Source organism: Brevundimonas sp. GW821-FHT10E09 (assembly GCF_058809375.1).
This window is the reverse complement of sequence record NZ_JBXASO010000015.1, coordinates 1-54,896: the sequence shown is the minus strand read 5'-3', so window position 1 is coordinate 54,896 and position 54,896 is coordinate 1. Positions and strand designations below refer to the sequence as shown.

Annotated in this window: 55 protein-coding genes (1 of these 55 running past the window's edge); 24 read left to right on the top strand and 31 right to left on the bottom strand. The window is 67.1% G+C overall.

All coding sequences use genetic code 11. The features are described from left to right. The 5 genes in view from guaA to guaB are tightly spaced (at most 14 nt apart) and all read right to left on the bottom strand, a layout consistent with a single transcriptional unit that may run on beyond the window. Positions 1-1,503, bottom strand: partial view of a glutamine-hydrolyzing GMP synthase gene (gene guaA / locus AC1RSI_RS14025; protein WP_154726562.1) — the 5' portion only. It extends 60 nt beyond the left edge of the window; the window shows 1,503 of its 1,563 coding nt (coding positions 1-1,503); it begins with the start codon at positions 1,501-1,503; the stop codon falls past the left edge of the window. Then, on the bottom strand, positions 1,500-2,219 hold the full coding sequence (locus AC1RSI_RS14020; protein WP_035305189.1) for a 5'-methylthioadenosine/S-adenosylhomocysteine nucleosidase: 720 nt from the start codon (positions 2,217-2,219) through the stop codon (positions 1,500-1,502). The genes guaA and AC1RSI_RS14020 overlap by 4 nt, the downstream gene beginning before the upstream one ends. Next, positions 2,219-3,520: an RsmB/NOP family class I SAM-dependent RNA methyltransferase gene (locus AC1RSI_RS14015; RefSeq protein ID WP_035305191.1), complete on the bottom strand. Its 1,302-nt coding sequence runs from the start codon at positions 3,518-3,520 to the stop codon at positions 2,219-2,221. Before AC1RSI_RS14015 ends, AC1RSI_RS14020 begins: the two co-directional genes overlap by 1 nt. Before the next feature lie 14 nt (positions 3,521-3,534). Further along, positions 3,535-3,927 (bottom strand): MAPEG family protein, encoded by a 393-nt coding sequence (locus AC1RSI_RS14010; RefSeq protein WP_154726563.1) that lies wholly within the window; start codon positions 3,925-3,927, stop codon positions 3,535-3,537. Between the two features lie 4 nt (positions 3,928-3,931). Further along, positions 3,932-5,389: an IMP dehydrogenase gene (guaB, locus tag AC1RSI_RS14005; RefSeq protein WP_154726564.1), complete on the bottom strand. Its 1,458-nt coding sequence runs from the start codon at positions 5,387-5,389 to the stop codon at positions 3,932-3,934. 127 nt (positions 5,390-5,516) lie between these two features. Between guaB and AC1RSI_RS14000 the strand changes: the two genes are divergently transcribed. Then, positions 5,517-6,059: a DUF2061 domain-containing protein gene (locus tag AC1RSI_RS14000; RefSeq protein ID WP_008259786.1), complete on the top strand. Its 543-nt coding sequence runs from the start codon at positions 5,517-5,519 to the stop codon at positions 6,057-6,059. Between the two features lie 69 nt (positions 6,060-6,128). Here the strand turns inward: AC1RSI_RS14000 and AC1RSI_RS13995 are convergent, their stop codons facing one another. Together AC1RSI_RS13995 and AC1RSI_RS13990 are read right to left on the bottom strand one after the other, a co-directional pair. Beyond that, a complete protein-coding gene (locus tag AC1RSI_RS13995) occupies positions 6,129-8,459 on the bottom strand; it encodes a TonB-dependent receptor family protein (RefSeq protein ID WP_154726565.1) in 2,331 nt (776 codons plus the stop codon). A 197-nt stretch (positions 8,460-8,656) separates the two neighbouring features. Further along, positions 8,657-9,367, bottom strand: coding sequence for an RlmE family RNA methyltransferase (locus tag AC1RSI_RS13990; RefSeq protein ID WP_035305198.1), 711 nt, complete (start codon positions 9,365-9,367; stop codon positions 8,657-8,659). A 72-nt stretch (positions 9,368-9,439) separates the two neighbouring features. Between AC1RSI_RS13990 and AC1RSI_RS13985 the strand changes: the two genes are divergently transcribed. Continuing rightward, positions 9,440-9,901, top strand: a complete 462-nt coding sequence (locus AC1RSI_RS13985) for a peptidylprolyl isomerase (protein WP_008263882.1) — start codon at positions 9,440-9,442, stop codon at positions 9,899-9,901. Between the two features lie 57 nt (positions 9,902-9,958). Here AC1RSI_RS13985 and AC1RSI_RS13980 read toward each other — a convergent pair whose 3' ends face one another. From AC1RSI_RS13980 to AC1RSI_RS13955, 6 genes are all read right to left on the bottom strand, one after another. Next, positions 9,959-10,435, bottom strand: a complete 477-nt coding sequence (locus tag AC1RSI_RS13980) for a hypothetical protein (RefSeq protein WP_154726566.1) — start codon at positions 10,433-10,435, stop codon at positions 9,959-9,961. A gap of 15 nt (positions 10,436-10,450) precedes the next feature. Next, positions 10,451-11,854 carry an MBOAT family O-acyltransferase gene (locus tag AC1RSI_RS13975; RefSeq protein WP_154726567.1) on the bottom strand — a complete coding sequence of 468 codons (1,404 nt, stop codon included), beginning with the start codon at positions 11,852-11,854 and terminating at the stop codon, positions 10,451-10,453. Next, entirely contained in the window at positions 11,854-13,101 is a 1,248-nt protein-coding gene (locus AC1RSI_RS13970; RefSeq protein ID WP_291752306.1) for a GDSL-type esterase/lipase family protein, read from the bottom strand. Before AC1RSI_RS13970 ends, AC1RSI_RS13975 begins: the two co-directional genes overlap by 1 nt. Before the next feature lie 2 nt (positions 13,102-13,103). Further along, the gene (locus tag AC1RSI_RS13965; protein ID WP_154726458.1) at positions 13,104-13,988 is read right to left on the bottom strand and encodes an SGNH/GDSL hydrolase family protein; all 885 of its coding nucleotides are present in this window, start codon (positions 13,986-13,988) and stop codon (positions 13,104-13,106) included. 90 nt (positions 13,989-14,078) lie between these two features. Further along, the gene (locus AC1RSI_RS13960) at positions 14,079-14,492 is read right to left on the bottom strand and encodes a DUF2177 family protein (RefSeq protein WP_008260687.1); all 414 of its coding nucleotides are present in this window, start codon (positions 14,490-14,492) and stop codon (positions 14,079-14,081) included. A 10-nt stretch (positions 14,493-14,502) separates the two neighbouring features. After that, on the bottom strand, positions 14,503-15,528 hold the full coding sequence (locus AC1RSI_RS13955; protein WP_154726459.1) for an SAM-dependent methyltransferase: 1,026 nt from the start codon (positions 15,526-15,528) through the stop codon (positions 14,503-14,505). Between the two features lie 151 nt (positions 15,529-15,679). Here AC1RSI_RS13955 and AC1RSI_RS13950 point away from each other — a divergent pair, with 151 nt between their 5' ends. From AC1RSI_RS13950 to AC1RSI_RS13935, 4 genes are all read left to right on the top strand, one after another. Continuing rightward, on the top strand, positions 15,680-16,405 hold the full coding sequence (locus AC1RSI_RS13950; protein ID WP_154726460.1) for a CoA transferase subunit A: 726 nt from the start codon (positions 15,680-15,682) through the stop codon (positions 16,403-16,405). Next, on the top strand, positions 16,405-16,683 hold the full coding sequence (locus tag AC1RSI_RS13945; RefSeq protein ID WP_154726461.1) for a hypothetical protein: 279 nt from the start codon (positions 16,405-16,407) through the stop codon (positions 16,681-16,683). Before AC1RSI_RS13950 ends, AC1RSI_RS13945 begins: the two co-directional genes overlap by 1 nt. Before the next feature lie 3 nt (positions 16,684-16,686). Then, positions 16,687-17,343 (top strand): 3-oxoacid CoA-transferase subunit B, encoded by a 657-nt coding sequence (locus AC1RSI_RS13940; RefSeq protein ID WP_154726462.1) that lies wholly within the window; start codon positions 16,687-16,689, stop codon positions 17,341-17,343. Positions 17,344-17,508: 165 nt separating this feature from the next. Beyond that, a complete protein-coding gene (locus AC1RSI_RS13935) occupies positions 17,509-18,462 on the top strand; it encodes a hypothetical protein (protein ID WP_154726463.1) in 954 nt (317 codons plus the stop codon). A gap of 15 nt (positions 18,463-18,477) precedes the next feature. Here AC1RSI_RS13935 and AC1RSI_RS13930 read toward each other — a convergent pair whose 3' ends face one another. From AC1RSI_RS13930 to flgK, 6 genes are all read right to left on the bottom strand, one after another. Next, positions 18,478-19,128 carry an ABC-type transport auxiliary lipoprotein family protein gene (locus AC1RSI_RS13930; protein WP_154726464.1) on the bottom strand — a complete coding sequence of 217 codons (651 nt, stop codon included), beginning with the start codon at positions 19,126-19,128 and terminating at the stop codon, positions 18,478-18,480. After that, the gene (locus tag AC1RSI_RS13925) at positions 19,125-20,063 is read right to left on the bottom strand and encodes an MlaD family protein (RefSeq protein ID WP_008262102.1); all 939 of its coding nucleotides are present in this window, start codon (positions 20,061-20,063) and stop codon (positions 19,125-19,127) included. The genes AC1RSI_RS13930 and AC1RSI_RS13925 overlap by 4 nt, the downstream gene beginning before the upstream one ends. A 77-nt stretch (positions 20,064-20,140) precedes the next feature. After that, positions 20,141-20,983 carry an ABC transporter ATP-binding protein gene (locus AC1RSI_RS13920; protein WP_154726465.1) on the bottom strand — a complete coding sequence of 281 codons (843 nt, stop codon included), beginning with the start codon at positions 20,981-20,983 and terminating at the stop codon, positions 20,141-20,143. Beyond that, positions 20,980-22,098: an MlaE family ABC transporter permease gene (locus tag AC1RSI_RS13915; RefSeq protein WP_154726466.1), complete on the bottom strand. Its 1,119-nt coding sequence runs from the start codon at positions 22,096-22,098 to the stop codon at positions 20,980-20,982. Before AC1RSI_RS13915 ends, AC1RSI_RS13920 begins: the two co-directional genes overlap by 4 nt. 447 nt (positions 22,099-22,545) lie before the next feature. Beyond that, positions 22,546-23,511, bottom strand: a complete 966-nt coding sequence (locus tag AC1RSI_RS13910) for a flagellin (protein WP_008261892.1) — start codon at positions 23,509-23,511, stop codon at positions 22,546-22,548. Beyond that, positions 23,508-25,625, bottom strand: a complete 2,118-nt coding sequence (gene flgK / locus AC1RSI_RS13905; RefSeq protein ID WP_035305228.1) for a flagellar hook-associated protein FlgK — start codon at positions 25,623-25,625, stop codon at positions 23,508-23,510. The genes AC1RSI_RS13910 and flgK overlap by 4 nt, the downstream gene beginning before the upstream one ends. 406 nt (positions 25,626-26,031) lie before the next feature. Here flgK and AC1RSI_RS13900 point away from each other — a divergent pair, with 406 nt between their 5' ends. The 5 genes from AC1RSI_RS13900 to mnmA all read left to right on the top strand — a co-directional run bounded on the left by AC1RSI_RS13900 (position 26,032) and on the right by mnmA (position 32,324). Next, a complete protein-coding gene (locus tag AC1RSI_RS13900; RefSeq protein WP_230307668.1) occupies positions 26,032-28,011 on the top strand; it encodes a flagellar hook-length control protein FliK in 1,980 nt (659 codons plus the stop codon). A gap of 4 nt (positions 28,012-28,015) precedes the next feature. Further along, entirely contained in the window at positions 28,016-28,732 is a 717-nt protein-coding gene (locus AC1RSI_RS13895; protein WP_035305231.1) for a flagellar hook assembly protein FlgD, read from the top strand. A 46-nt stretch (positions 28,733-28,778) separates the two neighbouring features. Beyond that, positions 28,779-30,563, top strand: coding sequence for a flagellar hook protein FlgE (gene flgE / locus AC1RSI_RS13890; protein WP_035305235.1), 1,785 nt, complete (start codon positions 28,779-28,781; stop codon positions 30,561-30,563). 172 nt (positions 30,564-30,735) lie between these two features. Continuing rightward, positions 30,736-31,020: a CtrA inhibitor SciP gene (sciP, locus tag AC1RSI_RS13885; RefSeq protein ID WP_026108337.1), complete on the top strand. Its 285-nt coding sequence runs from the start codon at positions 30,736-30,738 to the stop codon at positions 31,018-31,020. Between the two features lie 92 nt (positions 31,021-31,112). Beyond that, positions 31,113-32,324, top strand: a complete 1,212-nt coding sequence (mnmA, locus tag AC1RSI_RS13880; protein WP_035305238.1) for a tRNA 2-thiouridine(34) synthase MnmA — start codon at positions 31,113-31,115, stop codon at positions 32,322-32,324. 3 nt (positions 32,325-32,327) lie between these two features. On the opposite strand, the gene AC1RSI_RS13875 is transcribed toward mnmA, so the two are convergent. Then, positions 32,328-33,089 carry a cell envelope integrity TolA family protein gene (locus AC1RSI_RS13875; protein WP_154726467.1) on the bottom strand — a complete coding sequence of 254 codons (762 nt, stop codon included), beginning with the start codon at positions 33,087-33,089 and terminating at the stop codon, positions 32,328-32,330. A 107-nt stretch (positions 33,090-33,196) separates the two neighbouring features. On the opposite strand from AC1RSI_RS13875, the gene AC1RSI_RS13870 reads away from it, so the two are divergent. Both AC1RSI_RS13870 and AC1RSI_RS13865 read left to right on the top strand, forming a co-directional pair. After that, positions 33,197-35,698, top strand: a complete 2,502-nt coding sequence (locus AC1RSI_RS13870; protein WP_196066389.1) for a TonB-dependent receptor plug domain-containing protein — start codon at positions 33,197-33,199, stop codon at positions 35,696-35,698. Positions 35,699-35,703: 5 nt separating this feature from the next. Next, positions 35,704-36,804 carry a cytochrome-c peroxidase gene (locus tag AC1RSI_RS13865; RefSeq protein ID WP_291756339.1) on the top strand — a complete coding sequence of 367 codons (1,101 nt, stop codon included), beginning with the start codon at positions 35,704-35,706 and terminating at the stop codon, positions 36,802-36,804. A 2-nt stretch (positions 36,805-36,806) separates the two neighbouring features. Here the strand turns inward: AC1RSI_RS13865 and AC1RSI_RS13860 are convergent, their stop codons facing one another. After that, positions 36,807-37,154, bottom strand: coding sequence for a VOC family protein (locus tag AC1RSI_RS13860; RefSeq protein WP_035309238.1), 348 nt, complete (start codon positions 37,152-37,154; stop codon positions 36,807-36,809). Between the two features lie 56 nt (positions 37,155-37,210). Beyond that, positions 37,211-37,912 carry a helix-turn-helix transcriptional regulator gene (locus AC1RSI_RS13855; RefSeq protein WP_154727023.1) on the bottom strand — a complete coding sequence of 234 codons (702 nt, stop codon included), beginning with the start codon at positions 37,910-37,912 and terminating at the stop codon, positions 37,211-37,213. A 620-nt stretch (positions 37,913-38,532) separates the two neighbouring features. On the opposite strand from AC1RSI_RS13855, the gene AC1RSI_RS13850 reads away from it, so the two are divergent. Next, the gene (locus AC1RSI_RS13850) at positions 38,533-39,750 is read left to right on the top strand and encodes an RtcB family protein (protein WP_154727024.1); all 1,218 of its coding nucleotides are present in this window, start codon (positions 38,533-38,535) and stop codon (positions 39,748-39,750) included. Between the two features lie 49 nt (positions 39,751-39,799). Here AC1RSI_RS13850 and AC1RSI_RS13845 read toward each other — a convergent pair whose 3' ends face one another. Both AC1RSI_RS13845 and AC1RSI_RS13840 read right to left on the bottom strand, forming a co-directional pair. Next, a complete protein-coding gene (locus AC1RSI_RS13845) occupies positions 39,800-40,426 on the bottom strand; it encodes a hypothetical protein (RefSeq protein ID WP_154727025.1) in 627 nt (208 codons plus the stop codon). 10 nt (positions 40,427-40,436) lie between these two features. Continuing rightward, positions 40,437-40,928 (bottom strand): winged helix-turn-helix transcriptional regulator, encoded by a 492-nt coding sequence (locus AC1RSI_RS13840; protein WP_035309245.1) that lies wholly within the window; start codon positions 40,926-40,928, stop codon positions 40,437-40,439. A gap of 213 nt (positions 40,929-41,141) precedes the next feature. On the opposite strand from AC1RSI_RS13840, the gene AC1RSI_RS13835 reads away from it, so the two are divergent. From AC1RSI_RS13835 to AC1RSI_RS13825, 3 genes are all read left to right on the top strand, one after another. Continuing rightward, positions 41,142-41,999, top strand: a complete 858-nt coding sequence (locus tag AC1RSI_RS13835; protein WP_008259201.1) for an acyl-CoA thioesterase — start codon at positions 41,142-41,144, stop codon at positions 41,997-41,999. Positions 42,000-42,066: 67 nt separating this feature from the next. Further along, entirely contained in the window at positions 42,067-42,333 is a 267-nt protein-coding gene (locus tag AC1RSI_RS13830; RefSeq protein ID WP_035309249.1) for a hypothetical protein, read from the top strand. Between the two features lie 61 nt (positions 42,334-42,394). Next, complete coding sequence (locus AC1RSI_RS13825; protein ID WP_035309251.1) at positions 42,395-43,087, top strand: alpha/beta fold hydrolase; 693 nt, start codon at positions 42,395-42,397, stop codon at positions 43,085-43,087. Here the strand turns inward: AC1RSI_RS13825 and AC1RSI_RS13820 are convergent. Genes AC1RSI_RS13820 through queC form a run of 3 tightly spaced genes read right to left on the bottom strand, consistent with a single transcriptional unit; the run spans position 43,084 to position 44,815 of the window. Beyond that, on the bottom strand, positions 43,084-43,452 hold the full coding sequence (locus AC1RSI_RS13820; protein ID WP_154726734.1) for a 6-pyruvoyl trahydropterin synthase family protein: 369 nt from the start codon (positions 43,450-43,452) through the stop codon (positions 43,084-43,086). The genes AC1RSI_RS13825 and AC1RSI_RS13820 overlap by 4 nt on opposite strands. After that, on the bottom strand, positions 43,452-44,087 hold the full coding sequence (queE, locus tag AC1RSI_RS13815; protein ID WP_008260496.1) for a 7-carboxy-7-deazaguanine synthase: 636 nt from the start codon (positions 44,085-44,087) through the stop codon (positions 43,452-43,454). The genes AC1RSI_RS13820 and queE overlap by 1 nt, the downstream gene beginning before the upstream one ends. Further along, the gene (gene queC, locus AC1RSI_RS13810; protein WP_154726733.1) at positions 44,084-44,815 is read right to left on the bottom strand and encodes a 7-cyano-7-deazaguanine synthase QueC; all 732 of its coding nucleotides are present in this window, start codon (positions 44,813-44,815) and stop codon (positions 44,084-44,086) included. The genes queE and queC overlap by 4 nt, the downstream gene beginning before the upstream one ends. Before the next feature lie 222 nt (positions 44,816-45,037). Here queC and AC1RSI_RS13805 point away from each other — a divergent pair, with 222 nt between their 5' ends. Next, positions 45,038-46,690 carry a response regulator gene (locus tag AC1RSI_RS13805; protein ID WP_154726732.1) on the top strand — a complete coding sequence of 551 codons (1,653 nt, stop codon included), beginning with the start codon at positions 45,038-45,040 and terminating at the stop codon, positions 46,688-46,690. An 18-nt stretch (positions 46,691-46,708) separates the two neighbouring features. On the opposite strand, the gene AC1RSI_RS13800 is transcribed toward AC1RSI_RS13805, so the two are convergent. Continuing rightward, positions 46,709-47,740: a ligase-associated DNA damage response exonuclease gene (locus tag AC1RSI_RS13800; RefSeq protein WP_154726738.1), complete on the bottom strand. Its 1,032-nt coding sequence runs from the start codon at positions 47,738-47,740 to the stop codon at positions 46,709-46,711. A gap of 80 nt (positions 47,741-47,820) precedes the next feature. Here AC1RSI_RS13800 and AC1RSI_RS13795 point away from each other — a divergent pair, with 80 nt between their 5' ends. From AC1RSI_RS13795 to AC1RSI_RS13775, 5 genes are all read left to right on the top strand, one after another. Further along, entirely contained in the window at positions 47,821-48,291 is a 471-nt protein-coding gene (locus AC1RSI_RS13795; protein ID WP_154726731.1) for a PaaI family thioesterase, read from the top strand. Beyond that, positions 48,288-48,680, top strand: a complete 393-nt coding sequence (locus tag AC1RSI_RS13790) for a PaaI family thioesterase (protein ID WP_154726730.1) — start codon at positions 48,288-48,290, stop codon at positions 48,678-48,680. Before AC1RSI_RS13795 ends, AC1RSI_RS13790 begins: the two co-directional genes overlap by 4 nt. 164 nt (positions 48,681-48,844) lie before the next feature. Beyond that, the gene (locus tag AC1RSI_RS13785; protein WP_154726729.1) at positions 48,845-49,198 is read left to right on the top strand and encodes a hypothetical protein; all 354 of its coding nucleotides are present in this window, start codon (positions 48,845-48,847) and stop codon (positions 49,196-49,198) included. Positions 49,199-49,249: 51 nt separating this feature from the next. After that, a complete protein-coding gene (locus AC1RSI_RS13780) occupies positions 49,250-49,735 on the top strand; it encodes a hypothetical protein (RefSeq protein ID WP_230307710.1) in 486 nt (161 codons plus the stop codon). Between the two features lie 42 nt (positions 49,736-49,777). Beyond that, a complete protein-coding gene (locus tag AC1RSI_RS13775) occupies positions 49,778-50,413 on the top strand; it encodes a S24 family peptidase (RefSeq protein ID WP_154726728.1) in 636 nt (211 codons plus the stop codon). Positions 50,414-50,544: 131 nt separating this feature from the next. On the opposite strand, the gene AC1RSI_RS13770 is transcribed toward AC1RSI_RS13775, so the two are convergent. The 3 genes from AC1RSI_RS13770 to AC1RSI_RS13760 form a co-directional block, all read right to left on the bottom strand. Then, complete coding sequence (locus AC1RSI_RS13770; RefSeq protein WP_035309269.1) at positions 50,545-51,015, bottom strand: SH3 domain-containing protein; 471 nt, start codon at positions 51,013-51,015, stop codon at positions 50,545-50,547. Between the two features lie 149 nt (positions 51,016-51,164). Further along, positions 51,165-52,835 (bottom strand): lysine--tRNA ligase, encoded by a 1,671-nt coding sequence (locus tag AC1RSI_RS13765; RefSeq protein WP_154726727.1) that lies wholly within the window; start codon positions 52,833-52,835, stop codon positions 51,165-51,167. Positions 52,836-53,033: 198 nt separating this feature from the next. After that, positions 53,034-53,501, bottom strand: coding sequence for a hypothetical protein (locus AC1RSI_RS13760; RefSeq protein ID WP_154726726.1), 468 nt, complete (start codon positions 53,499-53,501; stop codon positions 53,034-53,036). 83 nt (positions 53,502-53,584) lie between these two features. Here AC1RSI_RS13760 and queA point away from each other — a divergent pair, with 83 nt between their 5' ends. Continuing rightward, positions 53,585-54,697, top strand: coding sequence for a tRNA preQ1(34) S-adenosylmethionine ribosyltransferase-isomerase QueA (queA, locus tag AC1RSI_RS13755; protein ID WP_154726736.1), 1,113 nt, complete (start codon positions 53,585-53,587; stop codon positions 54,695-54,697). Positions 54,698-54,896 lie beyond the last annotated feature (199 nt).

Below are 54,896 nucleotides of genomic sequence, written 5' to 3'. Positions count from 1 at the left end.
GCCCCGGACCTCGTTGATGATCCGTGTCGCGGTCTTGGCCAGGACGTCCCAGGGGAATTGGTAGAAGTCGGCGGTCATGCCGTCGGTGGAGGAGACGGCGCGGAGGGCCAGGACTTTTTCGTAGGTGCGGGCGTCGCCCATGACGCCGACGGTCTTGACCGGCAGAAGGACGGCGAAGGCCTGCCAGATGCTGTCATACAGCCCGGCCTTGCGGATCTCGTCCAGATAGATGGCGTCGGCCTGTTGCAGGGTCTCGACGGCTTCGGGCGTGATCTCGCCGGGAATGCGGATGGCCAGGCCCGGTCCGGGGAAGGGGTGGCGGCCCACGAAGGCGTCGGTCAGACCCAGTTCGCGGCCCAGGGCGCGGACCTCGTCCTTGAACAGTTCGCGCAGGGGTTCGACCAGTTTCAGCTTCATATAGTCGGGCAGGCCGCCGACATTGTGGTGGCTCTTGATGACGTGGGCCTTGCCGCTGGACGAGGAGACGCTCTCGATCACGTCGGGATAGAGGGTGCCCTGGGCCAGGAATTCGGCGCCCTCGACCTTGTTGGCCTCACGGTCGAAGATCTCGATGAAGACGCGGCCGATGGTCTTGCGCTTGGTCTCCGGGTCGGAGATCCCGGCGAGCTCGCCCAGGAACTCCTTGGACGCGTCCACATGGATCAGCGGGATATTGTAGTGCTCGCGGAACAGGGTGGTGACCTGGGTCGCCTCGTCCTTGCGCAGCAGGCCGGTGTCCACGAAGACGCAGGTCAGCTGATCGCCGATGGCCTCGTGGATCAGCACGGCCGCGACCGAGCTGTCGACCCCGCCGGACAGGCCGCAGATCACCTTGGCGTCGCCGACCTGTTCGCGGATCTGGGCGATCTTCTCGTCGCGATAGGCGGCCATGGTCCAGTCGCCCTTCAGCCCGGCGATGCCGTGGGTGAAGTTCTTCAACATCTGGTGGCCGCGCGGGGTGTGCATCACCTCGGGGTGGAACTGCACGCCGTAGAAGCGGCGAGCCTCGTCGGCGATCACGGCGTAGGGCGAACCGGCCGAAGAGGCGACGACGTCGAAGCCCTCGGGGATGGCGACGATCTTGTCGCCATGGCTCATCCAGACCGTCTCTTCCTCGCCGACCGGGGCCAGGTCGGCCAGCAGGGGCGAGGCTTTCTCGACGGTGATCTCGGCGCGGCCGAACTCGCGGGTGTGGCCGCCCTCGACCTTGCCGCCCAGCTGTTCACACAGGGTCATCTCGCCGTAGCAGATGCCCAGCACCGGCACGCCGGCCTCGAACACGGCCTGGGGCGCGCGGGGGCTGCCTTCCTCGTGCACGCTCTCGGGACCGCCCGACAGGATGATGGCGGCGGGGTTCATCCCCGCCAGAGCGGCCTCGGCCTTCTGGAACGGATGGATCTCGCAATAGACGCTGGCCTCGCGCAGGCGGCGCGCGATCAGCTGCGTCACCTGGCTGCCGAAATCGACGATGAGGACCTTCTGGTGGTCGTGCGGCGTGGTCATGGGGTGATCGAATCCGGGGCGGGAGGTTGCGCGGGGTCTTGGCCGTGTAAGGCCGGAATTTCAAGCTTGGGGATGTTCAGGGCGGCGAGGCCCTCGGCCTCCAGCACGGCGGTCAGACGATCCAGGGCGGCGGCCAGGTTCTCGTCCACATGATGCAGGGTGGAGGTCCAGTCCTCCAGCGCCTTCAGCTCGGCCCGACCGTCCGACACGCCGCGCAGGGCGATGATGGGCACGCCAAACGTCTGGGCCGACCGAACCAGGGCCCAGGTCTCCATGTCCACCATCTCGGCCTCGATGGCGTCATAGGCGGCGCCGGAGACGACATTGGCTCCGGTCGACAGGGTGGCGGTCGGCACGCCGGGGATAGGGCACGGCAGGGCCAGGATCGCAGGATGCTCCAGCAGAGGCGTCACCCCCTTGGGAAAGCCCAGGGCGCTGGCGTCCATGTCGCGATAGGCGACGCTCGACGCCTGATAGGCGCAGGCGTGGTCCAGCTCCTGCGAGCCGCACGACCCCAGCGAGACGATCAGGTCCGGCAGGTCGCCCGCCGCCTCCAGCCGCGCCAGGGCGGCGGTGAGGGCGACGGCGGCTTCCACCGGGCCGACGCCGGTCATCAGGGGCTGGATGCGGGCGCGCAGATGGTCGCCGTATTCGGCAGGCGCAGCCATGACGTAGAGGACCGAGACCTCGCCGTGCTGCGCCAGCCCAGCCTCCATCAGGCGGCGCGCTGATAGACGGCGGCGAAGAAGCCGTCGGTGTCGGCCGAGGCCGGCGACAGTCGAAGACGCGCGCCGGACGCCAGTTCGGCGAACCTGGCCCGCGCGGCCTCGGTCAGTTGCGGCGCTGACAGCATGTCGGCGACGGGGACCGGTCGGAAGTCGGGAGTCGCCGCCTCGAAGGCGTCGGCGCTGGCCTCGTTCTCGCGGGCCAGCATCGAACAGGTGACATAGACCAGACGCCCGCCCGGCTTCACCAGCTTGGTCGCCTGGCTCAGGATACGGACCTGAAGCGCGTGCAGTTTCTCGACCTCCTCCGTCGTCAGACGCCAGGCGTCCTCGGGCCGGCGCCGCCAGGTGCCGGATCCCGAACAGGGGGCGTCGACGAAGACCAGATCGGCCTGGCCGTTGACGGTTTCCAGCCCGCCGCCGTTCTGGCCGATCAGCACCAGCTCGGCCTCGACGCCCGCGCGTTGCAGGCGGGGCCGGATGTTCTCGAGCCGCTTGTTGACGACGTCGGAGGCGATCAGCTTGCCCTGCCCGCCCATGGCCTGTGCCAGACCCAGGGTCTTGCCGCCGCCGCCGGCGCAATAGTCCACCACCGTCGCGCCGGGTTGCGCGCCCGCCAGCCAGCAGACGACCTGGCTGCCCTCGTCCTGGATCTCGAACTTGCCGGCCTTGAACCCGTCCAGGGCCTGGATATTGGGCGGCGGCTCGGACGGCACGCGCAGCCCCAGGGCGGACCAGGGCGTGCGGGCGACCGACAGACCGGCGTCACGCAACTCGACCTCGACCGCATCCACCGTGGCGACCGCGTCGTTCACACGCAGGTCGATGGGCGCGCGCGGCGCCATCAGGGCATGGGCCTCTTCCGCCCAGCGCTCCCCGAAGGTGGCCTTGAAATCCTCGACCACGAACTCGGGCAGACCGGCCGCGACCCAGCCCGGCAGTTCCCCCTGCCCCGCCGTGATCCGGCTGCGCTCCTGTTTCGACAGCGGTCGCGGGCCATAGCCGTCGCCCGAGTGCAGCGCCTCGATCTCTTCCACCGACAGGCCGTCAATGGCGTGCAGCGATCCGATCACCAGGGCCCGACCGTCTTCGCGCCCGCCCATGATCCACGACAGTCTGCCGCGCGCCCGCAGCACCTTGTAGACATGATCGGCGATGGCGCGCCGGTCCTTGGACCCGGCGTAGCGGTTGGCGGTCCCCCAGGCTTTCAGGACGGTTTCCGCCGGTTGGTTGCCCTGGGCGATGGAGTCCAGGACAGAGGCGGCGGCGGCGAGACGGGCGGCTGGGGTCAATGCGGGCTTTCAGATCAAAGGAACAGGGAGGTCAGGACCATGACCAGTCCCGCAAGCGAGACCAGCCAGACCAGCGACCGGATATAGGGAATACCGAGGGCGTAGAGCGGCACATAGACGACGCGCGCCCAGAAATAGAGAGCCGAACCCCACACGGTCAGGGCGCTGGACGCCTCGATCACATGGGCGATCAGCACCGCGCCGATGAACAGCGGCAGGGTTTCATACAGGTTGGCCTGGGCCCGCTCGAGACGGCCGGTCAGCGGCTTCTTCGCCGCCGGCGTCTCGTCGCGCGGCCCCGCATTCCACTTCGAACCGAACTCGGCCGTCCGCGCCCCGGCCGGCAGGAAGACCTGCACCAGGGCCAGGATCAGCGTCAGAGCCAGATAGGTCAGTTCGGTCGTCATGGCCTTATCCCTGTCTGTAGTTCGGCGCCTCGCGCGTGATCATCACGTCGTGGACGTGGCTCTCCCGCAGGCCCGCGCCGGTGATGCGCACGAAGCGCGCGCGCTCCTGGAAGTCGGCGATGGCGCCGGCGCCCACATAGCCCATGGAGGCGCGCAGCCCCCCGACCAGTTGGTGCAGAACCGGGGTGATCGGCCCCTTGTACGGCGTCTGGCCCTCGATGCCCTCGGGCACCAGCTTCTCGGACGAGACTTCCTTCTGGAAGTAGCGGTCGGCCGAGCCGCGCGCCATGGCGCCCACGGAACCCATGCCGCGGTACGACTTGTAGGACCGGCCCTGGTACAGGAAGACCTCGCCGGGGCTTTCGTCGGTGCCGGCGAACATCGAGCCCATCATGGCCACGTTAGCGCCGGCCGCGATGGCCTTGGCCAGGTCGCCCGAGTATTTGATCCCGCCGTCTGCGATGACCGAGGCGCCCGTGCCCCTGGCGGCCCGCGCTGAGTCCATCACGGCCGTCAGCTGCGGCACGCCCACGCCCGCGACGATCCGGGTGGTGCAGATGGAGCCCGGACCGATGCCGACCTTGACCGCATCAGCGCCCGCGTCGATCAGGGCCCGCGTCGCGTCATAGGTGGCGACGTTGCCGGCGATGATCTGCAGCCGGTTGTTCTCGCGCTTGATCCGCTCGACCACCTGGGCGACCGAGGCCGAATGGCCGTGGGCGGTGTCGATCACCACCACGTCCACACCGGCGTCGGCCAGGGCCATGGCCCGCTCGTATCCGGCGTCGCCGACGGTCGAGGCCGCCCCGACCAGCAGACGACCCTGGTCGTCCTTGGCCGCATGGGGGAAGGCCTGGGCCTTCTCGATGTCCTTCATGGTGATCAGGCCGACGGCCCGATAATCCTCGTCCACCACGATGACCCGTTCGATCTTGCGGGTCTTCAGCAGGTCGCGCGCCTCTTCACGGCTCGCGCCCTCACGCACCGTGATCAGGTCGCCGGTGGTCATCAGCGAGGCGGCCGTCAGGTTCAGGTCGCTCTCGAACCGCATGTCGCGGTGGGTCAGCATGCCGACCAGCTTGCCCGTGGCCGGATCGACCACCGGGAAGCCGGTGATCTTCTTGCGGGCCACGATCTCACGCACTTCGCCCAGGGTCGTCTGCGGGCCGACGGTGACCGGATTGACCACCATGCCGCTTTCATAACGCTTCACGGCGCGGACCTGATCGGCCTGCTCCTCGATGGTCATGTTCCGATGCAGCACGCCCAGGCCGCCGGACTGGGCCATGGCGATGGCCAGGCGGCTTTCCGTCACTGTGTCCATCGCGGACGACAGCAGCGGAATGTTCAGTTTGATGTCGCGTGTCAGCTGGGTCGAGACATCGACCATCGCCGGCATGAACTCGGACGGGCCGGGTTCGAGCAAAACATCGTCGAAGGTCAGTCCTTCGCGTATCTCCATAGGGAGTCTCCGTTTTGCGGGCCGCGTATAACGGTGCGGAGGGGGCCACGGCAAGGGTCTTGCGGCTTATGGGCTCGATAGATTTTATTGGTTTGCAACCGAGGGGGCCAATGACCATTCTTGCATCATGGTCGGCGTCCTCCTCAGCACCGCGCGCAAACTGGCTCTGAAGATCGCCAGCTACGGCGTCATGCACCTTGTGGTGGCCATTCTGGTGGCCTTCGCCATCACGCGCGACTGGCGTATCGCCCTGGCCGTCGGCATGGTCGAACCCTTCTTCCAGACCATCGCCTATTCGATCCACGACCGGGTCTGGCACCGGGTCGAACGCCGCCGCATGGCCTCCAACATCGAAGAGGCGGCCGAGGCCTTCACCGCCCGGCTCGACATCATGTCTCCGGACGAACAGACCCGCGTCCACGACCACCATGGCCACAGCCACGCCCTGCCCCGCTCGCTGAAACAGGTGGCGGTCAAGACCGTGACCTATGGCGTCATGCATTTCGCTGTCGCCGTGGCCGTGGCCTACGCCCTGACCCAGGACATCCGCACAGCCCTGGCCATCGGCACCATCGAACCCCTGGTCCAGACGGTCTTCTTCACCGTCCACGACCGCATCTGGTCGCGCATCGAACAGCGCCGCGCCGGCCGGCAGCCGGCGACGGCCTGAATTAACGACCTTAACCTGACCGCTTGAGCGTCGAGGGGATGCGTCCGAAGACGCACCCCCCCTTCCCCATCAGAAGCGGCGACGGATGCTGGCGAACACCTGACGCGGCGCGCCCGGCAGGAAGGTCTGACGACCCGCCGTGTTCTGGAAGCCGCCTGAACCCACGGTCGAGATGTAATCCTCGTCCGTCAGGTTCACGACGTTGACTTGGATCTGCGTCCCGTCCAGCCAACCGCCCATGCCGTCGAAGCGATAGCCGGCGGTCAGTTCGACCGTGGTGTAGGCGTCGGCCTTCTCATCGTTCAGGTAGGATGAGAAACGCTCGCCGGTGTAGGCGGCCGCCAGGGTCCCGAACACCGCGCCATTGTCGTATGACAGTTCGGCGCGGAACAGGTTTTCCGGCGTCGCGACGATCCGCTTTCCGGCCGTCGCGGCGACCAGGACGCCGGCCCCGTCGCGCACGTCATCCTCATAGGTCGAGTCATTGTAGCTGTAGGAGCCGAAGGCCGACCAGTCGGAGGCGAAGTTCCACAGGGCGGCGGCTTCGAACCCACGGCTCTTCACGGCGCCGACGTTCTGGATCCCGTTGCCCAGGCCCAGGATCGGGGCGCCCAGGGCGACGGTGAGCAGCCGGTCTTCGAACTGGACGTCATAGGCCGCGACCGAGCCTTGCAGACCGCCGGCGAAGTTGAAGCGCCAGCCGGCCTCGATGGTGCGCGAGTTTTCCGGCTTCAGCGTGTCCTTGATAGCCGCGAAACCGGCCGCCGAGGCCGAGAAGGGCCCGCCGGTGTTGGAGGATTCGAACGCCCGCATGTTTTCGGCATAGGAGGCGAACAGCTGATGGTCGGAATTCAGGTCGTAGCTCACCCCGATCTGCGGCAGGAAGTTGTCCTCGGCCTTGATCGAGCCGGTCTTGTTGGCGCCGACGACGGTGCTGGCCTCGTTCTCGACGCTCAGCGACTTGAAGCCGGCGTTGAGGGTCAGATCATCGGTGATCGCCCAGCTGTCCTGCAGGTACAGATTGGTCGTCTTGGTGTTGTAGCTGTATTCCCACTCGGTGAAGAAGGGGTTCTCCTGGAACTCGAGCGAGTCCCGGCCGCCGTCGCCGCCGCGGCTCAGGCCGTAATAGCGGCGAGCCTGGTTGAAGTCGTTGTCCTCGACCCAGAACCCGGCCTCGATGCTGTGTGCGCCCAGGTCCAGCGTCACCGAACCGATCGCGCCCTTGCGGTCGATGTCGTATTCCGTGGTGCGGACGGCGATGGGGCCGGGGCTGGCGATGGTGGAGCCGTCCTGTCCCTTGGCGCCGACAGGCGTCGGCACATAGGGCGTCCACCACAGGCCCTGCCCCTTGTTCGTGTGACCATAGCCGGTCAGCGAGACACTGAGCGAATCGGTCAGGGGATAGTCCAGCGTCACCGCGCCGATCGTGTCGTCGCGCAGACCGGCCGCGTTGAAATAGGCGTCGTCGACGCATTTGATCGGGCTGGGATAGGCGTTGGTGGTGCAGTCGCCGGCCGGGGTGGCCTGGTAGATGTCGGCGACCCGAACCGCCATGGCGTAGTCGCCCGAAATATTGTCCCAGTCGCGGCCCAGCCGGTCGATCATGCCCAGCGACATGTCCTGGTAGTCGTTTTCACGACGCTCGGAATGATTGATGAAGCCGCGCAGTTCGCCGGCGCCGAGCGGCTGGAGGAAGCTGGCGTTGATCTGCTGCTGCTTCTGCTCGCCCACGCCCTTCCATTTATCGGCGCTCTGGTCGGCGTAGGACACCGAAAGGCGCGTGCCGGCCGAACCCAGGGCGCCGCTGTCCAGGCGCACGAAGCCGCGCAGGCTGTCGTCGCTGCCGAAGGCGCCCGAGACATCGACGCCGAATTCCGTCGTCGGGACCCGGCTGACGAACTGGACCGTGCCGCCCAGATTGCTGCTCGACGCGGTGCCCAGCGCGCCCGATCCCTGGGCCACGTCCACCCGCGCGACGTTCTCCGAAATGATGGCGCGGGAAATATGCAGACCATTATGGTTGCCGTAGCTCATGTCGCCCAACGGAACGCCGTCCAGGGTGAAGCCGAGCTGGTTCTGGTTGAAGCTGCGCAGGACGATGCGCGCCGACCATTCATAGGCGCCGAAGGCGTCGGCCGATTGGAAGCTGACGCCCGGCAGGCGTTCGATGGCCTTCAGCGGGCTGCTGCCAGGCGCCTCGATGGCGATGGCGTCGGCGTTGACCGACGCCTGCTGGCGCGTCTGGCCGCGACCGAAGACGACGATCTCGTCGATCTCGGAAACCTGGGTGTCGGCCGTGGCCATGGCGACGGCGGCGTCCTGCGCGGCGGCGACGCTCGGAACCACGAAGAGGGCCAGCGTCAGAAGAGACGCGCCCGAAAGGAAGCGATTGGAAATCATGTCAGCCCCGCTGTCAGCGCAGATTGCGCCGAGGCCGGGCTACCGCTGGGTGACAACACATCGGTGAAGACTTCGCGCGACTTTGGTGACAGCGGTATCCAAAACGCAAATGGCCGCCGAGCGTGCCCGTATAGCTACGCTTGCGCCGTATTCGGACAAAGCGGCCGGCCTTAGCCCGGACCGGCCTCAGACCTGTCTTACCGCTTGTTCAACGCCACCAGAAACACCTCGGCGCTGTCCTTCCGGCTGGAGGCCGGCTTGACGTATTTGACCGTCTCGAACTCCTCGCGCAGTCGCGCCAGAACCCCTCCGGCGTCGCCGCCCTGGAAGTTCTTGGACACGAAATTCCCGCCCGGCCGAAGGGTGCGGATGGCGAAGTCGGCGGCGATCTCGATCAGGGCGATGATCTTCAGGTGGTCGGTCTGGCGGTGGCCGACCGTATTGTGCGCCATATCCGACAGCACCAGGTCCGGCGCCCCGCCGATGGCGTCGATCAGTTGCTGATCCACGCCCGGATGGGTGAAGTCGGCCTGCAACAGGGTCGAACCCGGGATCGGCTCGATCATCAGCAGGTCCACGCCCGCCACCGCGCCGGCCCCGCGATTGACCGCCACCTGGATCCAGCCGCCCGGCGCCGCGCCCAGGTCTATGACCTTCGAGCCGCGCTTGATCAGGTGGAATTTGTCGTCGATCTCGATCAGCTTGAAGGCCGCACGCGAACGCCAGCCCTCGGCCCGCGCCTTCTCGGACCATTTGTCGGCCAGTTGGCGTTTGATCCATTGCTGGCTCGACATCGACTTGGTGTCGGCCGTCTTCATTTTGGTGCCCATGCCGCGCCCGGCGGCGGTGCCGCCCGTGGGCGGTTTGACCATCCGGCGGCGTTCTTGGGGCTTTTCGTCTTCACTCATCGTTCCCACATAGCCCCGACCGGCGTTGCGGGCTATGTCCCGCCTCAAATCAACCCCAAGAGGACGACCGAAATGGCCGACACCCTGACCTTCACCCTGGACACCGGCGACGGCGAAGCCCGCGACGTGGTCATCAAGCTGCGCCCCGATCTGGCCCCCGGCCACGTCGAACGCATCACCGAACTGGCCTCGGAAGGCTTCTACGACGGCGTGGTCTTCCACCGCGTGATCGCCGGCTTCATGGCCCAGGGCGGCGACCCCACCGGCACCGGCACCTCCGGCTCCAAGAAGCCGAACCTGAAGGCCGAGTTCTCGGCCGAGCCGCACGTGCGCGGCGTCTGCTCGATGGCGCGCACCGCCGATCCCAACAGCGCCAACTCGCAGTTCTTCATCTGCCTGGACGACGCCACCTTCCTGGACCGCCAGTACACGGTCTGGGGTGAAGTCGAATCCGGCATGGAACACGTCGACGCCCTGCCCAAGGGCGAGCCGCCCCGCGCGCCGGGCAAGATCGTCAAGGCGACGGTCAACTAAGATTCTCCACCCTCGAAACCGTATCGGCTCGGCCGATGCGGTTTCGAGGCCTGCGGTCTAGGAGCGATCCTCGGCCGCGCCGTCGAACTGAACCGCCTGGGCGTCGCGCCACGCGTCACGCAAGCCGTCCACCGGCAGGTTCGCGCCCAGCAGGGCCAGTTGATCGACCCACACCGTCGCCAGTTTGTCGACTGTGGACTGGCCCCAGCCCGGCGGCTGCTGACGCGCCCAGTTCTGCAAAGACTCCGCATTGAAGATCATCAGGAAGGCGCAGGCCACGAACAGGGTCTGGCTGGTCCATCGCCGCGCCCGCGACGCCTCGCCTTCTTCGTCCAAAGCCGGCGCCGGGGGAAAGGCGAACCGGCCCAGGGCGACCAGGGCGTTCTCGCGCGTCGGCAGGTCGTGGGCGTCGGCGGCGCCGATCCAGTCGCTGGACGGATCAGCCGCCACCGGTTCGTCCAGCGGCGGAAACGGCGACACCGGCGGATGCGCCTGTGTCGGGAAGGGATCGATCGGGTCCGTGGGATCGCTCATCGTCGGATCAACGCCTCAGAACTGGAAATAGATGAAGGGCGCCACGCCCTCGGGTCGCATCGCCTCGACCAGCAGTATGGCCGCCCCGATCAGCACCCCGAGCGTCGGCGACGGCGCCGTCTTCAGCCGTTCCGCCAGCCCCTCGACCGCGCGCGGCGGCAGTCCGTGCATCGCCAACCCGCCGACGATCAGAACCAGCACGAAGGGCGTCACCAGGCTGAAAGCCTCGAACCGCCCCAGGCCGGCCAGCATCTGCATCGCCAAGTCAAAGGTCTCGGCCCGGAACAGGACCCATCCCAGACAGACGACGTGGAAGGTGATCAGGACGCCCAGCCAAGTGGGGATGACCTTGCGGTCCTTGACCAACGCGCGCCCTAAACGCTCGACGACCTGCGCGCCGCCGTGCAGCGCGCCCCAGGCCACGAAGGTCCAGGCCGCCCCGTGCCACAGCCCGCCCAGCAGCATGGTGATCATCACATTGAGGCACGACGACCACAGCCCCTTCCGCCCCCCGCCCAGCGGCACATAAAGATAGTCGCGCAGCCAGCTGGACAGGCTGATATGCCACCGCCGCCAGAAGGCCTGCATCGAGGCCGCCCGATACGGCTGGTCGAAGTTGCGCGGGAAGGAATAGCCCAGCAGGGCCGCGATCCCGATGGCCATGTCCGAATAGGCCGAGAAGTCGCAATAGATCTGGACCGCATAGCCGTACACCGCCGCCATGATGTCCAACGTCCCATAGGCCGACGGATCGAAGAAGACCGGATCCACCAGCCGCGTCGCCAGCTCGGACGCGATCACCGTCTTCTTGAACAGGCCCCAGACGATCAGCAGCAGCCCATGGGTCGCCATCTCGCGCGTCAGCCTGGGCACACGCGCGAACTGGGGCAATAGGTCCGACGCCCGCACGATGGGCCCCGCCACCAGGTGCGGGAAGAAGCTCATCAGCAGCATGACGTCCAGCAGGCTCTCGGCCGGCGCCGTCTTGCCGCGATAGACGTCGACCACATAGCTGACGCCCTGGAAGGTGAAGAAGCTGATCCCGACCGGCAGCACTACCTGCAACAGCGGCAGGTCCCGCTCCCAACCGAATTGCGCCAGCAGATCAATGGCCTGCTCGACGAAAAAGCCGTAATACTTGAAGAAGCCCAGGATGGTCAGATTGGCCGCCACGCCCAGGCCGACCCACAGTTTGCGCCGCCCCGCCCGGTCGCTGCGCACGATCAGCGCCGCCACGCCCCAGTTCAGCACGGCCGAGGCGATCAGCAGGCCGACGAACCGCCAGTCCCACTGGGCGTAGAAGAACCAGCTGGCCAGCAGCAGGAACAGTTTGCGCCGCCCGTTCTCCCGATCCAGGCTCCAGCTGACCAGATAGACGAACAGGAAGAAGACCGCGAAGGCCAGGGTCGGAAACAGCATCAGTCCGCCTCCCCCTTTGCCGCCTTCCAGCGGTCATAGGCCCCAATCAGATCCTCGCTCAGGACCCCGCCGATCCATTCCGCCCCGATGGAGGTGAAATGCACCCGGTCGGGCCGCATATAGGGTTCGGGCAGGGTCGCCAGCCGCTCCGCCGAACAGTCGCCCCCCATACGTCCGTACCAGTCCCAGAAGGCGACGCCCGTCTCGCCCGCGACTCGCCGCTGCACATCCCGGACCACCGCCAGAGCCTCCGGCGCTGATCGCCCGCCGCACGGTCCGCCGGTTCCGGGCTTCAATCCCTCGGGCGCGCCGAGGATCAATACAGGCGCATCCATGGATCGGACTACCATCAGGGCCTGTCTGAGCCAGAGTTCATATTCGCGGGGGTCGAGGTTCGGTGCGAACCCCTCGTTCACTCCAAAGGCCAAGATGATCAGATCCGGCATCCAAGCCGCGAGTTCTAGCCAGGCGATACTGCTGTCGCGCAAGGCGAGGTCCTGCATCGTCGCACCCACGACGCCCAGGTTCGACACCTGTACGCCCGCAGCCCGTCGCGTCAGTCGCAGGTCGTAGAGCTTCAGACGCCCTGTCGGCCGGATATCGATTTGCGTCTGCGGCTTGTCGAATGTCGCCGTCTGGCATTCAGGTTGCCACACCTCGTCTTCGCGGACCGCGAAACCCATCGTCTGCGTTTCGGCGCCAGCGGTAAGGGTCAGTTCGCCGTCCGCCTGCCATGCCTCGCCGCAGATCTGGACCTGATCAAAAGCTCCGTTCGACTCGGCGGTGATCGTCATTGTTGCGCCGTCTCTGACATCGGCTTCGCCGCCGCTCAGGCCGACGCCTATCGGCATGACTCCTCTGGCCAGCACATCCGTCCGCATCGGCCAGTCGCGCGCCGTCACCTCGACCTGCATCGGTCCATAGCCGGCATAGGGCACGCCCGGCGGCAACACCCCGCGCCCACCCGCCCCGAATCGGGCTTGCATCCGCGCGCGCAGGGCGCCCGTGATCCGGTCCCCTGCCGTATGGCTGTCGCCGATTTGCAGGATATGGACGGGCCGGTCCCGCGTCCCCGCCTCGGTCGCCGCCAAGGCCGCGAACACCCCCTCCAGCGCCTCGACCCCGCAAATCCCATCGGCACAGACCGGCGCCCCCGGCGCCGGCGCGGGCATGGGCGCATAGGGGACCTCGGTCCCGTTCTGCATCCCCAGCATCAGCACCGCCGCCCCCACGGCCCCCAGTCTCATGGTCAGCCGGTCGTCTGCGGCCGGGCCGCCGCCGCATCCAGACCCGCGTCGCGCTTCAGCCGCTCCGCCACCGGCTCGCCCAGGCGGCGATAGCCGGCCATGGTCATGTGGATCCCGTCATTGGCCCGCATCAGTTGCGGCCGCCCGCTCGCGCCGGGCAGATAGGCCGCATATTCGCCCGCCGCGTCGGCGGTGACGCCGGTCGTGTCGATCAGGGGCACGCCCAGGGCCGTCATCCGTTCACGCACCACGGCGTTGATCACCGCCATCTTCGCGTCGAACCCGGCCCGTTTCATCTTCGGCAGCCCGACCCAGTAGACGGCCACGTCATTGGCCCGCAGCAGGCCGACCAGATCGTCGATCCGCTTCCCATAGGCCGCCTTCCAGCCGGGCGTGCCGAAATCATGGATCACCCCGTCCAGGCTGATGCCCTGGGCGTCATTGGTCCCGAACATCACCACCGCCGCATCGACCGGCGTCTCGCTCAACTGCCGCGCCGTCTTGGCCTGGATGTCCACATAGTCATAGCGGGACAGGCCGGTGGAGACCGCGCTGAACTGGGTCACAGTGACCCCCTTCTCGCCATGCAGATCACGGTACAGGGCGGCCCAGAGGCCGTCCGCCATCGAATCGCCGAACACGCCGATCCTCAGTTCGCCCTGCGCGAGCCGCGCCTTCAACGGCGTCACTGCGGCCTTCGCGACTGGCGCCGGCGCCGGGCTCTCGACCGGACTGGCGACCGCCGGCGGACTGGCCGAGGCGTTGGCGGTTCCGCCCAGCATCAGGGTCGGATGGCGCAGCCAACCGCGCCCGTCCGGCGTCAGCATCAGGCCGATCACGACCCCGACGACCAGGGCCGCCGTCAATCCGTTGATGCCTGCGCGCAAGACCGCCCCCGTCGAAAACAGGGTTAGCTATAGCTTAACGACCCCGCCCTGCGCCATGCCGGTCCCGTGTCAGGCGAAACGACAGCGACCTCAGCCGAACCGCCCCTCGGCCCAGCGCGCGGCGAAATAGCCGCCGGTGGCCGAGATCGTGGTCAGAACCGTCCCCCAGATCAGGTCGATCACCGTCAGCTTGGTCTGCCAGATCTCCAGCGTCGCCTGATTGGTCAGGTCATAGGTGGCGTAGGCGACGAAACCCAGCGCCGCCCCGTTGATCGCCGCCCGCGTCCAGCTTCCGTCCTTCAGGGCCGGGGCGATGGCCAGGAAGACCGTCCCGGCGATGGAGATCAGATAGAACAGCACCGCCGCCCTCATGTCCGGCTTGTCCGCCAGAATCGGCCCCAGCACCGGCTTGTAGAACCGGTCGGTCATGGTGGTCAGCCAGACGGCGTCGATCACCGCAAAGGTGATCCCGGCGCCCAGATAGGCGAAGACATATTTGATCACGACAAACTCCTCAGGCGGGTTTCAGGCGATAGTGGCTGACCGCCCAGGTGCGGCCCCCGTCGTTGCCGAACAGACCGGCGGTCGCCAGGTAGAAGCGACGCCAGCGCCGGGTCCACAGCTTGGCGTCGTCGCCATAGGTCTCGCGCATCAGCACAGCGATCCGCGCGGCGTTGCGATCCATATTGGACAGCCAGTCGTTGGCGGTGCGGGCGTAGTGGCCGCCGTTCCAGGTCCACTCCTGCTCGACCGCGAACAGGTCGGGAAACTGCCGGATCAACCCGTGGCTGGGCATGATGCCGCCGGTGAAGAAATGCTGGGCGATGAAGTCGCCGCTGTCGGTGTGATCGAACCGATAGGGGGCGTCGCGGTGGGTGAAGACGTGAATGAACATCCGCCCCTCCGGCTTCAGCCAGGACCGGGCCTTGGTCAGCAGGGCCCGCCAGTTGGCCATATGCTCGAACATCTCGACCGAGACGATCCGGTCGAACCTCTGGTCGGTGTCGAACAGGTTCATATCCTGGGTCACGACCGTCAGATTGCTCAGGCCCCGCGCTCGGGCCTGTGCCTCGATATGGCCCCTCTGGCCGTGGCTGTTCGACACCGCCGTGATCCGCGCCCGGGGATAGGTCTCGGCCATCCACAGGGACAGCGAACCCCAGCCGCAGCCCATTTCCAGAATGGCCTGACCGTCCGCCAGATCGGCATGGGTGCAGGTCTCCAGCAGGGCCGCGACCTCGGCCTGGTCCAGCGTCTCCGTCCCCGTCGGATACAGGCAGCACGAATATTTCAGCCGCTCGCCCAGGCACAGGCGGAAGAACTCGGGCGGCAGTTCGTAATGCTGCCGGTTCGCCGCATCCGCATGTTCGGCGATGACCCGCTCGGCCATCTCGCGGGCGAACGCCGCCGGGTCATGGGGACCGTCGCGATCCAGGCGCCGACGCGCCTCCGTCACCAGGCTGTCGATCGCCGGCCGGGTGACGAAATCGGGAAAGGGCGCGTCCTGCAGCTGGCGAATGGCGACATTGGTCAGGTTCATGCAGGCGCTCCCGTCAGATCACGAGGGATACGCTTTGGGGCGACATTCGGATGCGACGCGATTGCCGCCGCGACCGCTTGCCCGCAAGATCGCTTCCGGACTATGAGCGGAAGACGCCGCGATATTCATCAGACGGTGAAAAGGGAGAGCGATGGGAAAGATCTATGCTGACGTCACGTCCGCGCTGGAGGGCCTGACCTTCGACGGCATGACGGTCATGTCCGGCGGCTTCGGCCTGTGCGGCATCCCCGAGAACCTGATCGCCGCCCTGCGCGACAGCGGCGTCAAGGGGCTGACGGTCATCTCCAACAACGCCGGGGTCGACGGCTTCGGCCTGGGCCAGCTGCTCGGCACCCGCCAGATCGCCAAGATGATCTCGTCCTACGTCGGCGAGAACAAGGAGTTCGAGCGCCAGTATCTGGCCGGCGAACTGGAGCTGGAGTTCAACCCGCAAGGGACCCTGGCCGAACGCATCCGCGCCGGCGGCGCCGGCATCCCCGCCTTCTTCACCGCCACCGGCGTCGGCACCCTCGTCGCCGAGGGCAAGGAGGTCCGCAACTTCAACGGCCGCGACTACGTCATGGAGACCGGCCTGATCGCCGACCTGTCCATCGTCAAGGCCTGGAAGGCCGACGAGCGCGGCAACCTGGCGTTCCGCAAGACCGCCCGCAACTTCAACCCGATGATGGCCACCGCCGGCAAGGTCACCGTCGTCGAGGTCGAGGAGATCGTCCCCGTGGGCTCGCTCGATCCCGACCACATCCACACGCCCGGCGTCTATGTCGACCGCCTGATCCAGACCGTGTCCGAGAAGCGCATCGAACAGCGGACGGTGCGCCCACATCCTGAAGCCGCCGTAGCCCGGAGCGAAGTGTAATGGTGCCGATGTTCAGCAGCGACAACCCTACTGACGAAGCAAGCCACTGGCTGCATTTCCTAATCGGTTCCGCCAAAAACGCTATTGATCATCAATTCGGAGCGGGATTTGCGGCGAAGAATCCTGAACTTGTTGGAGCCTATATCCAGGCGGGAGCCACCCTAATGAGCGTCAAAGACACCGCAGTGGCGGTGGACGGTTTAACGGGCGCAATGAATGAGATCGGCTTTGCATTAGACCGGATCGACACCAGCCTATCCAACTTGGCGAAGGAATAGGTCATGCCCCGCACTCGCGAACAACTGGCCGAACGCGCCGCTCAGGAGCTTCAGGACGGCTTCTATGTGAACCTCGGCATCGGCATCCCGACCCTAGTCGCCAATTACATCCCCTCCGGCATGACCGTGACCCTGCAATCCGAGAACGGCATGCTGGGCATGGGCCCCTTCCCCTATGAGGGCGACGAGGACCCCGACCTGATCAACGCCGGGAAACAGACGATCACCGAGATCCCGGAATCCTCCTACTTCAGCAGCGCCGACAGCTTCGCCATGATCCGCGGCGGCCATATCAACCTGTCCATCCTCGGCGCGATGGAGGTGGCCCAGAACGGCGACATCGCCAACTGGATGATCCCCGGCAAACTGGTGAAGGGCATGGGCGGGGCCATGGACCTGGTCGCCGGCGTCAAGCGCGTGGTCGTGGTCATGGAGCACGCCAACAAGCACGGCCAGTCCAAGGTGCTGAAGGCTTGCACCCTTCCCCTGACCGGCACGGGCGTGGTCAGCCGCATCATCACCGACCTGGCAACCTTCGACGTCAAGCCGAACGGCGCTGGCCTTGAACTGATCGAACTCGCCGACGGCGTCACCCTGGACGAGGTCGCCGCCAAGACCGAGGCCGCCTACACCGTGGCTCCGAGCCTTCAGGCGGCCTGAGCCGCCCCTCCGGGGGTCGCCTAATCGAACCTTGTTGGGTGATGGCGGGCCCGCTAGTGTTGCTGACCCGAAGGTCCTGCGCGACCTCCGGGTGCGACCCTGGGGCGCCCGCTCCCCGGCATCCGACGCCCCCCCCCTGGGGCGAGAACAGGCGACCTCCGTCACATGGCGACTTCGCTCCAGGCGCGGCCCGCAGCCTCCGACGGCCCCGCCTTGCCGGAAGCGGTCGATCTCGACGCCCGTCTGATCGCGCGCCAGGCGGGCGACCGCCGCTTCGGCGCCCCGATCCACGCCTGGTATCCGGTGCGCGCCGCTCGGACCCGCATTGCCACGCGGGCTCAGCTCCACGGCGAATGGATCGACCTGCCGGCCACGATTGCACCGGACGCCGTCCAGACGACGGCCTGCGGCGGTTGGCGACTGATCAACCGCCTGGGACTGATCTGGGCCTGCCCCGCCGGCTCCGTCGCCCCGCCCGACCTGCCTCCGACGCCCGAGGCGCCCCTCGCCCTGATCGCCTATTCCAAGGCCCCTGCGCGTGCGGATTATGACCAGGCGGTCCTGGGCCTGCTGGACCCGGCCCATGTGCCGATGATCCATAACGCCTGGTGGTGGCGCAGTCAGGCGCGACGCACCAAGACCAAGAGCTACAGCCCCTCGCCCTTCGGCTTCACGGCCGTCGCGGCGGACGCCTTCGCCTCCACCCCCGCCTATGATCTGGTGTCCGAAGACCGCAGGGTCAGTATCGAGTTCCGCCTGCCATCGATCCGGCTGGAGCGCGTCACGGCCCGCGGGTTCGAGCTGATCAACCTGACCACCGTCACGCCCCAGGCGGAAGGCGACGTCGTGATCCGCAACCTGATCCTCTGCTCGGCCACCGCCTTGCGGTTCGGCAGCCCGCTGCTGTCGGCCTGGGGCCGAACCTTCCTGCGTCAGGACGTGGCCATACTGGAGCGGCTGGAAGGCCGCAGCCCGCATCTGCCGCTGGTCTTCGCCGGCGACCCGGATCGCCCGTCCGCCTTCTACTTCGCCTCCAAGGCCGCCCTGCTCCGCGCCCAGCGCGACGACGCCCCCTACAGGAACCCGGTCGAAGCCGAGTCCCTCCAGTGGGTCACCTGAGCCGGGCCCCAGCCCTCACTTCGCCGACTGTATCGTCCAGTCGGCGATCTGGGTGTTGATGTCCCGCGTCGCCGTGTCGAAGGCGGCGACGATGGCCGAGACCCGGTTCTCGCCCGCCGGCTGGGTCACAGTGAAGACCCGCTCCACCGACCGCCCCTGTTCAGGACGGATCGCCGCATCCCCGCCGGTGCGACGCTCGGGCGTCGAACGCAGTTGGGCGCGAGCGGTGATCACCACGTCCGGCGTCGCCCCCGGCGCGTTGTAGCGCGCTTCGAAGCGCGTCACCGTGACCTGCAGCACCAGCGGCGGCGTGCCGGGTTCGCGTCGGCCCAGAACGCGGATCTGGTCGGCCCGATTGGCGAAGGCCGCCTTCAGGCTGTCGTCGAACAGGGTCGCGGCGGGCGACACCCAGCGGGCCCCGCCGATATAGGCGGTTTCGGTCCCCGTGACGCCCAGGATCCGGTCGTCGCCGGTCGCTTCAGGAAACTCGATCCGGCGGATCGACACCGACAGGGGGGCGGGCGTGTCGCCCTCGGCCGAAGGGGCGTCCAGCGGCAGGCCGAACCGGTAGTTCTGCACCGGGTCCGGCGTGGACAGCAGCGAACAGCCGCCCAGCGAGACGACGACGCCGGCGACGGCGCCCAGTTGCACCAGGGAACGGATCACGGCTGCACCTCCAGCTCTTTCGATTGCGGTTTCCCGATGAAGTCGCGCGGGCTGGCGCGGACGTCGTCGATCAGGGCCTGCAGCGACCGGGTCGCCTCCTGCAGTTCCTCGATGGTTCCACTCAGTTGCGGCAGGCTGGACGTCGCGAAGTCGCCCAGCGGTCGTTCCAGCCCGGTGATCGAGCGGTTGGCCGAGGCGATGGCCGTGCGGGCCTCCGCCGTCGCCTGGTTGATGTTGGCGATGGCTTCGCGGCCGTCGGTATTGACGACGGCGCGCATGTCGGCCGCCAGCCCCTGATACTCAAGGATGGTGGCGTTGGCGTTCTTCACCGCCGCCTCCAGCTCGGCGAAGATGGCCTTGCGGGCCTCCAGCTCGGTCGTCAGGGCCTCGACGTTCTTCACGCTGGTCGAGAAACTGCGGATATTGTCGTCGGACATGACGCGGTTGATGCGGTTCAGCGCATCCACCGTCTGGGCCAGCACCGTGCCCGAGCCGCTCAGAAGCTCGGCGATCGGCGACGGCTGGCTTTGCAGCACCGGCACCACATTGTCCGGATACTGGTCCTTCAGCAGGGCGCTGTTGGGCGAGCCGGCGGTGATCTGGATATAGTTCAGGCCTGTGATGCCCTGCGGCTCCAGTTGGGCGCGCGAGGTCACGCGCACCGGCGTCGTACCGTCCACGCGAACCCGGGCGATGACCTGGTCGCCGCGCTTGGTGTCGATGTTCAGGTCGGTCACCTCGCCGACGCGGATGCCGTTGAAATGCACCTCGCCGCCTTCCGACAGGCCATTGACCGGCCCATAGAAGACGATGTCGTACAGGTCATAGTCGCTGTTGAACTGCAGTCGGGCCAGCCAGATGGTGAACACCGCCAGCGCCGCCATAAGGCAGACGGTGGCGATTCCGACGGCGGCGTAGTGTGCGTCTCGTTCCATACTCGGCTCTCCTCAGGCCGCGGTCTCGAGCGCGCAGCAGGCGAAAGTGGTCGCCGGTTTCGCCGCCCGCTGCGCGCTCATTTTGACATTTCCGGTTCCGACCGCGCCGAGGCGCGGTCGGAACCGTGGGCGGCGCGACCGCGCGGCCCCAGGAAGTATTCCTTGATCCACGGATGGTCGGAGCGTTCCAGCTCCTGCACCGTGGCCTTTTCGACGACCCGTTTGTCCGCCAGCACCGCCACCTCGTCGCAGATGGCGTACAGGCTATCGAGGTCGTGTGTGATCATGAAGACGGACAGGCCCAGATCGTCGGCCAACTGCCGGATCAATTCGTCGAAGGCCGCCGCCCCGATGGGGTCCAGGCCCGCCGTCGGTTCGTCCAGGAAGACCAGTTCGGGATCCAGCGCCAGGGCCCGCGCCAGACCGGCCCGTTTCTTCATCCCGCCCGACAGCTCCGCCGGCTTCAGATGATGATGCTCCGGTTTCAGACCGACCATGGCGATCTTCAGCTCGGCCAGTTCGTACATCACCGACTTGGGCAGTTTGGTATGTTCGACCAGGGGCGCCGCCACGTTCTCGAGAACGGTAAGGGATGAGAACAGCGCCCCCTGCTGGAACAGGATGCCGGTGCGCTTCTCGATATCCGCCGCCTGATCGTCCGTCAGGGTGGCGCGGTCGTAGCCCAGCACCTTGACCGACCCGCCCTCGGGCTCCTTCAGGCCGATGATGGTGTTCAGCAGCACGGTCTTGCCCGCGCCCGATCCCCCGACCACCCCCAGGACCTCGCCCCGTTTCAGGTCCAGGTCCAGGTTCTCGTGAATGGTCCGGTCGCCGAACTGGCTCAGCAGGCCGCGCACCTCGATCAGGTTCTCGGCCGGCTTGTCTTCCGGCGCGGCGGCCGCCGCCGTCGCGTCGGTCATATGTCCAGCTCCAGGAACATCAGGGCGAAGACCGCGTCCAGCAGGATGATGGCGAAGATCGCCTGCACCACCGCCGCCGTCACCCGCCGGCCCAGGCTCTCGACATCCCCGGCCACCGACATCCCCTGACGACAGCCGATGGCGGCGATCACCAGGGCGAAGACCGGCGCCTTCACCAGGCCGACCATCATGTGCTGGGCCATGCTCCCGTCTTCGACCAACCGCTGGAAGAAGAAGGCCGGCCCCAGGTTCAGGGAGCTCCAGCACACGATCAGACCGCCCAGCAGGCCGCCGATCATGCCCATGAAGGTCAACAACGGCAGCATCAGCACCAGGGCCGCCAAGCGCGGCACCACCAGGGCCTGGAACGGATTGACGCCCATCACCTGCATGGCGTCGACCTCCTGGTTCATCCGCATGGACCCGATCTCGGCTGCAAAGGCCGAGGCCGACCGCCCCGCCAGCAGGACCGAGGCGATCACCACCGCGAACTCGCGGAACATGGCCACGCCGATCAGCTGGACCGCGAAGACCTGGGCGCCGAAGTCGGTCAGCAGGTCCACGCCGATGAAGGCCACGACCGCGCCGATAAAGAAGTTCGTCACCATCACGATGGGGATGGCGTCCAGACCTGCCCGCTCGGCCTGACTGACCCAGGCGGGCCAGCGGATGCCGCCCGGATTTTTGGCGGCTTCGACCACGGCCTCCATCAGACGTCCCAGGAAGGCCAGGGACAGCATGGCCTCGGCCCCGAAATCATAGACGCCCCGCCCGATCTTGGCGAAGGCGCGGGTAAAGGCGTCCGGCTGCTTCGGCGGAGGCGAGCTCTTGCGCTCCAGGGCCTCGATCATCGTATAGATGCGGCCCGCCTCAGGCCGCTCCGTCCACGCCGACTTGGGCACGCCGCAATGCGACGCCTGCACCAGGGCCAGGGCGCCGGCCGTGTCGAAACGGCCCAGGTCGCGGGTGTCCACGCTTTCGATCTTGCGGCCGTCAAGATCCTTGCCGAGCCGTTGCGGCAAACGGCCCAGGGCCGTCGTCGTCCAGTCGCCGACCAGGCGCAGCTTCGCCGTCCCGTCGCCGGCGTCCGTGATTTCGTAATCGGTCTGGCTCATCGCGCCCCGGAAGTCAGAACGGGAATCAAGCGACTTCCCAACCTATGAATGGGACCGCCGAAAACCCGACACGCCTCATGGTCAAGCCCAAGAGGGAAGTCAACGCGCGATGACATTTGCACTGCGCTTTCCTTTCGCACTGTGTCGGACCTGCGTCCCCCATAGGATATTCCCCACCGCCATGCTGGCGCTACAACGGCAACGCCGCCAGACCGGATTCGTTCGTTCTTCAACCGACAAGGCGTCGCGCGGCGGTCAGATCCTCGACCAAGGTCCGCCGCGCCCCGGCCTAGGCGGCCCTGTCCGGCAGTCGCAGCAGATAGGCCGGGTGGACCGCCAGCATTCCGACTGATCCTTCGTCCAGGCCAGGGCCCGCCCCCTTTCCATGGTCACCGCCGGCTCATGCAGAATTGAACGCCTCGGGAATCAGGGAGGCTGGAGCTCGGACTATCGCAGCAGATCCAGCAGCGACGTGCTGCGCAGCGAATTGATCACCTGCGCCGAGGCCTGGATCGCCACCTGCGCCATCTGCAGGTCGGTCACGGCCTGGGCCGGGTCATAGCCCGTCTTTTTCAGCATCATCTTGTCGAGCGCGATCTTCTGGGATTCGTGCGCTTCGAGGGCGGATTCGACGTGGTTCTGCACCAGACCATTCTTGGCGTTCTGGTTGGTCACGCCCTGATTGGCCTTGTCGAGTTGGGTCATCTGGGCGTTCAGGAAGGCCGTGACGCCCGCCCCCGGCTGGCCCGTCAGGGTGCCGACGCCCGTGGGCGTATAGGTCACGCCGTCGATGATCACCGGCGTGCCGTTCTGATAGGCCTGCATGTTGCGGAACACCTCGGTCAGGGGGCCGCCGATTTCGTCCGCGAGGAAGCCGGTCTCGACCATGGTGTTCTCGTCGATGCGCGACTTCTGCTTCAGGCTGTCGTTCGCAAAGGTCGAGGCGGTCGAGGGGGCGGCGGCCAGATCGGCCATGGTCTTGGCCGTCGCCGGCGCGACGTCGCCACGCCCGCCGGAGAACAGATAGGAGCCCTGATGCTCGGCGTTCAACCCGCCCTGGACGTTCTGGTAGTGCAGACCCAGTTCGGTCATCAGATTGGTGATGCTGCCGGCGGCCAGCCCATTGGCGATGGCCTCGCGGGCGCCCGTGCCGGCTTCGTAGATCCGGCCCATGGCCAGGTCCTGGGCGCTCAGTCGCGCCGCCGCGCTCTCGCCGGCGCCGATGAACCCTTCCAGCCGGGCCTGGGTCGAGGTCAGACTGGTCAGCTGTTCCGCGCCCCGGCCATAGCCGGCCATGTCGGTCGCGATCTTTTCGCTGCCCATCCGCTCCTGCGCCAATTCGGCGCGGCTCTGGGCCGTCATCAGATTCAGAAGGGCGGACTGATAGTTTCCGGCGGTGGCGACACGCGTCATTTCAGCATCCCGATCAGGGTGTCGTACATGTCCTTGCTCGCCTGGATCAGGCGGGCAGAGGCGTTATAGGCTTGCTGGAAGGTGGTCATATTGACCAGTTCCTCGTCCATGTTGACGCCTTCGGCCGAGGCGCGACGACTGTCGGCCTCCTGCGACAGGGCCGTCGCCGTCTCGCTGCGCGTCTTGGCCGCCGAGGCCTTGCCGCCGATGTCGCCGGCGAAGTCCGCCGCATAGGACGACAGGGTCTTGCTCCCGCCGCTGTTGCCGCCGGCGGAGGCGAAATTGACGTTCTTCTTGCCCGCGTCCGCCAGCAGAAGTCCGCCGCGACCGTCGTTCTTGCTCAAGGCCGGCGTTCCGGCGGCGGCCGACAGGTTCAACTGGGCCAGCGCCAGCTTGGCCGGGTCCTGCTGGATGTCGCCGCGGACGCTGTAGGCCCCCGCCCGCGTCGCGCCCGTACCGCCCAGACCGAACAGCTGCGACATGGAAACGCCGGATGGATCCTGGGTCGTGCCGTCCTTGACTACGCTCATGCTGGTGGCGCTGGCGTCATAGGCCTTGAAACTCAATGCGCCCGAGGCGTTCAGGCTGAAGGCGCCGAACCGCCCCACGCCCGCGACCGGATCGTTCAGCGCGGACAGCAGTTCGCCCATGGTCCCGGTCCCGGCGGGGACCGCCACCGTGACGTCCCGCAGTCTCGCGCCGGACTCGCTGCCGATGCGGAAGGTCAGACTCTCGCCCGCATCGAAGCCGTGCTGCGACGTCAGACTCAGACCGGTTTCATAGAAGGTCGGCGTCTTGGTGCTGACCAGGTCGTTCAGCCCGAACCAGTGCGAGAAGCCTCGACCGCCCTTGCTGCTCGGCGTCGTCGCATCGTCGGCGATGGCGATTCCGTTTCCGGCCTGGCCCTCGATCCGCAATTGTCCATTGGAGAAGCCGACCGTCGCCGTCCCCCCCAGTTGGGCGTTGACCGTCGCCAGGAAGGTCGTCGGATCGGCGGCCACCCCGTTGACCGTCATGGTCGCGCCGGAGAAGACGATCTCGGCCGAACCCTGGATCACGCCGGCGCTGTTCACCGTTGTGATCGTGGTCTTGCCGGTAAAGCCGGTCAGGGCGTTCGTCAGCGACTGGCCGGTGTTTCGTCCGGTCAGACTGGTCGGCGCGGGCACGGCGCTGTTGGCGTTGTGGGCCCGGTTCAGTTCGTCGGCCATCTTGGCCGTCAGTTCGCCCAGACGGGCGGCGGCGGCCGGGGCGTCGATGTCGCGCAGTTCGACCAGCCCGCGGATCTCGCCCGACGAGACCCCGTCCAGCAGCGGCCAGCGCGTGCCGTTCGGTTCGGTGATCATGATGTCGGAGAAGGCCGTCGTCGCGTCCACCGTCCCCGCCGCCTTGTACGACAGGGTCGCATTCCCTTCGCCGACCAGGGTCGTGCCCGTCCCGGTCCGCAAGGTCACGCCCCCATTGGCCCGGCCCTCCACCTTGACGTCCATATATTTGGACAGTTGGTCGATCAGCGTCTGTTGTGCGTTCTGTGCGCCCGTCACGTCCTGGTTGATGACCGTTCCGGCGGCGATCGTCTTGTTGAGCTTGGCGATCTGTTCCAGCAGCGGATTGATCGTCTCGACCGCATTCTGAAGCCGCCCGTCGGCTTCCTGGCGCGCCGCCTGGATCTGGGTGGCGATGCCTGCGGCCTCATTGAACAAGGCCTGGGTCTTGTAGATCGTGTCCTGGCGCGCGGCTGAAGAGGTGGGGCTTTCGCCGAGGGTCGCATAGCTGGCGAACAGCTTGTCTATGTCCGCGAAGAAACCGCCGTCGCCGCTGGGATCGCCGAACCGGGTCTGGATCTGGTCGTACAGTTCATACCGCACAGTCTCGCGCGCCGCGTCCGCATTGGCGCTCATCCCCGCAGCCTGCAGGAACCGATCGGTCGCCAGCCGAACCCGCGCGATATCGACGCCGGCGCCATAGCCCTGGGTTACGGCCGCCGTCTGATCGACGGTCTTGCGCACATAGCCCGGCGTATGGACGTTGGCGATATTGTCCGACGTCACGCGCAACTGGGCCTGGGCCGTCTGGAGGCCCGAGGTCGCGATATTCATGATCGACGTCAGCGACATGGACCGGCTCCCCTCGCCCCACCCGGCAAGCCCTGCCCTGCCATGCGCAGATCTTGCCCGGCCACGCGCCGCCGCCACTCAACCAGAGCGTTGTTTTTAAACGACATCGCGGATCGCGCAGTCTTCATGGTCCGCCAGGTGCGCAAGCGTCGGGCCAACATGTCCGTCGCGACATGACGGAGGCCTGAGGACGTCGATTTCGATCCAGACGCGACGCCTTCCAAGCCGGGCAAAAAAGGGGCGAACGCACGGCAAGAAAGGCCCACGCCCGATGGCCGGCTTTCGGCAGGATCTGATTTTTCCCTTTTTGATCAATGAATATGCAACTGGCCCGCCCCTTGCGACGGGCTGTTGGAAGAACCAGGCGCAGCAGGCGCCGCCCAGCCCTGAAGGTCGCCTGCCTTTCATGCCGTCCGCATTCGCCATGTTCGCCTCCGCGCCTCCGGCCTCCGCCGGATCGGCCGCTGCTGCGCCGGGCGCCACGGACAGCGAGACCGCCAGCCTGTTCTCCTCGAACCTGGCCGACGCCATCCAGGGCGTAAAAGCAGACGCCGCAAAGGCCGAAGCTGCACATCGGACGCCGGGCCGCCTCTCGCTCCCGGTGATCTCCAGCCCGGAGATGGAAGCGGCCGAGACGTCCGACGCCTCTCCCACCCTGGCGGAAGCGGTGGACGTCGCACCTGACGCCTTGATCGCCGGTGAAGCGCCGACCTCAGACGCCGCCGCCGACACCGAACAGACGGATACGCCCGTCGCACCTTCCGACCTCGCGGCTGCGCCTCAACCTCCTCTCCCGCAGTCGGCTCCTGTGGCCGCCCCCATTGTTGCGCCGACCACAGCGTCCGAACCGTCGCTTGAAACAGCGGCTGCCGAGGACGCAAGCGTTGGCCAGACGACAGCGGCCCTTGAACAGGGCGCTGCGGCAGGCGTGACCGTTGAGCCCTCCGCTCAGCAGAACGCGACGGCCGCGACCGAAACCGCATTGGTCGAGGCAGGGCCTGCCCCACCGCCGATCCCGGATGTCCCCGGGCAGACCCCGATCAACGGCTCGGCAGAGACCTCCGCGCACGAACAGAGCCTCGCCCAGAATCACGAAACGGCTGCAGCGGCGCCCGTCGCCCCTGATGTCGACCAGACACTCGCCGCTCTGGCCGCGCAGCAAGTCCACGCCGCCGAGTCATCTCCGCCCGTCGCCGAAGACGCCATGACGACGAAGGCGCCTTTGCCGGAATCGGGGATGACGGAACAGGGCTCGGCTGGCGTGAAGAACGCCTCGCCCTCGGCCTCCGACAAATCGGCCGTGGCGGCCGACGCCTCTATCGTGAAGCCGGCCGAAAAGGCGGCGACAAAGCCGGTCTCAGAACCCGTTCAATCCGCCGGCGCCAGCGCCGCTTCTCCCAAAATCGAGACCGCCGCGCCGAAGATGGACGTGAAGGTCTCGATCCAGTCGGCCAACCTCGCGGCGCAGCCCGTCCAGACGGTCGCGGTAATCTCGAGCCTGGCGGTCGGCGAAGCGGTTCAGGCCATAGACGCCAAAGTCGAAGTCCCGACTGAACCGTCCGACACAGGGTCCGCGCCGGTCATCGCGACATCGCAACCGACTGAAAGCGCGCCCGCCAAGGCGGCGACGACGCCCGTGACGAACGCCGCCCAACCCAACCCGGCCTCGACCAAGGCCGCGCCCGCGCCCGCGCCCGCCGAGGCGAGCCAAGGTCAGAACGTGGCGCAACCCGCGCTCGGCGACCACATCGCCATGGCGGACGCAACGCCGCCCCCGGCCCAGAACGCCGCCTCGACCGAAGCCGCGCCGACCGGGACCGTTCCGGTCCTTGATGCGGCCATGACGTCGCTTGACCCGGCCACGCCTGTCGAAGGCGCCACGGAAGCCCGCGCGCTCGATGCGGCGACGACCACGACCCAGACGACCAGCGCCTCGTCCCTGTCGCGCGCCACCATCGAAACGACGGCCCATCTCGCCGCCCAGATCGCCCGCAAGCTTGAGGGACGCTCCACCCGCTTCGACATGGTGCTGACGCCAGAGGATCTGGGTCGGGTGGACGTAAGCCTGGAGATCGGCGCCGACGGCCGGCTCGCCGCACGCCTGGCCTTCGACAATCCGGCCGCCGCCGCCGAATTGCGCGGCCGCGCCGACGAACTGCGTCGCCAGCTTCAGGACGCCGGTTTCCAGCTCGCCAGCGACTCGCTCGACTTCACCCAACGCGACACCTCGTCCGGCGGCGGTTTCGACCGCCAGCAGCAGCAGCACCAGAGCCTGTTCGCACGCGGCGCGCGCCTGACCGCCCAGGCCGATCTTTCCATTGCGCCGCCCCAGGGCGCCTGGACCAACCATTCCCAGACGCGCGACCGCGTCGATGTGAGGGTCTGACCCCATGGCCACCGCCGTTTCCTCCGTCGACGCCTCCGGCCGCCTGAACAGCGGCACGACGATGCTGGCCTCGAACTTCGAGACCTTCCTGACCCTGCTGACCACGCAGATGAAGAACCAGGATCCGTTGTCGCCGCTCGATTCCAACGAGTTCACCGCCCAACTGACCCAGATGGCCGGTGTGGAGCAGCAACTGCTGACCAACGACCTGCTGACCAGCCTGGTCGCGGCTCAATCGGGCAATCTGAACAACGCCTCAGCCTATATCGGCAAGGAAGTGACGGCGGCCTGGTCGGCCACAACGCTGAAGGACGGCAAGGCGGCTTGGAACTACGAACTGGCGTCTGACGCCGCCGCCGCCACGCTGAAGGTCCTGGACAGCAAGGGCAAGGTCGTCTGGGAAGGTCCGGCGCCCGACAAGTCCCAAGGACTTCACTCCTTCACCTGGGACGGCAAGACGAGCGGCGGCGAAGTCCTGACGGAAGGCGTCTATACGCTGAAGGTCTCGGCGATGGACTCCAAGAACGCCAACGTCGCCAGCCAGGCTCTGACCCAGGGCCGGGTCAAGGGCGTCGAAATGTATAATGGCGAACCGTACCTGGTGGTCGGCGAGACCATACTCCCGCTCTCGACCGTGATCTCGCTGAACGAGATCGCCGACAAACCGAGCAACGACGATACGGAGAATCCGGACGTCCCGACCGAGGAGGCGGCCGCATGATGCGCTCCGCCGCCTTCCCGATGAATTCCATTCAAGGAGCGTCTTCATGAGCTTGAACAGCGCAATGCTGGCCGGCGTGTCCGGCCTGGCCGCCAACTCCGCCGCCCTGGCGGCGATCTCGCAGAACATCGCCAACGTCAACACCGTCGGCTACAAACGCTCGCAGGGCGAGTTCCAGACCCTGGTCAACAGCCAGACCCGCGCCGGCGGTTCCTATTCGGCGGGCGGCGTGATGGCCAATACCCGAGCCTTCGTCAGCCAGGAAGGCCAGCTCCAGCGCACGACCTCCAGCACGGATCTCGCCGTCAGTGGACAGGGCTTTTTCGTCACCACGACCCAGGCCGAAAACGTCGGCGCCACGGACACCCGCCTGTTCACCCGCGCCGGCGCCTTCCGCGTCGACAACCTGGGCTATCTGAAGAACAGCGCCGGCCTTTACCTGCAGGGCTGGCCGGTGGATTCCAACGGGGAGATCGCGACCGACCCGTCCGACCTGTCGCGCCTGCGCTCGGTGAATATCGGCTCGGTCGGCGGCACGGCCGAGCCGACCACCCGCGTCCAGATCAACGCCAACCTGCGCTCGACCCAGGCCGTATCCAGCCCCGCGGCTCCCACCAGCTACAACGGCGTCGAAGACGCTGCTGTTCCGCCAGTCAAGCACGACGTCACCGTCGGCTATAAACGAACCGGGGCCAATACGTTTGAAGTCACTTTGAAGTCAGGCATCACCAAGATCGTCGGCACGGCCACCTACGACGCGACCGGCGCCCTGACCGGCTTCGTTCCCAGCGCCGCTTCCAGCGCCAATGGATCGGCGACGGCGAACGCCACCACCCTGACCATCACCCCGACCAGCGGCACGCCGCCCGTCAACGGCACGCCCTATGCGATCGACTTCGCGGAAATCGGCATGGCGACGAACGGCGTCGCCCAGACCAAATACGACCCCTCCGTCAACTCCATGGCGATGTACAACGCCGACGACGACACGCCGGCGGGCGTCAAGCCGGACTTCAAGATGAACATCCCGGTGTCTGACTCCAAGGGCGGCCAGCGCAATCTTGAGATTCGTTTCCTGAAAAGCGCCGAACCGAACCAGTGGTATGCTGAAATCGTCTCGGCGCCGGCCGATGACGTCGTGACCGGCGCCCCCTACTCGAACGGCCAGATCAAGACCGGCCTGATCGCCTTCACACCCTCGGGCCGCCTCGATGTCGAGACCATGCAGAGCTGGCCCGCCGGCACGGGTCTGTTCGACGACCCGACCCAGGCGACCCTCTCCTTCCTGGAGTCAGACCCCAATAACACGATCGATCCCGCCGACCCGCTGGACAACGGCAAGGTCAAATGGGCCGACGGCCTGGGCATCGCCGCCCAGACGGTGATGCTGGACCTCAACACCTCCGCCGGCGGGCTCAGCCAGCTGAACACCGCGTCCGTGGTGCAGTCGACCGTCACCAACGGCACGGCCTTCGGCAATCTGAGCGAGATCACCATTGATGAAAGCGGCTTCGTCACCGCGATCTTCGACAACGGCGTCATGCGCCGCATCGCCCAGGTCGCCATCGCCACCTTCCCGAGCCCCGACAGCCTGAAAGAGGTGTCCGGCAACGCCTACGCCGTCAGCCTGGAGAGCGGCACCTTCAACCTGAAGGCGGCCGGAACCGGCGGCGCCGGCACGATCGCAGCCCAACAGCTGGAATCGTCCACCGTCGATCTGTCGGCCGAATTCACCGGCCTGATCACCACCCAGCGGGCCTATTCCGCCTCGTCAAAGATCATCACCACGGCGGACGAAATGCTCGCCGAACTGATCAACATCAAACGCTGATCGGCGAGTAAGTAAGCGTTAGTCTCAATGAATCGTCGTTCAAGCAAGGTTTACAAAATGGTTTGGGGAGGGACGGGTTTTATCAGTTCCTTCACCACGACCCTTAAACCGACCTTAGCGGGGGTGGCCTACATTCATGACACTACGGTGTTGGTGAAAGAGGCATAAGCCCATGTTGCAAGAGCGACGCCTGAATAGCAAAGGCGAACAATACGTGGTCGGACCGACTGGCACGCCCCTGACCCTGAACGATCTGCCGCCGTCCAATACGGATCGGTGGGTGATCCGCCGCAAGGCCGAGGTCGTCGCCGCCGTTCGCGGCGGTCTGCTGAGTCTTGACGACGCCCTGGCGAAGTACCGCCTGACGGCGGAAGAATTCCTCGCCTGGCAGAAGGCCATCGACAAATGGGGCATGCAGGGTCTGCGCACGACGCGGATCCAGAGCTACCGCTCCTAAGGGTCCCCCCCGAAGACGACGAGGGCCGCATCCGGCGACGGATGCGGCCCTTTTCGTTGGCCGGCCTCGAAATCGCGCGGGTTCCGCACTAAATGGCGGCCATGACCCTGGTCGAAGACATCTGCCCCGTTCCCGACATTCGCCGCACCGACATGGATGCGGCGGTCGAGAGCGCGCGGGCGGCGGTCGGCCTGCCGGTCGGGGCGCGCGTCGTCGCGGCCATGTCGGGCGGGGTGGACTCCACCGTCGTCGCCGCCCTGCTGCACAAGGCGGGCTATGACGTCGTCGGCGTCACGCTACAGCTTTACGACCACGGCGCGGCGCTGAAGAAGAAGGGCGCCTGCTGTGCGGGCCAGGACATTCACGACGCCCGTCTGGCCGCCGAGATGATCGGCATTCCCCACTATGTCCTGGACTACGAGAGCCGGTTCAAGGACGCTGTGATCGATCAGTTCGCCGACTCCTATCTGAAGGGCCAGACCCCGGTCCCCTGCATCCGCTGCAATCAGACGGTCAAGTTCCGCGACCTGCTGGACGTCGCCCGCGACCTGGGCGCCGAGGCCATGGCCACCGGCCACTATGTGCGCCGCGCTGCGGTCGGCAATCGCTCGCAGATGCGCAAGGCGATCGACCATTCGCGCGACCAGTCCTATTTCCTGTTCGCCACCACCCAGGACCAGCTCGACTATCTGCGCTTCCCCCTGGCCGATCTGGAAAAGCCCCAGGTGCGCGGCGTCGCCGCCGAACTGGGGCTGAAGATCGCGGCCAAGCCGGACAGCCAGGACATCTGTTTCGTCCCTTCCGGCGACTATCGCACCCTGATCGACCGTCTGCGTCCGCAGGGCCGCGAGGCCGGCGAGATCGTGCACATGGACGGCCGGGTGCTGGGAACCCACGCCGGCATCACCGACTACACCATCGGCCAGCGCCGGGGCCTGAACGTCGCCGTGGGCGAGCCCCTGTTCGTTGTCAAGCTGGAGCCCGAAACCCGCCGCGTGATCGTCGGCCCGCGCGAAGCCCTGCTGACCGCCAGCCTGACGCTGGAAGAGACCAACTGGCTGGGCGACGAAGCCACGATCCGTGAGGCCGCAGAAGCCGGCCTCCCCGTCCTGGCCCGCGTCCGCTCGACTCGCCAGCCCTCGCCCGCTCGTCTGACCCTGGTCGACGGCGACGTCCGCATCGTCTTCGATGAGGGCGAGGAAGGCGTCGCCCCCGGCCAGGCCTGCGCCCTGTACGATCCGGCCGACCCCGACCGCGTTCTGGGCGGCGGCTTCATCCGCGACACGACGGCGGTCGCGGTCTGAGCCTCAACGGGCGTCTCGCCCGCCCTCGCGCGGGCGATAGTCCAGCCGCACGCGGAACTCGCGCGTCCGCCAGGCCGTGCCGGCAGGGGGCCGGGGAAAGGGCTCTGCGGCCCTGATCTGGCTCAGGGTCGCGGCGTCCAGCGCCGCTCGACCGCTGCTCGACAAGATGCGCGCGTCGCTGACACGCCCCCGGCGATCCAGGGTGAAGGCCACCGTCACCAGGCCCGTGACGCCCCCGGGGTGCCGCTTGTGCGTCTCCACCCAGCGCAGAACCTGGGCGTAATAGTCGTCGACCTGGGCGCCCCCGTTGGCGCCGGACGTCGCCGCCGCGCCGCGCCCGGTCAGGCCCCGCCGCAGGTCCTGCGCCCCATCGGGTCCCGGTTCAGCTTCCGATCCGCCCTCCGCCTGAAACGAAACCAGCGGCTCCGAAACGGCGGACGTCAGGGCTATGGGCGTCTGAAGTGTTGGAAACAGGGTCTGCGACGGCCTGGGCGCCGGTCGGACGGGCGCGGTCTGGACCTCGGGTTCATGCGCCGCCTTGGGATGGTCGCCGCCTTTGGAGGCCGCCGCCTCTGTCGATCCATCGACACTGTCGAAGGCCGCGCGCGGCGACAGCGTCAGTTCGATCACCGGCGCGCCGCCCTGATCGGGCGTCGGCGGGTGAACAGACCCGACCGCCAGCATCGCCAACAGACCCAATTGGACGGCCGCAACGACCACCCCGGTCGCTGCCTTGGCGAGCGGAGAAACATACTCAGGCGGCATGAGGGGCGCATAAAACCGGACTGCTGAGAACGCAACTGATAATGAGTTGCAATTCAATTTGGCCAGGCGTACCCCGCCTCCGCTCAGTGGGTTTGGGGATCATCACCATGCGTATCGCACTCGTTTCATCCGCCAGCGCAGCGGCTTTGCTGCTTGCAGGCGCTGCACAGGCTCAGGCGCCGGGCCAAACGCAGAGCCGGACAGACCAGGCCGACGCCGCCATACCCACCGTCGTCGTCACGGACGAATCCCGCGCCTCCACCGCCTACAGTTACGGCGCCGCGATCAACTCCGGCGAGACCACCTTCAGCGCTGAATCGGTTCGCGACCGCGCGCCCGGCTCCGGCGACGGAAATCAGCTGCTGAAGCTGGCTCCAACGGTGCAGTTCAGCAACGACGAGGGCATGGCGACACGCGAAGGCGTCCAGGACATCCGTCCGGCGCAGATATCAATCGCTGGCGCCAGTCCCTTGGACAACCAGTTCATTCTGGACGGGATCAGCGTGAACTCGCGCCTGTATAACGCCGGCAATCCTCTGGCTATCGATGAAGTCGCCGGGGGCTCGCCTCAGGGCGCTTGGGTCGATTCCAGCCTGATCGGAAAGATCACCCTGCTCGATTCTAACATCTCAGCGGAGTATGGCGGCTTCCTCGGCGGAGTGGTCGATGTAGAGACCCGCGCGCCGGCCGCAGTCTTCGGCGTCACCGCCTATTACGGCATGACCCGGACCGACATGGCCAGCTTCCGAATGCCGGATTCGGTCCGCCGCGAACTTGGCGACGACACGCCGGAAGCGCCTGATTACGAGAAGAGCCGTTACGGCTTTACCGTCGATCTCCCCGTCAGCGAACGGCTGCGTCTGCTCGCCGCCTACAGCTATTCCGACTCCGATGTCACCTATTATCGAAACGCTAAATACGTGGACCGAACCTTCGGCCAGTCCAGCAAGGCGGAGAATTTCCTGCTGAAGGCGGAGTACGACATCGCCGACGATCTGACCTTCGACGGCCAGATCAACTGGAGCCCTTATGAAAGCACCAATGCCTCTCTCGTCGCGATCAACGCCCTGATGTATCAACAGGGTGGCGGACTGACCACCAAGGGGCGGTTGCGCGGTCGGCGCGGCGACGCCGACTGGAGCGTCCAGCTCAGCTATGCCGATCTGGACAGCGGCCGCGAAGCCCCTGATGTCCAGTACAGCCTGCCGAGCAAGGCTAAGGAGATCGATTGGTGCACCAACCCCGCCTGCACGACCGGCGGCTTGGGCGACATCGACCAAAACCAGAAGGATTACGGGCTGAAGGCGGACTGGCGTCAGCCGTTGGGCGGCGGCGAGCTGAAGCTGGGCCTGGATTTCGCCCAAACCGAGGTGATGAAGAATCGCCCGCAGACCAATCACAACTGGCAAACTGGCGTCGTATCCTCTGACATTGTCTGCGCCGATCCTAACGAGGATTCGCTGACCTGTGTGACCGGTTCGTATGTCCTGACCCGTCATCAAGTCTATCAGGCCTATCGCAGCGAAACCGCAGTGCAAACCTACGGACTATGGAGCGAGTATGCCTTCGATTGGTCGGGCTTCCAGGTCCGGGCCGGCCTGAGGTACGATTATGAAACCTATCTCGAGAACCACAACATAGCGCCGCGCTTGTCGGTCGCCCGCGACCTGCCCTGGTGGGGCATGACGGCGACAATCGGGGCGAACCGCTACTATCGCCAATCCTTCCTGGGCTATGCGGTGCGCGAGAACGGCCTGCAGACCCTGCAGTATGAACGTGAAGCCGTCGACGGCGTCTGGGGCGACACATGGTTTCAGACTGGCGACACCACAGCGACCCGCTTTTCCCAATATGATCTCGCCACCCCGTATTCCGACGAACTGACTGCAGCCATCCAGGGCGATCTTCTGGGAGGTCGCTATCGGATCAAGGGCATACTCCGCGACGGCAAGGATCAGTTCTCCACGACGGCCGTCCGTGAGAACTATGTCAACGAACTGGGCCAAACCCGCTCACGGTTGGTGACCACGCCGAACAATGACGGGCACTCCGACTATCGCGGCCTTTCGCTAGAATGGAACCGAGACTTCGGACGTCATAGCCTTGCGTTGAACACCAACTTCTCGCGCGCCCAATCGACCAACCTGACTTTCTTCGAAGAAAGCGACGATCTCGAAGGCGCTGAGCTGGTCTATTACAACGGCCGGATCGTCTCCTTGTTCGAAGCCTTGTCCGACAACCAGCGCGAGGATTTCGCCTCGCCGATCGTCATCAATGCAGACTGGGGTTCGTCCTGGATGGGCGGGCGGGTCCAGACCAATCTCAATGCCCGCTTCCGCGACGAGTTTTCCCGCGTCGAGGCGACCGGCGAGACCATGACCGTCGATGGCGCCCGCTACGCCGTCTATGGCCCGATCACTTACGACGCCTCCATCGACGCCAATCTGTCGCTCCAGGCCGAGATCGCCCGCACCCAGTTCGGCACGACGACCCTGGACCTGCGGGTCAACAACCTCTTCGACACGATCCGGAACAACACCTCGACCTCGACCAGCCAGCCCTACCAGCTGGGCCGCAACCTCTGGGTCTCGCTGAAATACAAGTACTGAAGACCTTGAAACCCGCCCGCGACATCACCGCCCTCGTCGTCGCCGTCGTCGCGCTCCATCTGGGCGTGGGGGCGGCGGTCTCGCGCGTCCAGACGCCGTCCAGCGACGCCGAGCTTCGCCTCGCCTACGCCGGCGGCCCCGAGACCTGGCCTCGCCCGCTCCTGCAAGAGGGCGCGACCTTCGCCGAGTTCGCCCCCCTGCCCCCGGCGCCCGAGCCGGCCGACAATCCGACCACCCCGGAAAAGGCCGCCCTGGGCCAGCGCCTGTTCGACGATCCGAAACTGTCCGCCTCGGGCCAGATCGCCTGCGCCTCCTGCCATGCGCGGGAACTGGGCTTCGCCGACGGCGTGCGCACCTCCTTCGGTCATGACCGCCAGAGGGGACGGCGCAACGCTCCCTCGGTCGCCGCCGCCGCCTGGGCGACCAGCCTGTTCTGGGACGGCCGGGTCAGGACCCTGGAGGAGCAGAGCCTGCACCCCATCGTCGACGCCAGGGAGATGGCCGCCGACCTGCCGGCGGTCACGGCCCGCATCGCCGCCGACCCGACCTACGCCGCCCCCTTCGCCCAGGCCTTCGGCTCGCCCGAGGTCACGACCGACCGGATCGCCAAGGCCCTGGCCGCCTTCCAGCGCACCCTGAAGCCCCGCCCCAGCCCCTACGCCCGCTTCCTGGCCGGCCGGAGCGACGCCCTGAACGATCAACAGCTGCGCGGCCTGCACCTGTTCCGCACCAAGGCCGGCTGCGCCAACTGCCACTCCGGCCCCCTGCTCAGCGACCAGAAGTTCCACAATCTGGGCCTCAGCTTCTACGGCCGCGCCCGCCAGGATCTGGGCCGCTACGAGGTCACCCGCGACCCCGCCGACGTCGGCGCCTTCCGGACCCCGTCCCTGTTGAACGTGAACCGCACCGGCCCCTGGATGCACAACGGCCTGTTCCCGACGCTGGAGGGCGTGGTCGCCTTCTATGACGCCGGCGGGGCCCGCCCCCGTCCCGCCCTGGACCAGAAGGATGATCCCCTATTCCCGACCACCGATCCCTTACTGTTCAAACGGAACCTGGCGCCACAGGAGCGCGCCGACCTCGTCGCCTTCCTGGAAGCGCTTTAGCCTCAGACGGCGTAGACCCTCAGCCGGTTTCCGTCCGGGTCGCGCGCCACGAAGCCGCGCCCGGCATCCATCTCCATCGGCGGAATCAGGATGCGTGCGCCCCGGTCCCAGCAGTCGATATGGGCCTGTTCGACGGCGGCAGGGTCGTCGAGCGGGAACTCCAGCTCGCGCCCCTCGCCCGCATCGGCAGGGGCCCGCCGCATCAGACCCAGCGCCCGGCCCGAGCGCATCATGAACAGGGCGCGGTCCGGCCCCGCCATCAGGGGCCGGCGCCCCAGAAGGCCCGAATAGAAGCGGGCGCTGGCCTCGGGGTCGGCCACCGCCAGAAGAATGTCGTCGATGTCAGTCATGTTCGCCCTCCGCCTTCTACGAGAACAAACCTAGACCGGACTACTGCCAGTTCCTGTCAGCATGATGCAGAGCGATCGCGGCTTTCCTGCGCCTCGCGCCAGGTCTTCAGCAGGGCCTGACGGCGGGCCGGATAGCGCGCCTCCATAACCTCGGCCTCGACGATCCGGTCGATGCGGAAACTGCGGAAATCCTGCCGCAGTTCGCACCAGGCCAGCAGCAGCCGCACCCGGTCGAAGAAGACCAGGGCGAAGGGCCAGACCACCCGTTCCGACGCCACCCCCGCCTCGTCGCGATAACACAGCCTTAGCCGCCGCTCGGTGCGGATCGCCTTCCTCAGCAGGGCGGGATCGACCAAATCGACCGGGAACGGCGCCCCCGGCACGACCAGCAGGGCCGAGGTCTCCATCTCGTCCCTCAGGTCCGGCGGCACCACCGCCGCGATCCGCGCCAGCGCGCCCAGCGCCGCCTCGCGCATCCGCGCATCGGCCCGGTCGGCCACCCAGCGCGAGCCCAGCACCAGGGCCTCCACCTCCTCCGGCGTGAACATCAGCGGCGGCAGCAGAAAGCCCGGCTTCAGCACATAGCCGACCCCCGGCTCCCCCTCGATCGTCGCCCCCTGGGCCTGCAGGCTGGCGATGTCGCGATACAGGGTGCGCAGACTGACCCCCGTCTCCTCGGCCAGCGCACGCCCGCTGACCGGCCGGCGACGCCGCCGCAGGGCGTTCAGAAGATCGAGCAGGCGTTCGGACCGGGACACGTCGCGATCCTAGCAGACCTGCTGCCAGAAAGCGGCAGCATCCATCTCTCTCAACCTCGTCGGGGGCGCCGACCACAACCCCTCCACCCGGGTCGAACGCCGCTTCACCGTCGCCGACTGGACCCGCGACGGCGAGATCATCACCATCCGCCACACACTCCCCGCCTCGTCCACGCCCCGCTACATCCGCGTGCGCGGCACCAACGGCGCCGAGCTTGAGCCCACGCCCGACCCCGCCGGCGAAGACCCCTGGAGCGACCTGTGGTTCTACGCCAACCCGGTGTTCCTCACGCCGCAAGGGTGAGGGGGATCGGTCCCTTGTGACCGTTCCTCGCGCCCGGCGGGTTGTGCACACGAACTTCGGAGTGTAAGAGCCCAGCCCCGAAGACGAGAGACCCATGTTCACCCACTACGTCCCCATGAATGCGCCCAAGGGCTTGGACCGACTGCCGGTCCAGGGCGAATGCGCATGCGTGAGGGGTAGGTAGGGAACGACCGGTCATCGACTTCGGTTTTCCAGCAACCCCTCCCGCCACCGGCCGGAGGGGTTTCTTGTATCCGCAAGCGACGTCTCTCCGTCCGGTCCGGGAGGATCACAGACAGAGAAGGAGACGTCGGCCATGTCAGGCTATGACGTGATCGAAGGCTCGGGCGCGCCAATCAAGGCGTGGACCCGAGGGGTGCCCATCGAGGATGCGGCGCTGAAACAGCTGAAGAACGTGGCCTTGCTGCCGTTCATTCACAAACACGTCGCGGTCATGCCGGACGTGCACTGGGGCATGGGCGCGACGGTGGGGTCGGTGATCCCGACCGTGGGGGCCATCATCCCGGCCGCCGTGGGCGTGGACATCGGCTGCGGCATGATGGCGGTGCGGACCTCGATCCGCGCCGAACACCTGCCCGACGACCTGTCGGCGATCCGCTCCGCCATCGAGGCCGCCGTTCCGCACGGTCGGACAGACAATGGCGGGCGCAACGACAAGGGCGCCTGGGCCGCCGAACCGCCGGCCTCGGCCGTGACGCGCTGGGTCGATCTGAAGGCGGGCTATGACGCCGTGGTGGAGAAACACCCCAAGGCGGCGCACCCGCGCGGCTTCGGCCACCTGGGCACGCTGGGCACGGGCAACCACTTCATCGAGCTGTGCCTCGACGAAGCGGGCGACGTGTGGGTGATGCTGCACTCCGGGTCGCGCGGCGTGGGCAACCGGTTCGGGACCTATTTCATCGAACGGGCCAAGCACGAGATGCGTCGCTGGCACATCAACCTGCCCGACCAGGACCTGGCCTATTTCCCGGAAGGGACGGACGGCTTCGTCGACTATGTGCGGGCGGTGTCGTGGGCGCAGAAGTACGCGCGCGCCAACCGCGAGGTGATGATGGACAGCGTGCTCGGGGTGCTGAAGGCCTTCTGGCCGGATCTGGAGACGACGCAGGAAGCGGTGAACTGTCACCACAACTACGTCTCGAAGGAGAAGCATTTCGGCAAGGACGTCTTCCTGACCCGCAAGGGGGCCGTATCGGCCAAGGACGGCGAACTGGGCATCATCCCCGGCTCTATGGGGGCGAAGTCCTTCATCGTGCGCGGCAAGGGCAATGCGGACTCGTTCTGCACCTGCTCGCACGGCGCCGGTCGGGCCATGAGCCGGACCGAAGCCAAGCGCCGCTTCACGATCGAGGACCACGTCCGTGCCACCGAGGGCGTGGAATGCCGCAAGGACGCCGAGGTGATCGACGAAACCCCGATGGCCTATAAGGACATCGACGCGGTCATCGCGGCCCAGACCGACCTGATCGAGGTCGTGCACACTCTACGTCAGGTGGTGTGCGTCAAGGGATGACGGGAGCCGGTTCCGCCGCAGGGTGGGGCCGGCTTTCGTCGTTCTGAGTTTAGTGAACCGCGGTCAACGGCTCCGCTTTGGTCTCCCAACGCCGTCCTCCTGGGTGCATCAAAGCCGTATGTGTCGAAAGGGGCTCGCCCGTCAGATCCAGAAGCGAAGCTATGCGCGTGGTCTCGGCCTTCAGCATGGCCTCCAGACTGTCCCATTCGGCCGCAATGTCGTGGGCGTCCGCGTGATGCGTCAATCGAATCCGTCCCACGTCGTCGATGATAAAAACTCCGCGTGAGGACCAGCCGACCGCTCCGCCGATAACCATCTGCCCCTCATCCATTCCGGCAGGTCTTCCGATGAGATTTCCGTAGTCGATGCTTATAGGCTGTCCCGCGCCAGGCCCTACCGACCGATCCATACTGTGGATCACGCCGTAGAGATTGAGGCCCACAAATCTAAGACCGTTGGCGGCGGTCTCCAGGAAGCGTGTGTAGTCATTGCGAGAACAGTTCGCTCCGGACAACCAGCCGTTCAGATCGCCGGCGGCCAATGGGTCGTAAAGTCGCGTCATATAGGCGAACGGTCCGACATGAGGCTGCGGCCTCAAGAGATCACCCCCCGCGACCCGCCGAGGCGGTTCGCCGAGAAGATCAGCAAACCAGTTCAGAAGCGCAGGCCGGTGCAAGCGAGCCCCCCTAAGCCGCCTCGTCCTTCGGCATCACATCCCCCACCGTCGGACGGTTCTCCGCGCGCGTCAGCAGGATCTCCCTCGGCTTGACGATCTCGCCGCAGCAGCCGCAGGCGATGCGCGGCGTCAGGGTCTGGCCGCAGGTCGAATGGACCATTTCGATGCCGCAGTCGGTCTCGCCATAGACGTGTTTGGCGCCCCAGCCGTGCAGGGTCACCAGCACCCCGTACAGATCCTTGCCCTTGGCCGTCAGCACATATTCATTGCGCGGCGGACGCTCGGAATAGGGGCGCGGTTCCAGCACCCCATGCTGGACTAGGCTTTTCAGACGCGCGGCCAGGACGTTGCGCGCCACGCCCAGATTGTCCTGCCACTGTTCGAACCGGCGCACCCCGTTGAAGGCGTCGCGGATGACCAGCAGGGTCCACGGATCACCGATCACCTCCAGCGTGGCGGCGATGGAGCAGCTTTGGCGGCTGTAGTCTGCGGTGCGTCCCATGCGACAAAAGTGACCCCGCGTCAGCCGCTTGGCAAGAGGGTTGCCAAACCGAACCCGCTAAGTCAGTCTTGTTTGGCAACGGACTGACGGACCTCCCGGTTCGCCGACCTTGTTCCTTTGACTGGCGGAGGGCTCTGCGCTCAAGTCGCGAAGCGTAGCGCAACTTGAGAACTAGCCTTCCGCCTCTTCTTCGCCTGACGCAGGATCGCGCCCATGGCCCATATGACGACTCCCATCTCCCTCGACGCCGCCCTGGCCTTCCACACCCTGGACGACGGCGGCCTGTCGGCGCCCGTGCCCGGTCATTTCTCCAACGGCCCTTCCGGCATGGCGCCGGAGAAGGGCTTCCCCTTCGGCGGCCTGCTGGCGGCCCTGTGCGCCCAGTCAATGCGTCGGGGCCTGTCCCTGACCGCGCCGCTGCGCACCCTGTCGGTCCAGTATCTGTCGGCGGCCCGGTTCGGTGAACAGGTCGCCTTTCGTCCGCGCCTGCTGCGCGGCGGCCGCAATGTCATCTATGCGGCGGTCGAGGCGGAACAGGACGGCCGCATGACCCATCACGCCACCGGGACCTATGGACTGGACGGCGACACCACGCCCCTGACCCCGCTTCATCTGCCGCCGCCCCCGCTGGACAGCCTGAACCCCGCCGCCACCATCCAGGGGCCGATGTCGCCACACTTCGCCCAGCACGTCGAGTACCGGTTCGACGGCGGCCCCAACATCCTGGGCGGCAATAGGGGCAAGCCGGTGATCGAGCGCACTTGGATGCGGATGGCCGACCGACGGCCGCTGGACGAGGTCGGGCTCTGCTATCTGCTGGACGCCCTCTATCCCCCGGCCTGGACCGCCTCCTCCACGCCCGCGCCCATGACCACCGTCGATCTGCGCATCGACATCCTGACCGACCCGACGCCTGAAACAGCGCCCGAGGGCTGGGCCTTCTTCGAGTTCCGGATGCTGGACCTCGGCCTGGGCTGGACAGTGGACGAGGCGACCGCCTGGGGCGCGGACGGAACCCCGCTGGCCATCGCGCGACAGCGGCGCAAACTGCTCCCCCAACGCACGGCCTGACCCGGCGACGGTCAGGCCCTGTTCACCATTCGGCTGTAGGCTCCACATATCACGAGAGACTCCTCCGATGACCGACCGCCGCCCCCTGCGCGCCGCCGCACTCCCCGTCCTGCTGGGGGCAGCCCTGCTACTCCAGGGCTGCGTCGTCGGCGCCGTGGTCGGCGGAACCGCCGCCGTCGTGGGCGGCACGGCCAAGGCCACCGGCGCAGTCGTCGGCGCCGGCTTCGACGCCGTCACCACCTCCGACGAGGAAACCCGCGAACGCGAACAGCGCGAGTACGAGCGCGACCAACGTCGCTGCGAACAACGGCAGCGTCAGGGCAAGAGCTGCTGACAGGCTGAGGCAAGCCGCCTTCCCTTCAGTGGGCGAGAGAAAGCCGTGCTAATGTCGGGGCATGACCCCGACCGTCCTGATCCCCGGCCTCGTCTGCACGGCCGAACTGTTCGCGCCGCAGATTCCTGCCCTGTGGTCGCACGGCCCGGTCACCATCGCCTCGACGCTGGAGGGCGACACCATCGCCGGGATGGCCGCCGCCATCCTTCGCGACGCCCCGCCCCGCTTCGCCCTCGGCGGCCTGTCGATGGGCGGCTATGTGGCGCTGGAGATTCTGCGCCAGGCGCCGGAGCGGGTCGTGAAACTCGCCCTGCTCGACACCGCCGCCCGCCCCGACACGCCCGAACAGTCGACTCAGCGCCGCGCCCTGATCGCCCGCGTCGAGGCCGGCGAGCTGGAAGCCGTGCTGCACCAGATCGCGCCCAACCTGCTGCACCCCGATCATCGCATGGACCAGCGCCTGATCGAGCTCCAGGTCCGCATGGGCCTGGCCCTCGGCGCCGCCGGCTTCGTGCGACAGCAGATCGCCATCATCGGCCGCATCGACTCGCGCCCGCGCCTGGCCGACATCAAGGTTCCGACCCTGGTCCTGGTCGGCGACAAGGACGCCCTGACCCCGCCGGATCGTTCCGAAGAAATGGCCGCCGCCATCCCTGACGCCCGACTGGTCGTCGTGCCCAACTGCGGCCACGCCTCGACGCTGGAACAGCCCGAGACGGTCAATGCGGCGCTGGCGGAGTGGCTGAACGTCTAAAGACTCAGCACGCACCGCTCATTGATCGTCGGCCGCGCCACCTGCACCCGGCACAGCCCCGGCCAGTCCGGCTTCAGCGTCTTGACGAACCACAGGCACAGATTCTCCAGGCTGGGCAGCTCCAGCCCCTCGTGCTCGTTCAGCATGCCGTGGTCCAGCTGTTCCGCCGCCGCCTTCAGCGCCCGGTCCAACGCCCCCAGGTCGGCGACCCAGTTGTGTTCGGCGTCCAGAGTCTCGGAGCGGATCGTGGCCTCGACCGTGAAGGAATGGCCGTGGACGCGGCGATAGATGCTGCCCTCGGGTTCGTTGGGGAAATGGTGGGCGGCGTCGAAGGTCGCCTGTTTGGTGATTTCGAAAACGGGCATTAGCGGACGCCGATATACTTGTGGGTCTGGACGCTCAGGCGCCACTGGGGATGGGTCAGGCAGTATTCGATGGCGGCGGCGGTGTTCTCCGCCTGGTCGGGGCCGTCCATGGGCTGCAGCCAGAACCGCTCGAACGCGAGGTGTTCGAACCGGTCCGGCAGGGCCTTGGCCTGCGGATAGACCAGCTTCAGCTCCTGGCCCTTGACCTGGATCAGATCGGCGTCCGCCTTGGGACTGACGCAGATCCAGTCGATCCCGTCCGGCGCCGCCAGGGTGCCGTTGCTCTCGATGGCGATCTCAAAGTCCCGCGCGTGCAGGGCCGCGATCAGCGGCGGGTCCAGCTGCAACAGGGGCTCGCCGCCGGTGCAAACCACCAGTTTCGGGTCCCCCGCCCGCCCCCGCCACATCGCCGCGACATGGTCGGCCAGCAGGTCCGCCGTGGCGAACTTGCCGCCCCCGTCGCCGTCCGTCCCGACGAAATCCGTGTCACAGAAGCTGCAGACGGCGCTCGCCCGATCCTGCTCGCGCCCGCTCCACAGATTGCAGCCGGCGAAGCGCAGGAAGACGGCCGGCCGGCCCGCCTGTCCGCCCTCGCCCTGCACCGTCAGAAAGACTTCCTTGGCTGAATAGGTCACGTCTCGACGCCCTGGGACGCGACCCAGTCTTCATACCCCGCCGCGCGCAGTTCGCAGGCCGGGCATTCGCCGCAGCCATAGCCCCAGGCGTGCCGATGCGTCCGGTCGCCCTGATAGCAGGTATGGCTGTCCTCGATGATCAGTTCGACCAGAGCCTCGCCGCCGATCCGCTCGGCCAGCGCCCAGGTCTGCCCCTTGGTCAGCCACATCAGCGGGGTGTCGATCACCACCGGCTTGTCCAGCCCCAGAGACAGGGCGCGCGCCATGGCCTCCATCGTCTCGTGGCGACAGTCGGGATAGCCGGAATAGTCCGTCTCGCACATGCCGCCGACCAGCACCTCCAGCCCGCGCCGATCCGCCAGGGCCGCAGCAGCCACCAGGAAGATCAGATTGCGCCCCGGCACGAAGGTCGTCGGCAGGCCGCGCGCGTCCATCTCGATCTTGCGGTCGGCGGTCAGGGCGCTCTCGGCGATCCGGCCATAGCCGGTCAGATCCACCACATGGTCGTCGCCCAGCCGGTCGGCGTACTGCGGCAGGGCCGCCCCCATGCCGGCGCGCACGGCCTGGCGCGCCTCCATCTCGACCAGATGACGCTGGCCATAGTCGAAGCCGACCGTCTCGACCCGGTCGAACCGCTCCAGCGCCCAGGCCAGACAGGTCGCGCTGTCCTGCCCGCCGGAGAACAGGACCAGGGCCGATGTGAGGGGCTTTTCCAGGATGACGCTCATGACGAATCTGCGGTCGGCCGGTCGGCCGCGCGCATGCACAAAGGGATGGGGACCCATATGGGTCGGGGCGGCCTTCTACACCAGAGCGGCCAGCGGCGCAAAATCCGGTTCGCCGGTCCGAAGATGACACCGCATGTCATCCGCGAAACTTTTTGATCCAGCTTAACTAATCCGCAAGCGCTACCGGTCCAGATTGTCACCGAGTAAGGAGTTCCAGGCAGTATGCCGACCATTGAGACCCTTTCAGAGCGGCCCGAGCCCATCGCCCCGTCCACGCTCGGCTGCGAAGTGCTTGCGCGTTTCGAGCGCGAGCCTGACACTCTGGTCATCCCGGTTGTCGAAAATGACCGTCCCGTGGGTCTGGTCGAACGCACCGCCTTCCTTCAGAAAATCGCCGGCCGCTTCGGCCACGCCCTTTACGACACCCGCCCCATCAGTTTCGCCATGGACGCCGAACCTGCGGTCGTCGAAGGCGGCACCCGGATCGACGCCTTCTCCGACATCATGTCGCGGGGCGGTCCCGCCGCCCTTCTGCGCGGCTTCATCGTCACCAGGAACGGCCGCTATCACGGGGTGGGCACAGCGGCGACCCTGCTCAAGGCGGCCACCGACCGCCAGCGCGAATACGACGCCAAGATGGCCGATCAGGCCGCCATCCTCAACGACACCCGCGCCCAGGCCATCGCCTCCGCCCGCGCCAAGAGCCAGTTCCTGGCCATCATGAGCCATGAGCTGCGCACCCCGATGAACGGCGTGCTGGCCGTGGCCGAACTGCTGCGCCGCCAACCCCTGAACGAGGCGGCCCAGGCCCACGTCCAGACCATCGTCGATTCCTCCGAAAGCCTGCTGCGAATCCTTCAGGACGCGGTCGATCTGTCCAAGGCCGAGGCGGGCGAGCTTGAGCTGAACCCCGTCCCCACCCCCCTTCGCGCCGTGATGGACGACGTCCAGTCCCTGTGGGAGCCGCGCGCGTCCCAGGACGGGGTGACCCTGATGGTCGGCTATGAAGGCGACACCGAACTGGCGGCCGTCATCGACGGCGTGCGGTTGAAACAGGTGTTCAACAACCTGATCGGCAACGCCCTGAAATTCGCGCGCAACGGCATGGTCGAGGCCAGGCTCAAGGCCTGGGTCGACGGCGATCAGATCCGCATGCAGGCCCGCGTCCGCGACGACGGCCCCGGCGTGGACGCAGACCGCGTCGATTCCATCTTCGAGCCCTTTGTTCACGGCTCGGGTCCTGACGGCGCCGGCCTGGGCCTGTCGATCTGTCGGCAGGTGGTCGACCGTATGGGCGGGCGCATCTGGGCCGAGAACAACCAGGGGCGCGGCGCCACCTTCGCCTTCGACATGACCGCGCGCCGCGCCTTGGTCGAGGTCGAGACCCCGTCGAACGTGTCGGACCTGTCGGAGCTGAACCTACAGTCCACCCCGCACATCCTGATCGTCGACGACAACGCCACCAATCGCGTCGTGGCCCAGGCCCTGTGCGAAATGTTCGGCTGCAGTTCCGAACTGGCCGAGGACGGGCTCGAAGCCGTGCAGGCCGTGCAGGACAACCGGTACGACCTGATCCTGATGGACATCAAGATGCCGCGCATGGACGGCGTCCAGGCCACCCAGGCCATTCGCGCCCTGACCGGCCCCGTCAGCCGCATTCCCATCGTCGCCCTGACCGCCAACGCCGATCCGGAAGACGCCAAACACTATCTGTCCATCGGCATGGCCGCCGTGGTCGAGAAGCCGATCAAGCCCGAACGCTTGCGCATGGCGATGAACGCCGCCCTGTCGACGGTGCAGGCCGCCGCTGCCGATGATGATGACGACGGCGCCGACACCCGCGCTCCGAAGCGCCGCGCCGCCCGCCGCGCCTGACGGATTTCAGGTCCGGCTTCAATCGGGCCGGACCTCCAGCGCCTCCTCATCTTCCTCGTCATAGCCGACGAGACGCAGCGCCCGCGCCTTCTGGCCGTTCAGCTCGGCCCATCGCAGCAGACCCTCCTCGCGGCCGTGGGTGATCCAGACCTCTTCGGGCTTCAGCTCCTCGAAGGTGGCGACCAGTTCGCCCCAGTCGGCGTGGTCCGACACCACCAGCGGCAGCTCCACGCCGCGCTGTCGCGCCCGCGCCCGCACCCCCATCCAGCCCGAGGCGAAAACCGTCACCGGATCGGCGAAACTGCGCGACCACCGGTCCTGGATCGCCGACGGCGGCGCGATCACCACCTCCCCGCCCAGCGCCCCCTTGGGCAGGCCGCGCGCCGGCAGGATCGACCCCAGTTCGACCCCCTCGCGCTCATACAGGGCGTTCAGCCGCTCCATCGCGCCATGCACATAGATGGGGCGGTCCCATCCCGCCTCTCGCAAGGACACGATGATCCGCTGCGCCTTGCCCAGGGCGTAGGCGCCGACCAGATGGGCGCGCTCCGGAAACTGACCCAGCGATCGGACCAGCCGTCCGATCTCCTCCTCGGCCGGCGGATGACGAAACACCGGCAGGCCGAAGGTCGCCTCCGAGATAAAGACATGACAGGGAACGGGTTCGAAGGCCGGGCAGGTCGGGTCGCGCCGCCGCTTGTAATCGCCCGACACCACCATGGTCAGGCCCTTCCACTTCACCTCGACCTGGGCCGAGCCCAGCACATGGCCCGCCGGGACCAGACGCAGATCGACGCCGTTGATCGCGGAGGCCTCGCCGTATTCGACCGCCTGCTCCCGCCCCGCGAAATCGGCGCCGTAGCGTTCGGCCATGATGGCCAGGGTCTGGCATGTGGCCAGCACCACGCCATGCCCGGCCCGCGCGTGGTCAGAATGGCCGTGGGTGATCACCGCCCGATCCACCGGCCGCACCGGGTCGATGTAGAAGTCGCCGGGCGGGCAATACAGGCCGGCGGGCGTGGGGTGCAGCAGGTCTTCGGGGCGGATCATGGCCATCGTAACGCTCTCGACGCCGTCGGGGCTCCGCTCCATACAGGAGACGATCATCGGCTTCACGGGCGTCCGTTCGCATGCACGACAGTTTCGTCGACACCATCCTGCCCCAGCTGGCGGCGGGATCCGCCCACACCGGGGCGCTGGGCTTCGTCTTCGACGGCCTGCATGACGGCGATCCGCGCATCCGCGTGCCCTGGCGGGCCGATCTGGTCGGCGATCCCGACACGGGCGTCCTGGCCGGCGGCCTCGTGACCACCCTGCTGGACCATATCGGCGGCCTGGCGGTCTGGACGGCTATGGCCGAGTTTCAGCCCATCGCCACCCTGGACCTGCGGGTGGACTATATGCGCGCCGCCCACCCGCGCGTGGACCTGTTGGCCCAGGCGAAATGCTTCCGACTGACGCCGACCATCGCCTTCGTCCGGGCCTGGGCCTTTGAGGAAGACCCGTCCGACCCGGTCGCGGCGGCCCAATCCGCCTATGTGCTGAACCGCGCGCGCCCCGTCCGGGAAGAGGCGGCCCCCGGCCGGGAGGCCAACGCATGAGCGACCTTCTCGAACGCATCCCCTACGCCCGCTTCCTGAACCTTCAGACCCTGGTCAGCGGAGACGAGATCACCGTCATCCTGCCCTTCGCCGACCGGCTGATCGGCAATCCCATGCTGCCGGCCCTGCACGGAGGCTCGACCGCGGCCCTGCTGGAAATGACGGCCATGGCCCAGGTGGCGCTGGCCTTCCCCAGCCCGCGCCTGCCGCGGCCGATCAATGTCACGTTGGCCTATTTGCGCACCGGCCGGCCCGTCGATGTCTTCGCCCGCGCCAGCATCAGCCGCGCCGGCCGCCGCGTCGCCCACGTCCAGGCCGAAGCTTGGCAGGAGGCGCGCAACCAGCCCATCGCCTCCCTGACCGCCCATTTCCTGCTGGACAATCCCTAGGCCTTTCAGCGGCTTCGGGCGGGCAAAAACAGAAATGACATCCTGTTCGTCGAACAATCGGCGCTGAAGACGCGCACGATCATCACGGTTAACAAGACTCTACCAAGCAAGGTTAATCCATGTTAAGCTTACATCTCTTGTAAACCTTGTTTTAGGGGCTTTCTATGGAACGGACCGAAGTCATCGCCAGCGTCGCCGGCGATCTCCACGCGACCGAACACGCGATTGACGCCGCCATCACCCAGGCGACGACGCTGGTTCAATCCTTCATCGGCGCTCGCGCCGCCCTGTCCCTTTCGCCCGTCGCCGCCACGGCGTCGCAGGCCAAGGCCATGGAAACCATCGCCGCCCTCGCCGCCGCTCGCGAGTCCATCGTCGCCTGCCACGCGGAACTCCAGAAGGACCATCGTCGTCTAGGCTTCGGCACCTACGCTATCGGTCCTGTCGCCAAGCCTGACGACTGGCTTGACCCGAAGCCGGTCGTCAGGCCGACCGGCCACCTTCGTTCGGTCGGGTGAATTCTTGGTAAGCTTAGCGGACTGACATTTCCGCTTAACTAGAATTGGGTCATGATCGTCCCCGTGCACACAGCGCGGGGGCGATTTGCTATGCTCAACATCGTTTATGCGATCGTGGGCGCGATCTTCATGGTCGGGATGGCCGTTTTCGCCTTCATCAAGGGCGGGACCCGGGAAAAGATCGGCGCGGGATACTTAATTTTCGCGTGGTTCGGATCACTGCTGGTTCAGCAGAATGACGGCTTTCGCGGCTTGCCGATCGGGATGTTTCTCATCGATGCGATATCGCTCATGGTCTTTGCCGCTTTAGCCTGGCGGGCGCCCCAATCCTGGCCCGTGTGGGTGGCCGGCCTGCAGCTGATTACCGTCATGGCTCACATCATGATCCTGACGACGAAGACGATCCCCATAGCGTCTCTCTACACAGTGATGAACTTGATCGGTTACCTCATCATCATCTGCATCGGCGTCGGCACCTTCTGGGCCTGGCAAGAGCGCAAGGCTGAGGCCGAGTTTGCGCTAGGTAGAAATTCCTAAATCTATCCCCTAAACTTCCTCCGACTCAGTCGCGGGAAGCCCATGCCCCTGTCACACGCAAAGCTTTGGAAGGCCGTGGACGCCCTGGCGCGGCGCGAGGGCTTGTCGCCGTCGGGGCTGGCGCGCCGGGCGGGCTTGGATGCGACCAGTTTCAATCCGTCCAAACGGTTCGGCGCCGGCGATCCGCCGCGTCCGCGTTGGCCCTCGACCGAGAGCATGACCCTGATCCTTCAGGCGACCGGCGTCTCCCTGGCAGAGTTCGCGGCCCTGGCGGACGACGCGGCGCCGACCCAGGCGACCGTGCCCCTTCTGGGCCTGGCCCGCGCCGGTCTGGACGGTTTCTTCGACGATGCAGGCCTGCCGGTCGGCGACGGCTGGGATCAGACCGAACTGCCCCAGGTCAACGCCACCACCTTCAGCCTGCGGATCAGCGGGGATTCCATGTCGCCCCTGTACCGCGAGGGCGACCGGGTGATCGTGGATCGCGGCGACCCCGCCGTGCGGCGCGGCGACCGGGTCGTGGTCCGCCTGACCTCGGGCGAGGTGGTGGCCAAGGAGCTGACCGGCCTGACCGCCCGCGCCGCCACCCTGTCCTCGATCAACCCCGACTATCCGCCCCGGATCGTGCCCCGGCGCGAGATCGAATGGATGGTCCGCATCCTGTGGGTCAGCCAATAGAAAGCCCCGCCCGGCGAACCGGACGGGGCCAGGCTCAAACGGCGAACCGTGAGCCTTCGACTGTCCCGGCGGCGGAACCGGACGGGGCGTAAGCAGCCCGCCGCCGAAAACAGTCTTTCCGCAAGCGACCCTTAGCGGGTCACGTAATTCGCATTGACCCAACCGCCGCCGGCGATCTGGATCCAGTCGCCTTGCGAGGCGACGGCCGTGAACTGTTGGCCGGCCGACAGGCTGCCCGCCTGGCGGAAGCCGGTGCCGGGGCCGCTGCGGATGCGCAGGTTCGTGCCGGCGCGATAGGTGTTGGCGTTGGCCTGGGCCGCGGCGCGGGTGCGCTGCTGGTTGCAGCCGATATAGGAGCCGGCCGCCGCGCCGGCGCCGGCGCCGACCACGGTCCCGGCCGTGCGCTCGTTGCGCGCCAGGTTCGAGCCGACCACGCCGCCGACGACCGCGCCGATCAGGGCGCCCACGCGTTGACGGCCGCCGGGGGCGTCGCAGTTGGTCACGCCATTGGCCTGGGCCTGGGCGGCCATGGGGGCGACGGTCACCAGGGCGGCCAGCGCCGCAGCCGTGGCCAGACCCGTCTTCAGAAACTTGCTCGACATAACTCTATCTCCTGTCATCGGGCTTGCCGATGAGGAGACAATGCCCGGCCGAACCTGAAGGCTCCCGGAGCTTCGCCGTTATTTTCCGTTCATCTTCATCGACGCCGCCCCCCCCCCCCCGAGAGCGGCTCGCGCCAAGGCCGATCTGGTTAGTCCGCCAGACGCCCGTTCGCCCCCGCCTCGATCAGGGCGATGGTCTGCGGCAGGCCGTAGATGGCCGCGAACGAGCCGAAGCGAGGCCCCTGGCTTGCGCCCAGCAGCACCTCGTACAGCGCCCCGAACCAGGCCCTCAGCGGCTCGAACTCATGCGCCTTGCCCACCGCATAGACCTCGTTCTGGATCAGCTCGCCATCGGTCGTATCCGCCGGCAGGGCCTTCAGCCGTTCCGCCAGGTCCAGCAGCGCCGCCTTCTCCTTGTCGTCCGGCAGGCGATACGCCTTCGAGGGCTTCACGAAGTCCTCGTAATAGTTCAGCGCCCGGTCCATCAGTTGGTCCAGCAGCGGCTCGTTCTGCGGCGTCGCGTCGGGCAGATATTTGGCGAAATAGGCCCACAGCTGGTCCTTGGTCGAGGCGTTGGCCACCCCCACCAGGTTCAGCAGCAGGGCGAACGACACCGGCGACGTGTGGGTCGGCGGGTTCCCCGCATGGATCGACCAGACCGCGTTGTCGATCCGCTTGGCCGGCTCCTGGGTCTTGTAGCTTTCGATGAAGGCCAGATAGTCGTCGATGGCGCGCGGAATGACGTTGAAGTGCAGGCTCTTGGCCGACTTCGGGGACTGGAACATGTACCAGCTCAGGCTCTCCGGCGTGCCGTAGCGCAGCCACTCGTCCATCGTCAGGCCGTTGCCCTTGGACTTGGAGATCTTCTTGCCTTCGATATCCAGGAACAGTTCATAGTTGAACCCTTCCGGCGGCGTGCCGCCCAGGGCGCGACAGATCTTGCCGCTCTCGCGCACGCTCTCGATCAGGTCCTTTCCCGACATCTCGTAATCGACGTCCAGCGCGACCCAGCGCATGGCCCAGTCCGGCTTCCATTGCAGCTTCACATGGCCGCCCGTGACCGGCAGTTCGGTGCGTCCGCCCGCCGGGTCGTCAAAGACGATAGTCCCCTTCTCGACGTTCCGCTCCAGCGTCGGCACCTGCAGCACATGGCCCGAGATCGGGCTGACCGGCAGGAAGGGCGAATAGGTCGCCCGCCGCTCTTCGCCCAGGGTCGGCAGCATGATGGCCATGACCGCGTCGAACCGCTCCAGCAGGGTCAGCAGCGTCGCGTCGAACACGCCGGACTTGTAGGTCTCGGTCGAACTCATGAACTCATAGTCGAAGCCGAACCCGTCCAGGAACGCCCGCAGCCGCGCATTATTGTGCGCCCCGAAACTGTCGTGCGTCCCGAACGGATCCCGCACCCGGGTCAGCGACAGGTTCAGGTCCTCGCGCAGCATCTCCGGGTTCGGCACGCCTTCCGGCACCTTCCTGAGGCCGTCCATGTCGTCGCTGAAGGCGATCAGTCGCGTGCGCCAGTGGTCGCCGGTCAGGGCCCGGAAGGCGTTGCGCACCATGGTGGTCCGCGCCACTTCGCCGAAGGTGCCCATGTGCGGCAGGCCCGACGGCCCGTATCCCGTCTCCAGCACCACAGGCCGGCGCAGGGCCTCGAACTTGGCCAGGGCCTCGTCGGCCTTGCCCGCATCGATCAGCGCCCGCGCCTCGGCCCGCTCGCTCTCGCCCAGCCGCTTTTTCAGAACATGGGCCAGCAGATTGCGGGCTTGTTCGAACGGCCAGGACTTGGCCTCACGGGCGAGGATTTCGAGGTTCTGAAGCATGGCGGCGGTTTGCAGTCTGCAAACCGCCGGGTCAACCGCCTATCCTTCCACCCGCTCCGTCACCCTCGGGCTTGTCCCGAGGGCCCACCTGTCCGCGAAATTCGAACGATGACGGTTGGCAGGTCGTTAGTGCGGTCGCGTTCCAGCCCGTGTCCGCCGTGGGCCCTCGGGACAAGCCCGAGGGTGACGGGTTCAGGGTCATTGCCGTCCCACCGCCCAACTCACCACCGCCGCCCCGGCCGCCACGATGATCGCATCCTCGATCAGCCCGCTCTTCGTCTGCCCGATCCGCTTCATCGCCGTCTTGCGTCCCCGCAGCGTCAGATAGGCCAGGGGCACGGCCGTCCCCACCGCAAGCGCCGCCCCCAGCTTCTCGCGCCCGCGCGGCGCCAGGGCCGAGCCCGCGATCCCCGCGCTCATCACCCGCGCCAGCAGGCCCAGGAACACCGTCCGGTCCGGCGCCGACTTCATCTTGTCGCCGAACAGCTCGCCCACGCCCATGGCCAGACCGCCGAACTTGAACAGCGGATGATCCAGCAGCACCAGCCGCCCCGGCGTCTCCCGGTGCGCCAGCCGCGCCCCTGCAAGGGCCGCCATGGGCGTCATGGACCGGGCGCTGGCGACGGCGCCGATGAGGACGGAGGGAAGGAGGGCGAGGGCTTTCATACCCCATCAACCCCGCAGGCGCGCGGAGGTTCACCGGCCGCCGCACTTGACCCCCCGCGCCCGGCATGGCCTTTGCCCCGCCGATGAAGACCGCCGATTTCGACTTCGACCTGCCCGAGGACCGCATCGCCCTGCGCCCCGCCGATCCGCGCGATTCCGCCCGGCTGCTGGTGGTCAAGGACGGCGCCCTGGACGACCGCATCATCCGCGACCTGCCCGACTTCCTGAGGCCCGGCGACGCCCTGGTGTTCAACGACACCCGCGTCATCCCCGCCCGTCTGTCGGGCGTCCGCATCCGCCCCAACCCCAGTCCCGGGCCGGACGGCGACACCCTAACCGTCGCGGTCGAGGCCACCCTGCACCACCGCGACGCCCCCGACGTCTGGTCCGCCTTCATGAAGCCCGGCAAACGCATCAAGCCCGGCGACCGCATCCGCTTCGGACAGGAAGCCGACGCCGCCTGCGATCTGGGCCGCCTCGACGCCACCGTCGCCGACAAGGGCGAAGACGGCCTGATCACCCTGAAGTTCGACCTGTCCGGCCCGGCCCTGGACGACGCCATCCGCGCCGTCGGGGTCATGCCCCTGCCTCCCTATATCGCCGCCAAACGGCCTGAGGACGACCGCGACCGATCGGACTATCAGACCGTCTTCGCCGAGCACGACGGCTCGGTCGCCGCCCCCACGGCGGGCCTGCACTTCACCCCCGCCCTGCTCGAGGCGATCCGGGCCAGGGGCGTCTCGACCCACGCCGTCACCCTGCACGTCGGCGCCGGCACCTTCCTGCCGGTCAAGGCCGACGACCTAGCCGACCACAGGATGCACAGCGAATGGGGCGAGGTCTCGCCCGAGACCGCCGCCGCCCTGAACGCCGTCCACGCCGCCGGCGGCCGCATCATCTGCGTCGGCACCACCTCGCTGCGCCTGCTGGAATCCGCCACGACCGAGGCCGGCGAGATCCGCCCCTTCCACGGCGACACCGCCATCTTCATCACCCCCGGCTACCGTTTCCGCGCCGTGGACGTGCTGATGACCAATTTCCACCTGCCCAAATCCACCCTCTTCATGCTGGTCAGCGCCTTCGCCGGCCGGGCTGCGATGAAGACCGCCTACGCCCACGCCATCGCCGACGGGTACCGGTTCTACTCCTACGGCGACGGCTCCTTGCTGTTCCGGGGGGCCGAAAACCACGCCTGACCGCCAAGCTCACCTCCCCGTTCGCGCAGGCGAACGGGGAGGACAGGCGATCGCGTCAGCGAGCGCCAGGAGGGGGCGACTCGGTGTCAGAAGCCAGCAGGGTCATCACCATCGTCAGAAGCGCCCCCTCCGTCACGGCGCTCTGCGCCGCGCCACCTCCCCCAAGGGGGGAGGATCTCCGTCATCCCATTCCTCCCCC

What these genes read in the sequence shown, in the direction of transcription:
- AC1RSI_RS13860 (WP_035309238.1), bottom strand. Translation starts at nt 37,154, where the DNA reads ATGACTGACATCGACGACATTCTTCTGGCGGTGGCCGACCCCGAGGCC.
- AC1RSI_RS13790 (WP_154726730.1), top strand. Translation starts at nt 48,288, where the DNA reads ATGAGCGACCTTCTCGAACGCATCCCCTACGCCCGCTTCCTGAACCTT.
- AC1RSI_RS13980 (WP_154726566.1), bottom strand. Translation starts at nt 10,435, where the DNA reads ATGAGCGATCCCACGGACCCGATCGATCCCTTCCCGACACAGGCGCAT.
- AC1RSI_RS13900 (WP_230307668.1), top strand. Translation starts at nt 26,032, where the DNA reads ATGCCGTCCGCATTCGCCATGTTCGCCTCCGCGCCTCCGGCCTCCGCC.
- AC1RSI_RS13760 (WP_154726726.1), bottom strand. Translation starts at nt 53,501, where the DNA reads ATGAAAGCCCTCGCCCTCCTTCCCTCCGTCCTCATCGGCGCCGTCGCC.
- AC1RSI_RS13895 (WP_035305231.1), top strand. Translation starts at nt 28,016, where the DNA reads ATGGCCACCGCCGTTTCCTCCGTCGACGCCTCCGGCCGCCTGAACAGC.
- AC1RSI_RS14010 (WP_154726563.1), bottom strand. Translation starts at nt 3,927, where the DNA reads ATGACGACCGAACTGACCTATCTGGCTCTGACGCTGATCCTGGCCCTG.
- AC1RSI_RS13800 (WP_154726738.1), bottom strand. Translation starts at nt 47,740, where the DNA reads ATGATCCGCCCCGAAGACCTGCTGCACCCCACGCCCGCCGGCCTGTAT.
- AC1RSI_RS13950 (WP_154726460.1), top strand. Translation starts at nt 15,680, where the DNA reads ATGGGAAAGATCTATGCTGACGTCACGTCCGCGCTGGAGGGCCTGACC.
- AC1RSI_RS13780 (WP_230307710.1), top strand. Translation starts at nt 49,250, where the DNA reads ATGATCGTCCCCGTGCACACAGCGCGGGGGCGATTTGCTATGCTCAAC.
- flgE (WP_035305235.1), top strand. Translation starts at nt 28,779, where the DNA reads ATGAGCTTGAACAGCGCAATGCTGGCCGGCGTGTCCGGCCTGGCCGCC.
- AC1RSI_RS13785 (WP_154726729.1), top strand. Translation starts at nt 48,845, where the DNA reads ATGGAACGGACCGAAGTCATCGCCAGCGTCGCCGGCGATCTCCACGCG.
- AC1RSI_RS13765 (WP_154726727.1), bottom strand. Translation starts at nt 52,835, where the DNA reads ATGCTTCAGAACCTCGAAATCCTCGCCCGTGAGGCCAAGTCCTGGCCG.
- AC1RSI_RS13825 (WP_035309251.1), top strand. Translation starts at nt 42,395, where the DNA reads ATGACCCCGACCGTCCTGATCCCCGGCCTCGTCTGCACGGCCGAACTG.
- AC1RSI_RS13970 (WP_291752306.1), bottom strand. Translation starts at nt 13,101, where the DNA reads ATGAGACTGGGGGCCGTGGGGGCGGCGGTGCTGATGCTGGGGATGCAG.
- AC1RSI_RS13920 (WP_154726465.1), bottom strand. Translation starts at nt 20,983, where the DNA reads ATGACCGACGCGACGGCGGCGGCCGCCGCGCCGGAAGACAAGCCGGCC.
- AC1RSI_RS13945 (WP_154726461.1), top strand. Translation starts at nt 16,405, where the DNA reads ATGGTGCCGATGTTCAGCAGCGACAACCCTACTGACGAAGCAAGCCAC.
- flgK (WP_035305228.1), bottom strand. Translation starts at nt 25,625, where the DNA reads ATGTCGCTGACGTCGATCATGAATATCGCGACCTCGGGCCTCCAGACG.
- AC1RSI_RS13830 (WP_035309249.1), top strand. Translation starts at nt 42,067, where the DNA reads ATGACCGACCGCCGCCCCCTGCGCGCCGCCGCACTCCCCGTCCTGCTG.
- AC1RSI_RS13925 (WP_008262102.1), bottom strand. Translation starts at nt 20,063, where the DNA reads ATGGAACGAGACGCACACTACGCCGCCGTCGGAATCGCCACCGTCTGC.
- AC1RSI_RS13985 (WP_008263882.1), top strand. Translation starts at nt 9,440, where the DNA reads ATGGCCGACACCCTGACCTTCACCCTGGACACCGGCGACGGCGAAGCC.
- mnmA (WP_035305238.1), top strand. Translation starts at nt 31,113, where the DNA reads ATGGCGGCCATGACCCTGGTCGAAGACATCTGCCCCGTTCCCGACATT.
- guaB (WP_154726564.1), bottom strand. Translation starts at nt 5,389, where the DNA reads ATGGAGATACGCGAAGGACTGACCTTCGACGATGTTTTGCTCGAACCC.
- AC1RSI_RS13875 (WP_154726467.1), bottom strand. Translation starts at nt 33,089, where the DNA reads ATGCCGCCTGAGTATGTTTCTCCGCTCGCCAAGGCAGCGACCGGGGTG.
- AC1RSI_RS13995 (WP_154726565.1), bottom strand. Translation starts at nt 8,459, where the DNA reads ATGATTTCCAATCGCTTCCTTTCGGGCGCGTCTCTTCTGACGCTGGCC.
- AC1RSI_RS13805 (WP_154726732.1), top strand. Translation starts at nt 45,038, where the DNA reads ATGCCGACCATTGAGACCCTTTCAGAGCGGCCCGAGCCCATCGCCCCG.
- AC1RSI_RS13915 (WP_154726466.1), bottom strand. Translation starts at nt 22,098, where the DNA reads ATGAGCCAGACCGATTACGAAATCACGGACGCCGGCGACGGGACGGCG.
- AC1RSI_RS13990 (WP_035305198.1), bottom strand. Translation starts at nt 9,367, where the DNA reads ATGAGTGAAGACGAAAAGCCCCAAGAACGCCGCCGGATGGTCAAACCG.
- AC1RSI_RS14000 (WP_008259786.1), top strand. Translation starts at nt 5,517, where the DNA reads ATGGTCGGCGTCCTCCTCAGCACCGCGCGCAAACTGGCTCTGAAGATC.
- AC1RSI_RS13840 (WP_035309245.1), bottom strand. Translation starts at nt 40,928, where the DNA reads ATGGGACGCACCGCAGACTACAGCCGCCAAAGCTGCTCCATCGCCGCC.
- AC1RSI_RS13910 (WP_008261892.1), bottom strand. Translation starts at nt 23,511, where the DNA reads ATGACGCGTGTCGCCACCGCCGGAAACTATCAGTCCGCCCTTCTGAAT.
- AC1RSI_RS13820 (WP_154726734.1), bottom strand. Translation starts at nt 43,452, where the DNA reads ATGCCCGTTTTCGAAATCACCAAACAGGCGACCTTCGACGCCGCCCAC.
- AC1RSI_RS13940 (WP_154726462.1), top strand. Translation starts at nt 16,687, where the DNA reads ATGCCCCGCACTCGCGAACAACTGGCCGAACGCGCCGCTCAGGAGCTT.
- AC1RSI_RS13835 (WP_008259201.1), top strand. Translation starts at nt 41,142, where the DNA reads ATGGCCCATATGACGACTCCCATCTCCCTCGACGCCGCCCTGGCCTTC.
- queA (WP_154726736.1), top strand. Translation starts at nt 53,585, where the DNA reads ATGAAGACCGCCGATTTCGACTTCGACCTGCCCGAGGACCGCATCGCC.
- AC1RSI_RS13975 (WP_154726567.1), bottom strand. Translation starts at nt 11,854, where the DNA reads ATGCTGTTTCCGACCCTGGCCTTCGCGGTCTTCTTCCTGTTCGTCTAT.
- AC1RSI_RS13850 (WP_154727024.1), top strand. Translation starts at nt 38,533, where the DNA reads ATGTCAGGCTATGACGTGATCGAAGGCTCGGGCGCGCCAATCAAGGCG.
- AC1RSI_RS13775 (WP_154726728.1), top strand. Translation starts at nt 49,778, where the DNA reads ATGCCCCTGTCACACGCAAAGCTTTGGAAGGCCGTGGACGCCCTGGCG.
- sciP (WP_026108337.1), top strand. Translation starts at nt 30,736, where the DNA reads ATGTTGCAAGAGCGACGCCTGAATAGCAAAGGCGAACAATACGTGGTC.
- AC1RSI_RS14020 (WP_035305189.1), bottom strand. Translation starts at nt 2,219, where the DNA reads ATGGAGGCTGGGCTGGCGCAGCACGGCGAGGTCTCGGTCCTCTACGTC.
- AC1RSI_RS13870 (WP_196066389.1), top strand. Translation starts at nt 33,197, where the DNA reads ATGCGTATCGCACTCGTTTCATCCGCCAGCGCAGCGGCTTTGCTGCTT.
- AC1RSI_RS13795 (WP_154726731.1), top strand. Translation starts at nt 47,821, where the DNA reads ATGCACGACAGTTTCGTCGACACCATCCTGCCCCAGCTGGCGGCGGGA.
- queC (WP_154726733.1), bottom strand. Translation starts at nt 44,815, where the DNA reads ATGAGCGTCATCCTGGAAAAGCCCCTCACATCGGCCCTGGTCCTGTTC.
- AC1RSI_RS13770 (WP_035309269.1), bottom strand. Translation starts at nt 51,015, where the DNA reads ATGTCGAGCAAGTTTCTGAAGACGGGTCTGGCCACGGCTGCGGCGCTG.
- AC1RSI_RS13955 (WP_154726459.1), bottom strand. Translation starts at nt 15,528, where the DNA reads ATGAACCTGACCAATGTCGCCATTCGCCAGCTGCAGGACGCGCCCTTT.
- AC1RSI_RS13935 (WP_154726463.1), top strand. Translation starts at nt 17,509, where the DNA reads ATGGCGACTTCGCTCCAGGCGCGGCCCGCAGCCTCCGACGGCCCCGCC.